This is a genomic window from Halanaerobium saccharolyticum (genome assembly GCF_003259895.1).
Taxonomy (GTDB): Bacteria; Bacillota; Halanaerobiia; order Halanaerobiales; family Halanaerobiaceae; genus Halanaerobium; species Halanaerobium saccharolyticum_A.
In genome coordinates this window covers 57,672-104,737 of sequence record NZ_QLME01000010.1, presented here as the reverse complement: position 1 = coordinate 104,737, position 47,066 = coordinate 57,672, and the positions used below count along the sequence as shown (strand labels likewise).

General features: G+C 35.4%; 41 protein-coding genes, 1 pseudogene and 1 other annotated feature (1 of these 43 only partly in view). Of the genes and pseudogenes, 39 read left to right on the top strand and 3 right to left on the bottom strand.

Features of this window, described 5'->3' with window-relative positions:
* Positions 1-299: 299 nt before the first annotated feature.
* From C7958_RS08385 to C7958_RS08220, 34 genes and pseudogenes are all read left to right on the top strand, one after another.
* Complete coding sequence (locus C7958_RS08385) at positions 300-1,241, top strand: carbohydrate kinase family protein (RefSeq protein WP_111572228.1); 942 nt, start codon at positions 300-302, stop codon at positions 1,239-1,241.
* Positions 1,242-1,261: 20 nt separating this feature from the next.
* Positions 1,262-2,611, top strand: a complete 1,350-nt coding sequence (locus C7958_RS08380) for an HD domain-containing phosphohydrolase (protein ID WP_111572227.1) — start codon at positions 1,262-1,264, stop codon at positions 2,609-2,611.
* Between the two features lie 140 nt (positions 2,612-2,751).
* Positions 2,752-2,963: a binding site (T-box leader), on the top strand.
* A 125-nt stretch (positions 2,964-3,088) separates the two neighbouring features.
* Positions 3,089-4,300, top strand: a complete 1,212-nt coding sequence (locus tag C7958_RS08375) for an argininosuccinate synthase (RefSeq protein WP_111572226.1) — start codon at positions 3,089-3,091, stop codon at positions 4,298-4,300.
* 4 nt (positions 4,301-4,304) lie between these two features.
* Positions 4,305-5,714, top strand: a complete 1,410-nt coding sequence (argH, locus tag C7958_RS08370) for an argininosuccinate lyase (protein WP_111572225.1) — start codon at positions 4,305-4,307, stop codon at positions 5,712-5,714.
* Between the two features lie 117 nt (positions 5,715-5,831).
* Positions 5,832-7,061, top strand: coding sequence for a M48 family metallopeptidase (locus C7958_RS08365; protein ID WP_111572224.1), 1,230 nt, complete (start codon positions 5,832-5,834; stop codon positions 7,059-7,061).
* 35 nt (positions 7,062-7,096) lie between these two features.
* Positions 7,097-7,642 carry an ECF transporter S component gene (locus C7958_RS08360; RefSeq protein WP_166668498.1) on the top strand — a complete coding sequence of 182 codons (546 nt, stop codon included), beginning with the start codon at positions 7,097-7,099 and terminating at the stop codon, positions 7,640-7,642.
* Between the two features lie 97 nt (positions 7,643-7,739).
* Positions 7,740-8,582: a PfkB family carbohydrate kinase gene (locus C7958_RS08355; RefSeq protein WP_111572222.1), complete on the top strand. Its 843-nt coding sequence runs from the start codon at positions 7,740-7,742 to the stop codon at positions 8,580-8,582.
* Between the two features lie 33 nt (positions 8,583-8,615).
* On the top strand, positions 8,616-9,671 hold the full coding sequence (locus C7958_RS08350) for an HD-GYP domain-containing protein (RefSeq protein ID WP_111572221.1): 1,056 nt from the start codon (positions 8,616-8,618) through the stop codon (positions 9,669-9,671).
* 238 nt (positions 9,672-9,909) lie between these two features.
* Entirely contained in the window at positions 9,910-12,105 is a 2,196-nt protein-coding gene (locus tag C7958_RS08345) for a cell division FtsA domain-containing protein (protein WP_111572220.1), read from the top strand.
* 140 nt (positions 12,106-12,245) lie between these two features.
* A complete protein-coding gene (locus C7958_RS08340; protein ID WP_111572219.1) occupies positions 12,246-13,223 on the top strand; it encodes a type I phosphomannose isomerase catalytic subunit in 978 nt (325 codons plus the stop codon).
* Between the two features lie 36 nt (positions 13,224-13,259).
* Complete coding sequence (locus C7958_RS08335) at positions 13,260-13,898, top strand: hypothetical protein (protein ID WP_111572218.1); 639 nt, start codon at positions 13,260-13,262, stop codon at positions 13,896-13,898.
* 34 nt (positions 13,899-13,932) lie between these two features.
* Positions 13,933-14,709 (top strand): IclR family transcriptional regulator, encoded by a 777-nt coding sequence (locus C7958_RS08330; RefSeq protein ID WP_111572217.1) that lies wholly within the window; start codon positions 13,933-13,935, stop codon positions 14,707-14,709.
* Positions 14,710-14,792: 83 nt separating this feature from the next.
* Positions 14,793-15,839: an acyl-CoA dehydratase activase-related protein gene (locus C7958_RS08325; RefSeq protein WP_111572216.1), complete on the top strand. Its 1,047-nt coding sequence runs from the start codon at positions 14,793-14,795 to the stop codon at positions 15,837-15,839.
* A 1-nt stretch (position 15,840) separates the two neighbouring features.
* The gene (locus C7958_RS08320) at positions 15,841-16,923 is read left to right on the top strand and encodes an acyl-CoA dehydratase activase-related protein (protein WP_111572215.1); all 1,083 of its coding nucleotides are present in this window, start codon (positions 15,841-15,843) and stop codon (positions 16,921-16,923) included.
* Positions 16,924-17,889, top strand: a pseudogene (locus tag C7958_RS08315) (acyl-CoA dehydratase activase); the annotation flags it as partial. It lies immediately after the preceding gene.
* Positions 17,890-18,203: 314 nt separating this feature from the next.
* Positions 18,204-19,598 carry a class II fumarate hydratase gene (fumC, locus tag C7958_RS08310; protein ID WP_111572213.1) on the top strand — a complete coding sequence of 465 codons (1,395 nt, stop codon included), beginning with the start codon at positions 18,204-18,206 and terminating at the stop codon, positions 19,596-19,598.
* A 436-nt stretch (positions 19,599-20,034) separates the two neighbouring features.
* Positions 20,035-21,324: an HD-GYP domain-containing protein gene (locus C7958_RS08305; protein WP_111572212.1), complete on the top strand. Its 1,290-nt coding sequence runs from the start codon at positions 20,035-20,037 to the stop codon at positions 21,322-21,324.
* 34 nt (positions 21,325-21,358) lie between these two features.
* Complete coding sequence (locus tag C7958_RS08300) at positions 21,359-21,973, top strand: hypothetical protein (RefSeq protein ID WP_111572211.1); 615 nt, start codon at positions 21,359-21,361, stop codon at positions 21,971-21,973.
* A gap of 213 nt (positions 21,974-22,186) precedes the next feature.
* Entirely contained in the window at positions 22,187-23,359 is a 1,173-nt protein-coding gene (locus C7958_RS08295) for an FprA family A-type flavoprotein (protein ID WP_111572210.1), read from the top strand.
* A 248-nt stretch (positions 23,360-23,607) separates the two neighbouring features.
* Complete coding sequence (locus C7958_RS08290; protein WP_111572209.1) at positions 23,608-24,747, top strand: aminotransferase class V-fold PLP-dependent enzyme; 1,140 nt, start codon at positions 23,608-23,610, stop codon at positions 24,745-24,747.
* A 63-nt stretch (positions 24,748-24,810) separates the two neighbouring features.
* A complete protein-coding gene (locus C7958_RS08285; protein ID WP_347877287.1) occupies positions 24,811-25,290 on the top strand; it encodes a C-GCAxxG-C-C family protein in 480 nt (159 codons plus the stop codon).
* 76 nt (positions 25,291-25,366) lie between these two features.
* Positions 25,367-25,960: a sulfurtransferase-like selenium metabolism protein YedF gene (gene yedF / locus C7958_RS08280; protein WP_111572207.1), complete on the top strand. Its 594-nt coding sequence runs from the start codon at positions 25,367-25,369 to the stop codon at positions 25,958-25,960.
* Between the two features lie 95 nt (positions 25,961-26,055).
* Entirely contained in the window at positions 26,056-27,096 is a 1,041-nt protein-coding gene (gene selD / locus C7958_RS08275) for a selenide, water dikinase SelD (protein ID WP_111572206.1), read from the top strand.
* Positions 27,087-27,368, top strand: a complete 282-nt coding sequence (locus tag C7958_RS08270) for a DUF3343 domain-containing protein (protein WP_111572205.1) — start codon at positions 27,087-27,089, stop codon at positions 27,366-27,368. The genes selD and C7958_RS08270 overlap by 10 nt, the downstream gene beginning before the upstream one ends.
* Positions 27,369-27,495: 127 nt before the next feature.
* Positions 27,496-28,944, top strand: coding sequence for an NAD(P)/FAD-dependent oxidoreductase (locus tag C7958_RS08265; protein WP_111572204.1), 1,449 nt, complete (start codon positions 27,496-27,498; stop codon positions 28,942-28,944).
* Between the two features lie 94 nt (positions 28,945-29,038).
* On the top strand, positions 29,039-29,611 hold the full coding sequence (locus tag C7958_RS08260) for a TetR/AcrR family transcriptional regulator (RefSeq protein ID WP_111572203.1): 573 nt from the start codon (positions 29,039-29,041) through the stop codon (positions 29,609-29,611).
* A 26-nt stretch (positions 29,612-29,637) separates the two neighbouring features.
* On the top strand, positions 29,638-30,111 hold the full coding sequence (locus C7958_RS08255) for a permease (protein WP_111572202.1): 474 nt from the start codon (positions 29,638-29,640) through the stop codon (positions 30,109-30,111).
* Positions 30,108-30,686, top strand: a complete 579-nt coding sequence (locus C7958_RS08250) for a permease (RefSeq protein ID WP_243834306.1) — start codon at positions 30,108-30,110, stop codon at positions 30,684-30,686. The genes C7958_RS08255 and C7958_RS08250 overlap by 4 nt, the downstream gene beginning before the upstream one ends.
* A gap of 171 nt (positions 30,687-30,857) precedes the next feature.
* A complete protein-coding gene (locus tag C7958_RS08245; protein WP_111572201.1) occupies positions 30,858-31,175 on the top strand; it encodes a cupin domain-containing protein in 318 nt (105 codons plus the stop codon).
* Positions 31,176-31,291: 116 nt separating this feature from the next.
* Positions 31,292-32,365, top strand: a complete 1,074-nt coding sequence (locus C7958_RS08240) for a TolC family protein (RefSeq protein ID WP_111572200.1) — start codon at positions 31,292-31,294, stop codon at positions 32,363-32,365.
* A complete protein-coding gene (locus C7958_RS08235) occupies positions 32,352-33,749 on the top strand; it encodes a TolC family protein (RefSeq protein WP_111572199.1) in 1,398 nt (465 codons plus the stop codon). Before C7958_RS08240 ends, C7958_RS08235 begins: the two co-directional genes overlap by 14 nt.
* Entirely contained in the window at positions 33,742-35,028 is a 1,287-nt protein-coding gene (locus C7958_RS08230; RefSeq protein ID WP_111572198.1) for an efflux RND transporter periplasmic adaptor subunit, read from the top strand. Before C7958_RS08235 ends, C7958_RS08230 begins: the two co-directional genes overlap by 8 nt.
* Before the next feature lie 2 nt (positions 35,029-35,030).
* On the top strand, positions 35,031-38,138 hold the full coding sequence (locus C7958_RS08225) for an efflux RND transporter permease subunit (protein WP_111572197.1): 3,108 nt from the start codon (positions 35,031-35,033) through the stop codon (positions 38,136-38,138).
* Positions 38,139-38,233: 95 nt separating this feature from the next.
* Positions 38,234-39,079 (top strand): hypothetical protein, encoded by an 846-nt coding sequence (locus tag C7958_RS08220; RefSeq protein ID WP_111572196.1) that lies wholly within the window; start codon positions 38,234-38,236, stop codon positions 39,077-39,079.
* A 188-nt stretch (positions 39,080-39,267) separates the two neighbouring features.
* Here C7958_RS08220 and C7958_RS08215 read toward each other — a convergent pair whose 3' ends face one another.
* The 3 genes from C7958_RS08215 to C7958_RS08205 all read right to left on the bottom strand — a co-directional run bounded on the left by C7958_RS08215 (position 39,268) and on the right by C7958_RS08205 (position 41,663).
* A complete protein-coding gene (locus tag C7958_RS08215; protein ID WP_111572195.1) occupies positions 39,268-40,083 on the bottom strand; it encodes an aldo/keto reductase in 816 nt (271 codons plus the stop codon).
* 61 nt (positions 40,084-40,144) lie between these two features.
* Entirely contained in the window at positions 40,145-40,426 is a 282-nt protein-coding gene (locus C7958_RS08210; protein ID WP_111572194.1) for a hypothetical protein, read from the bottom strand.
* A gap of 37 nt (positions 40,427-40,463) precedes the next feature.
* The gene (locus tag C7958_RS08205) at positions 40,464-41,663 is read right to left on the bottom strand and encodes a tetratricopeptide repeat protein (RefSeq protein WP_111572193.1); all 1,200 of its coding nucleotides are present in this window, start codon (positions 41,661-41,663) and stop codon (positions 40,464-40,466) included.
* Between the two features lie 262 nt (positions 41,664-41,925).
* Here C7958_RS08205 and argC point away from each other — a divergent pair, with 262 nt between their 5' ends.
* The 5 genes from argC to C7958_RS08180 form a co-directional block, all read left to right on the top strand.
* Positions 41,926-43,020: an N-acetyl-gamma-glutamyl-phosphate reductase gene (gene argC, locus C7958_RS08200; RefSeq protein ID WP_111572192.1), complete on the top strand. Its 1,095-nt coding sequence runs from the start codon at positions 41,926-41,928 to the stop codon at positions 43,018-43,020.
* 30 nt (positions 43,021-43,050) lie between these two features.
* Positions 43,051-43,920, top strand: coding sequence for an acetylglutamate kinase (gene argB / locus C7958_RS08195; protein ID WP_111572191.1), 870 nt, complete (start codon positions 43,051-43,053; stop codon positions 43,918-43,920).
* 116 nt (positions 43,921-44,036) lie between these two features.
* On the top strand, positions 44,037-45,233 hold the full coding sequence (locus C7958_RS08190; protein WP_111572190.1) for an aspartate aminotransferase family protein: 1,197 nt from the start codon (positions 44,037-44,039) through the stop codon (positions 45,231-45,233).
* A 57-nt stretch (positions 45,234-45,290) separates the two neighbouring features.
* Positions 45,291-46,223: an AEC family transporter gene (locus tag C7958_RS08185; protein ID WP_111572189.1), complete on the top strand. Its 933-nt coding sequence runs from the start codon at positions 45,291-45,293 to the stop codon at positions 46,221-46,223.
* A gap of 174 nt (positions 46,224-46,397) precedes the next feature.
* Positions 46,398-47,066 carry the 5' end (the start) of an SEC-C metal-binding domain-containing protein gene (locus C7958_RS08180; protein ID WP_111572188.1) on the top strand. 1,233 nt of this gene lie beyond the right edge of the window, so the window shows 669 of its 1,902 coding nt (coding positions 1-669); it begins with the start codon at positions 46,398-46,400; its stop codon lies beyond the right edge, outside the window.

The following is a 47,066-nucleotide window of genomic DNA, read 5'->3' as shown; positions in this document are numbered from 1 at the left end:
CACTCTTGTCGAATATTATTAATAGGGCTTCACCTTCTTTCGAGTTTTTTGGGTGCTACTATTAAATTCGACAAGATTGGGGTGAAGCCCTTTTTATATCATTAAATTCTTTGTTATATCAAGGCTTATTTTTATGAAATTCGCTTAATTAATAATTATCTTCTCAGGGGTCAAATCAACAAGAAATTTTACTTTCGGCTAAAAATAACTGGTCTAAAATTTATCCTAAAAAATGTTGATTTGGCTCTATTTATGTTATAATAAAATAAATATTCATTAATTTACGAGGAGGACTGTCAATGCAGGGAGTAATAACTTTAGGGGAAGCTTTAATTGATTTTACCCCATTAGATGATCAGAATATGGACTTTCGCAAAAACCCGGGTGGAGCACCAGCCAATGTGGCTGTGGCTTTGAGCAGACTGGGAGTAGATGCAAGTTTTATTGGTAAGGTGGGAGATGATGTTTTAGGTAATTTTTTGGCAACGAAATTAGAGTCGGAAAATGTTAATATTGATAATTTAATTTTAACTAATGAGGCCAAAACTGCAATTACTTTTGTTACTTTAGATGAAGATGGGGACCGCAGTTTTGATTTTTATATAGATCCCAGTGCTGATAGATTTTTTAGGGCAGATGAGATTGACGCAGAACTCTTTGAGAAAAATAAAATTTATCATTTTGGCTCAATTTCTTTAATTGATGAACCGGCAAGATCTGCAACAAAACGAGGGATAGAGCTGGCACGTCAGAATGAAATGCTGATCTCATATGATCCTAATTTAAGGGAAATGCTCTGGGATTCTCTGGCTGAAGCAAAAGAAATGATCTTATCTGTAATTGATGAAGTTGATATCGTTAAAGTTTCAGAAGAAGAACTTGAATTTTTAACTGGAGAAGCAGATATCAAAAAGGGAGCGGAAATTTTAAAGTCAGAGTATAAAATACCAGTTTTATTTATTACCTGTGGTAGTAAAGGCTCCTACTATTATTTGAATGATTTAGGTTTTGTAGAGGCCTTTAAGGTAGATGCAGTTGATACGACTGGTGCCGGTGATGCTTTTATGTCAGCAGTATTATATAATTTTAATCAAACAGATTTAACTCTGGCAGAGGTAGATAATAAATTTTTAGAAAAGACACTTAAATTTGCAAATTATTCGGGTTCCCTGGCAGCTTCGGCCAGTGGTGCAATGGCTGCACTGCCAACTCTGTCAGAAGTGCAGGAAATGGAATTATAAATACAGGATGGTGGTAAATTGTGCCGGGCTTAGATCAATATTTAAAGGGCAGCGTTTCCACTCTGGAGGCAGAAATTTATACTAAGGCTTCTATGATTGCAATGTCTCATTCCGTTGAGAAAGTGGTTAAAGAGTATAATTTATACGCAGATATCTATGTTTTATTTCAGGATTACAAATTCTTTTTATTTGAAAGAGAACGTTATTTAGAGCTGGATAAGATCTGCCGGCAGATTTTTATCTTTGCCGAAAATATTCCTGCAGCTGCAGGGAGAGATTTTGAAAATACTACTTTTGTTGAACTTAAAGAGGATTCACCTCTAGTTGACGAATGGTCGCTGACAGTGATTCATCCTGATTATTCTGCAGTTCTGGCAACCAGAGAAAATAAGAACCTGCAGAAAATAAAAAAAGAAGATTACCGAATTTTTAAAGGTTTTTTAAGTCTGGAAAGTGAAGTCGCCAAAAAGTCGGCAGTTTATTATCATAATTTATTAGAGAACAGGGGTATTTCTTATCTAGATCAGGACTGGAAACCGGAGGAATTAAATAACAAAAAGCCTGAACTGCAGAAATTAATCTCGTTATTTATCAATGACTCGCTTTTTGAACTGGAAGACAAACTGCGCAGTCTGGAAGAAAAAGAAATGCGTTTAGATGCTATGGCGGCAGATAATAAAGAGTTGAGTCGAGAAATAATGCAGAAGCTCTGCGAAGCAGCTGAATTTAGGGATGAGGACAGTCTATTTCACATCTTGCGGATCGGTTTTACTTCAGCTTTAATATGCAGAGAGTTAGGAGCAGATAAAAGTAGTATTGAAAATTTATTTTTTGCTTCTCTGCTGCATGATCTGGGCAAAATCGGGATTCCAGATTCAATACTGCAGAAGCCTGGAAAACTGACTGCTGAGGAATATGAAGTAATGCAGAATCATCCTGAGATCGGAGCCAAAATTTTAGCCGGATCTCATTCTGAAATCTTAAATATGGCTTACAATATAGCCTACTCTCATCATGAAAAATGGGATGGCAGCGGTTATCCACAGGGGCTTGAAGCTGAGGAGATTCCGATTGAAGCCAGAATCGTGGCGCTGGCCGATGTATTTGATGCACTTTCCTCAAAAAGAGTATATAAAGATGCTTTTCCCCGTGAAAAATGTGTGGAGATAGTCAGCAGTGAGCGCAACCAGCATTTTCAGTCAAAAATAATTGATATTTTACTGGAACATTTAGATGAGATTTATGAATTTAGAAGGGATTTAGAAGAATTTTCTCAGGCTAAAACAACTCGAGAAATTTCTGATTATTTTTTCTCAGTTGATTTCAGTATTTTTGAGTTTTTAAAGATGAGAGAAATGATTAGTAGTTAAATTATTTTCAAGTTTCTGTTATGTTAAAAAAATCACTATAACCAGGTACAAAATGGCCGTTTTGTACCTGGTACAAAAAATATATTAGAATTTCTTGCAATAATTAAATAAATGCTATATAATACAAAAAAATAAACAAAAGTAAACCTGTGAACAGAAGAGTAAGAATTTAAGTGGATTTAGCGAGTCGGGGTTGGTGAGAGCCTGACCAAAACTTAATTCTGAAGCGCATCTGTGAGGTTTTTTTCTGAACTTAAGTAGGAAAAAACGTAGAACTGCGTTAAATTGGCTGAAAGTGGATAAATTATTTTATCAAGCAGAGTGGTACCACGGATCTTAACCTGTCTCTATTATATGGAGGCGGGTTTTTGTAGTTTTTTAGCAGTATTTTGCTAAGAATATATTTAAGAAAAATTGTTAGTGCTGATTTGATGAGGATTGAAAAGAGAGCAGAAAATCTAAGGAGGAATTTTTAAAATGGCAGAAAAAGAAATTAAGAAAATTTTGTTGGCGTATTCGGGTGGACTTGATACCTCAGTCGCGATTAAGTGGCTTCAGGATAAATATGATGCGGAAATCATTACATATACCGCTCACTTAGGACAGCCTCAGGACTGGGATGCAGTGGAAGAAAAAGCGATGGCAACTGGGGCTGCTAAAGCCTATATCGATGATATCAGAGAAGAATTTATTACTGATTATGTATATCCTGCTTTAAAAGTTAATGCAATGTACCAGGAAAAGTATCCTCTGGCAACAGCGCTGGCCCGGCCTTTAATTGCAAAAAGAATGGTTGAGGTGGCAAAAAAAGAGGGGGTAGATGCTTTAGCTCACGGCTGTACTGGCAAGGGTAATGACCAGGTGCGGTTTGAAGTTTCTTTTAAAGCACTGGCTCCGGAAATGGAAATTATTGCTCCTTTAAGAGACTGGGAATTTGTTTCCAGAGATGCAGAAATAGAATATGCAGAAGCAAACGGAATTCCGGTTAAGGCAACCAAGGACAGTCCTTACAGTATTGATCAGAACCTGTGGGGAATTAGTATCGAATGTGGTGTTTTAGAAGATCCCTGGAATGAGCCGCCTGCAGATGCTTACCAGTGGACTAAAGATGTCGATCAGACTCCGGATCAGGCTAAATATATTACAATTGATTTTGAAAAGGGTGTACCAGTAGCTCTGGATGGCGAAAAAATGGAGCCAATTAAGCTGGTTGAAAAATTAAATGAGCTGGGCTCTGAGTATGGAGTCGGCAGAATTGATATGGTAGAAGATAGACTGGTTGGAATTAAATCGAGGGAGATTTATGAAGCACCAGCCGGTGAAATTTTAATTACCGCCCATAAAGCTCTAGAAGATTTAACTCTGGATCGTGATACCAAAAACTACAAAGCTGAAATGGCAGCTAAATACGCTGAGTTAACCTATAATGGTCTCTGGTTTTCTCCTTTAAGAGATGCTCTGGATGCCTTTGTTGACAAATCACAGCAGACTGTAACCGGTTCAGTCAAAGTGAAATTATATAAGGCTAAATGTACTCTTGCCGGCAGAAAATCTGAGTATTCTCTGTATGAACACGGCCTGGCAACCTATGATGAAAGTGATAATTTTGATCATAAGTCAGCTCCAGGGTTTATTAATCTCTGGGCTCTACCGCTCCAGGTAGCAAATCAGAAAAAGAGAGAAGAGTAAATAGATGACAAAAAGCAAATTATGGGGAGGAAGATTTGAGGCCGGAACTTCTGAGCTGATGGACCAGTTTAATGCTTCTCTTCCCTTTGATATTAATTTAATGGAATATGATATAGAAGGCAGTCTGGCCCATGTTAAGATGCTGGGCAGACAGAAGATATTAACTGAAGCTGAGGTACAAAAAATTACCGAAGGTTTAAAAGCTGTTAAAAAAGATCTGCAGGCAGAATTAGAAGCAGGAGATTTTGATTTTAATGAGGCTGAGGATATTCACAGTCTGGTGGAATCCCGCTTAACTGCTGAAATAGGTGAGCTGGGAGGTAAACTGCATACAGGCCGCAGCCGTAATGATCAGGTTGCTGTTGATCTGCGCTTATATCTTAGAGATCAGACTGAGCAGATCAGAGAAATGATTCTTAAATTTATGCAGGTTCTGCTGAAACTGGCAGAAGAACATACAGAAACTGTAATGCCTGGATATACTCATCTGCAGCGGGCACAGGCTTTAACCTTTGGGCATCATCTGCTGGCTTATTACTTTAAGTTAAAGCGCGATTATGAGCGTTTTGGAGATGCCTTAAAACGGATTAATGTTTCTCCTCTGGGTTCTGGTGCCCTGGCCGGCAGTTCTTTTAATTTAGATCGTGATTTTATAGCTCAGGAACTTGGTTTTGAGCGAGCCTGCGAAAATTCGATGGATGGAGTCAGTGATCGAGATTTTGTTTTAGAATTCCTGGCGGTTGCTTCTAATTTGATGCTGCATTTAAGCCGCTTAAGTGAAGAAGTGATTTTGTGGAATTCTAAAGAATTTTCATTTATCGAACTGGCCGATCAGTACACAACAGGCAGTTCAATTATGCCGCAGAAGAAAAATCCTGATCTGGCTGAACTGGTGCGGGGTAAAACCGGTAGAGTAATCGGCAGTTTAAATCAGCTGATGCTGACTATTAAAGGACTGCCTCTGGCTTATAATAAAGATCTACAGGAGGATAAAGAAGGTCTTTTTGACAGTGTCAATACAGTTAAAGTTATTCTGGAATTATATCCTGAGATGCTGAAAACCATGACCGTCCAAAAAGAGGCTATGCAAAAAGCTGCTGCCACAGGATTTTTAAACGCAACTGAACTGGCAGATTTTCTGGCAGATAAGGGTATTCCTTTCCGTCAGGCCCATCAGATTGTGGGAGAAGCAGTCTTATTTGCTTCTAAAAAGGAAAAAGAGCTTGACCAGCTGCAGCAAAAAGAATGGGAAAAAATTCTCGGACAATATCTAAAAGTTGACGCTGAAGAATTAAAAGAAAAACTTTCTGTCAAAGCCGCAGTTAACTCTCATGCAACTAAAGGTGGACCCGCATTTGAGGAAAGCAGCAGAGTTATTAAAAAAGAAAAAGAGTTTTTAACTCAAAAAGAATAAGTTATTATTAACCCCTGATTTAGTTCTGGAAATAATTCTAAATTAGGGGTTTTATTTTTGCAAAAAAAGTAATACAATAATTATATAACTAAGCTGCTTAAGATTGGAGGTTTTAAAATGAAGAGAATTAATTTATCATCAAATAAATTTTTGATAGTAGTTTTGACAGTCTTTTTAGTCACTACAGCTGCTTTTACAGCTTCAGCTTTTTCTGAATATGAGGAAGATGTTGCTGCAAGATTATATGATAATTTAGAGCAAGAATACAGGATTACAGAATTTAAAGCCGGCAGTCTGGAATTCGAAACTTTAGAGAGACTGGAAGCAAATATAGTTAAGGGTGATTTTAAAGATGAAGAATTTAAGCTGCATCATATCCATGATCAGTTAATTAATGCTTATTACATCGGTGATGGGAATATTATGCTTTTTGAAGGTCTGCTGCAGAAATTAAATACAGAGGACCAGCTGGCAGGACTAGTTGCCCATGAGATGGGCCATGCTGTAGAAGAACATTTAACTGAAGACCTGGAAAGAAATATGGGGCTTTCAATTTTAAATCTGTTATTTAATCATTTTACAGACAATCAATATCAAACAATGACAAATGTGGCTCAGAATTTAATCGCCAATGGTTATTCCAGAGAACAGGAACAGGAATCTGATATTTATGCAGTTGATTTAATGATGCGCAGCGGTTATGACCCTCAGGGGTTGATAGAGCTGATGAAAATCTTTAAAGAAAACAGCAATAATTTTAAGCTTTTAGAATTTACCCAGACTCACCCTATACCGGAGAGCAGAATTGAATATTTAGAGGATTATATTGCTCAGAAAAGGTCAAACTCAGGCTCTGGAGAGAGTAATAGCGGTTCAGAAAAGCAGGATCAAAGCCAGAAGCAGTCTGTAAGGGTTAACAGGCAGAAATTTGAGAATGAGCTGATTGCGTTTTCCTATCCGGAAGGCTGGGAATTTAGTCAGGCAAGAGCTTTAAAAGAAGAAATCAAATTTAGATATCAACTTGAGGCGGAAGAAGTTAATGGCGAAATATTTATGCAGGATTTAAGCGGCAAAACTTTTATGGAAACCAGCAGAAAACAGTTTAATTATGCTGCAATTACAGCTGAAGAAAATGGATTTGAAGTTAGAAAAAGAAATTTAAGCAGTGATCAACTTGATATTTATCAACTGCAGCTGCAGCGGGAAGACGAGTTAAGCCTGGAGTACTTTATTAATCAAAAAAATGAACAGCAGCTGCTAAAATTAAGTTTTGAGATTGACGGCAGCAGTAAGATTAAGCAGCGAAAATTAATTGAACAGTTAGTTAACAGTCTCAAGTTTAAATAATAAAAAATACAAAAAAATAATATGGAGTGAGTATTTTGAAAAACCAAACAAGGAAATTAGTCTGGGCAAGTTTTTTACTGATTTTAGGAATTATTTTACCAAGATTGGTTAATCTGACAGGCAGTATGACGCTGGGGAATTTAATTTCTCCAATGCATATTCCGGTATTTTTGACGGGGTTGATTTTGGGACCTTTTTATGGAACTCTTGTCGGTTTTATCACACCTTTATTTAGCACCTTACTTTTTGCGATGCCGCCAATGATGCCCCCGATTGCAGTTTTGATGGCTTTTGAACTGGCAGCATTTGGCTTGATTTCAGGTTATTTATATTCTAATAAATTTAAAAATATATATTTAAGTTTAATTGCAGCAATGATTCTGGGGCGGATAGTTTATGGACTGGTCTTAATTGCAGTCGGACCACTTTTTAATTTTAACCCACCCTTTATTCCTTTTATGCAGGGAGCGTTTTTGACCGGAATTCCTGGAATGGTAATTCAGCTGGTTATTATTCCACCAATAGTCGAAAAAATTAAACCGATTAAAGAATTTACAGAGTTTAATAGAAAAGTAAAATAGCTTCTATTATTAGTCTGCAAAAATTAATATAATCTTAGATAAAAGTTGTTTACCCTAAACTCAAATAAAGTTGATAGTTATTGGAGGAGGAAAATTTATGGAATATGATATATTTTCTGTAGGAGATAATATAGCTGATTATTATCCTGAGGACAAAAAAGTGTATGCCGGTGGGGGCGCCTATAATACAGCTGTGATAGCAAAAAGGCTGGGAGCTAAGGCTGCTTATTATGGGGTTTTTGGCACCGATGAAAATGCCAAATTTTTATATAATACTTTAAAGAAAGAAAAGGTTGCCTATCCGGTAAATGATATTCGCAAAGGACGGAATGCTGTTTCTATTATTAAAAGAAAAGCTTCAGAATCTCAGGTAGAGGCAGTTGATAAAGGCGTTTATAAAAACTTATCAATCAATAAAAATGTACTGGAGATAATTAAAAATTCAAAAATAGTGCACAGTAATATTTATGCTTACTTTGAAGATTATCTGCCAAAACTTCATTATAAAACCAGACTTTCTTTCGATTTTTCTTATCTCAGAAATAAAAGTTATATTGAGGATATTATTCCTAAAGTGGATATTGCCTTTTTCTCTGAAAGTAAAAAAGAAGAAAATCCAGAAAAGTTTTTAGAATGGATTTCAAAAAGAGGTGTTGAAGCTGCTGTTTTAAGTCTGGGAGCAGAGGGAGTTTTAATGAAAATTGGAGATCAATTAATTAAAGGGAAAGCTCTACCGGTAGAGGCTGTCGATACTTTAGGTGCCGGAGATGCCCTGATAGCGGGATTTTTAACTTATTTAACTAAGGAAGAAAAAAATTATCAAAAAGCTCTGGCAGAAGGGTTGAAAACTGCGGCTAAATACTGTAAAGTAAGGGGTGCACTGGGAGTCTCTGAGCCCAGAGAAGAGGAAGTAAAAATTTATAATAATATACACGGGTAAAATTTAGCTATTTATTGGGGGAAGGATTATACTATGCGTTTAGTCTTAACAGAGAATTTAAAAGAGGATATGGAACTGGCTAAGCCAATTTATGAAAAAGGGAATGTCCTTTTAAATAAAGGTGTCAAAAACTTATATAAATATAAAAAGAAACTGCTGGAACTGGGAATTAAACATCTTTATATTGAAGATAAGTACTCATATAATATTGAAATTAACGAAGCAATTAAAGACAGCACCAGGCGTAATGGAAAAAAAATTGTGACCAATACCTTTGACAGAATTAAGAATGGATTCCTGGATTTGAATACGCAGGATTTAAAAGGTATTGTTGAAGACATCACAGATGAACTGGTTTTAAACGAGGATGTATTATTAAATCTCGTCAGTTTAAAGAGTACCAGTGATTATACTTATGAGCATTCAGTAAATGTGAGTGTGGTTTGTATTGCTCTTGGTAAAATGCTGGGCTACAGCAAAAATGAACTTTTTAAACTGGGAATGGGTGGAATGCTGCATGATATAGGAAAAACATTAATTCCCGAGGAGATTTTAAATAAACCCGGCAGTCTGACCGATTATGAATATCAGCTAATGAAAAACCATCCGGAACTGGGTTTTAATTATCTGCAGCAGATTGAATCGATCAGTCCTCTCTCTCGAATTGTGGTTTATTCTCACCATGAGCGGGTGGATGGATCAGGTTATCCCCGGGGTTTAAAAGAAAATGGAATCCACGAATTTGCCAGAGTAGCTGCAATTGCAGATGTTTTTGATGCTCTGACCAGTGATCGTGTTTATCGAGACAGATGGCCCACCTATAAGGCTGCAGAATATATTATGAATCATACTGAAGAACTGTTTGATTATCAGCTGGTTAAAAAGTTTTTACCCCAGGTATCATTTTATCCCAATGGATCCGAAGTTATTTTAAGCAGCGGTCATCGAGCTGTGGTCAAAGATCAAAATGTGGGTTTTCCTACCCGGCCTGTGCTTAGATTAATCGAAGATGACGAAGGTAATGAGCTGGATAAGGAATTGGACCTTTTAAAACATATGAATATTGTAATTACTAAGGTTATTGTTTAAATTATAGCAGGAGTAAATTTTAATATAATTTAAGGCTGGAGCCTCTGTTTTTTAAAACTATCTTTCTAAGTGAATTAGGAAGGTAGTTTTCTTGATTTGATAAGCCTTACAACTTTTTTCTTTGATTTTTTAAAGGGATATCAGTCTGAATATAGAATATAATTAGCAGGTAGGAAGATTAAATTTAAGAGATTTTTTAAATATTTTTCTAATAAATGTTTATAGGAGGAATACTATTATGACCGAGGAGATAACCTTTGCTCTGGATATTGGCACCAGGACAATTGTTGGCATTTTAATCAAGGAAAAAGAGGGTGGATATCAAATTATTCATTCAGCTGTGCGGGAACATCAGACCAGAGCAATGCTTGATGGTCAGATACATAATGTAGCTCGAGTCGCAGAAGCTGTTGCAGAAGTAAAAAGAGAGCTGGAAGAAAAATCTGGCTTAACTCTAAAAAATGTTGCAATTGCTGCTGCTGGTAGAGCCTTAAAAACAGTAACTCAGCGTCATAACATTGAGCTGGAAAGAAGCAGATATGTTGAAGAAGATGATTTAAAAACACTGGAATTAAAAACTATTCAAAAGGCTCAGGGACAGCTTAATAATAAGCAGCAGGGAAATTCAGCTGATTTCAAGGGGCTTGAGTTAAAGAAAAAGCCGAAAAATACTGTGGATTATCATTTTGTAGGTTATACAGTTCGTAAATATAAGCTGGATGGAATGGAGCTTGGTCATCTTTTAGGTCAGCGCGGAAAAAACATGGAAGTTGAACTGGTGGCTACTTTCTTACCAAGAATTGTAATTGATTCTCTGCTCTCGGTGATTAATAGAGTGGGGCTGGAGGTAGAACATTTAACTTTAGAGCCAATTGCTGCCTCCCATGTGGTTATTCCCGAAGCTATGAGCAACTTTAATCTGGCTTTAGTTGATATTGGGGCCGGTACCTCTGATATTGCAATCACTAAAAGTGGATCAATTTCCGGTTATGCAATGGTGCCAATCGCCGGAGATGAAATAACCGAAATTATCTCCGAAAAGTTTTTAATAGATTATAATAATGCCGAGCGGGTAAAGTGCAGCCTTTCTGAAAATAATGTACTTGAGGTCAAAACAATTTTAGGAGAAAGTATTGAAATCAATAAAGATGAGGTGCTGGCTGCAATTGAAGATCAGCTTGAACTCTTAAGCAGTTCTATTGCAGAAAGTATTTTAGAGATCAATTCTAATCCACCCCAGGCAGTTATTTTTATTGGAGGCGGAAGTTTAACTCCCGGTCTTAAAAAGAAATTTTCAGAAAAAATTGATATAATTGAAAGCAGAATTGGGATCCGTAAACGAGAAGATTTAGAAAATATTGAAGGTGAGGTTGAGGGAATTAATACGACTCAGACTCTAACTCCGCTGGGAATTGCAGTTACAACCAGAGAAACCCAGAGTAAAGCAGTTTTTATTGAAGTTGGAGTAAATGGAGATCGGATAAATTTACTGACCCTCTCTCAGCCGACAGCTGCTGATGCCCTGCTGGCTGCAGATATAGAGATGGAGCAGCTGACTCCCCGCCCAGGAATGGGGATTACCGCTACAGTCAATGGAGAACTCAAAACCGTCAAAGGTGAGATGGGCAGTTCTGCTAAAATTTTACTCAATCAGGAAGAAGCAAAACTTAAGGAAAAAGTTAATAATGGTGACAATATCACTTTTAAACCGGGCAGACCGGGGCGGAATGCAGAGGCCGAGATTAAAGATATTATTCCAGAAGAGGATCTCTCTGCTTATCAGATATATTTAAATGGCAGCGAAAATAGAGTTGGAACCAGGGTTTTTCAGAACGGGAAACTGGTAAATCTTGAAGCAGATTTAGTTGATGGGGCTGAGATTAAGTATACTGTACCCAGAACGATTCGGGATGCGATGGCTCAAATTATGGAAGTTCCGGCAGAGCGCTTTAAAAATGAAAGTATCAAATATACTTTTAATGGCAGGGAAGAAGAAACTGTCTGCTCCAATTATTTAATTACAGCTGCAGCTGACCGGCAGAAAGTTGATCTAGATCAGCCCCTGGAAGATGGGCTGGAACTGCAGATTGAAGAAAAACAGGAAAACAATTTAACAATTAGAGATTTACTCCAGAAAAAGGGAAATCAGGAGATTGACTTTTATTTTAACGGCAGTGAATTAACTGTCCCTGACCAAATCTGGGAGGTAGAGGTTAACGGAGAGCAGGAAGAACTGGACTATACAATTGAAGCTGGAGATCAGATCCAGGCTTTTTCGAGGACTTTAACTGTATCAGGTGTCTTTGACTATATTAATTATGGAATTTCCGATAACATGCAGCAGAAGATGCAGCTGATCTTAAATGGAGAGCCTGTTAATCTCTCTGCAAAGATTAATAAAGGTGATAAATTAAAAGTGAGGTTAAATGCTTAATTGGCTTTAAATTAGGCTGAACAAAAAGAAGTTATAAAGTCTTAAATTAAATGCTTAAATTGCAATAATAAATTGAACTAATTTAAGCAAATTTTAATAATTAAATGCTAAAATTTAGCTAAATATATAGGAGGAATAAGATGTTTTATCCACTAAAATTTGATCATAAATATGTAGAAAAAATTTGGGGAGGGCGCAAATTCGAAAAATTTCGCGATGATCTGCCTGAGGGCCCGATTGGAGAAAGCTGGGATGTTTCAGCCCAGGAGTCCGGAATGAGTATTGCCCAAAACGGAAAACTGGCTGGTAAAAGTCTGAAAGAATTGACAGAGATGTATCCCCAGCAGATTCTGGGTAAAGATATTGAAGCAGATCAATTTCCACTGCTTTTAAAAATAATTGATGCTCAGTCTCAGTTATCGATTCAGGTTCATCCAGATGATCAATATGCAGCAAAATATCCCGGTGAGGCCGGTAAAACAGAAGCCTGGTATGTGATTGACGCAGATGAAGATGCATATTTAATTATTGGAACTGAGGACTGTACAGAAAGCGAATTTAAAAAAGCAGTTAAAAATGATGAAATTAATCAGTTTGTTAAAAAGGTCAGGGTGGAAAAAGGAGATGTCTTTTTTATCAAAGCCGGGCTGCTCCATGCTATTGGACCTGGAATTATGCTTGCAGAAATACAGCAGAGCAGTGATACAACCTACAGAGTTTATGATTACGGCCGTGGTAGAGAACTTCATTTATCAAAAGCCCTGGATGTTATTGATTTTAAACTGGACTCAGAAAAGAGAAAAGGACTTAGAGTTTGTCAGGAGGATTATAATTACAGCTATTACTGTTTGAATGATAAATTTGCACTTGATATTATTAAGATAAAGGAAAGTTATCAGGCTAAGGGAGATCAGGAGAGATTTTATATTTTAACAGTTGTCGAAGGCTCAGGAAAAATAAGCTGGGATGATCAGGAAATTGAATTAAATGAAACTGAAAGTGTCTTAATTCCTGCTTATTCGGAAGAGTTTAAAATTAAAGGGGATTTAAAATTAATGAAAAGCTATGTTCCCGATTTAGAAGAAAATAGGGAGCAAATCTTATCTGTAATTGAATAAACAAAATAAGGAAGTATTATTTGGAAAGGATTTATTATGGACCAGGAAAAATTACAGCTTTATATTACGCGATTTTTTCTAATTCTGCTGCTGGCAGCTGTTGTCGGTAACTTTTTGGCAGAAAACTGGCTTAACCTTTTTACTTCAGTGCTGGCTATTATATTAATCTATTTACCTGCCTATTTGACCGATAAAAATTATCTGCACATTCCAAATGGACTGCAGTTTATAATAATTGTTTTCATTTTTGCTTCCATGTATCTTGGTGAACAGCAGGAGTTCTACTATCGTTTTTGGTGGTGGGACAGTATGCTGCATCTAATTTATGGAATGGGTATGGGTTTTATTGGATTTATAATGGTTTATGTTTTAAATAAAAATGAGAATATTGATGTAGTTTTAAGTCCAATTTTTGTAGCAGTATTTGCATTTTCATTTGCGGTAACTATTGGAGTTTTCTGGGAAATTTTTGAGTTCTGGATGGATACAATTTTTGGACTGAATATGCAGAAATCAGGGCTGGTAGATACAATGTTTGACCTGATGGAAGACTGTATTGGCGCTTTTATTACCTCAACTATCGGTTATTTTTATATTAAAAACAAAAGGCCTTCGCGTTTTCAGAGATATTTAAGTGAAGTTTTAGAGAAAAACAGAAAATTTTTCAAAAAATAAAATTAATTATTTTAAGAAAAGAAAGGACTGAATAATGGCTTCTAAAAAACCAAATCAGTTAATAAAATCTTTAGATAGAGCTCTTGATATTTTAGAATTAATAGTAGATAGAGAAAATGGGATGGGGGTTACCGAGATAAGCAGAGAACTTGAGATTCATAAAAGCACTGTTTATCGGCTGCTTGATACCCTGAAGTTCCGAGGCTTTTTAGAAAAAAATGAGGACAATCATAAATATATTGCCGGAATTAAGCTCTTTGAATTAAGTTCAAAGGTCTTAAATGATATTGACAGCAGAGTTAGGGTCCGTCCTTATTTAGAAGAATTAATGCAGAAAACTGAAGAGACTATTCACCTTGGTATTCTGGATTCAGGCGAGGTTATTTATTTAGATAAAGTAGAAAGTAATGCCACTATTCGCATGTACTCTCAGGTTGGAAAAAGAGTTCCCGCCCATTCAACCAGTCTGGGTAAGGCAATTATGGCCCATCTGCCTGAAGAGCGGGTCAAAGAAATTCTTGCAGAAAAGGGGATGGAAAAAAATACTGAAAATACGATAACTGAAATCGATAAACTTTTAGATCACCTGGAAAAAGTAAGAAAACAGGGTTATGCAGTGGATGATGAGGAACAGGAAGAAGATATTCGCTGTATTGCCGGACCAATTTTTAATCATCAGGGTAAGGTAGTAGCTGCTTTCAGTATTTCTGCTCCGATGACCAGAATGACTGAGGCCAGAATGAATGAGCTGGCAGAGCTGGTAGTAGAATATTCTCAAAAAATGTCCAGATCTCTGGGACACAGCAGCTAAAATTTTTGCATTTTTTATAAATTTACTATAAAATATTTATAAACTGAAAATAATTTTCTGATAAGTTTTGGAGGCATTGAGATATGAAAAAAACAAAGATTGGGATCCCCAGAGCTCTGCTCTATTATTACTATTTTCCTTTCTGGCTCAAGCTTTTTGATGAACTGAGTCTAGAGCCTGTTATTTCTGATAATACATCCCGAAAATTGCTGGATAAAGGAGTAAAAAAGTCTTTATCAGAAATTTGTGTCCCCATTAAAGTTATAATTGGCCATGTTTTAAATCTGGATCAAAAAGATGTTGATTATATTTTTCTGCCGCGATTTCACTCAATCCGGAAAGGTGTAGTTTTCTGTCCTAAAATTATTGGCCTACCGGATATGATCAAACACTCTTTACCAGGACTGGAAGCGGAAATAATTGCTGATCAGATTGATTCAAAGAGTGATGATATAGCACAAATTTCCAATCATCAGCAGCTGGCAGAAATTTTTTCTATTCCGAAAAAAGAAATGAAAAAAGCTTTAACAAAGGCTTCTAATTTCTGGCAGCGGTATAGAAATTTGCTTTATCAGGGGTATTTAATCAATGATTTTTCCAGGCTTGAAGATCTAGAAGGGCTGGAAAAATTAATTTCTAAATTTGAAAATGAGAAAAAAATACCTCAAAGCCAGAGAAAAGAGATAGTAACACCTGGAAATGAAGAAGTTGTTGACATTGCTGTTATTGGTTATGGATATAATGTTTCTGATCAGTATCTAAATATGGATATTCTTAATAAGCTAAAGGAAATGGGGGTTAGAATCCACACATTTTCGATGGTAGCAGCAGAAATTATAGAAAAAGAGTTATCTAAGCTGCGTAAGCCTATGTTCTGGGAGTTTACAAATAAACTTTATGGGGCAGCAGAACATTATTTAAAAAATGATCAGATAGATGGAGTGATTCATTTAACTGCTTTTGGCTGTGGTCCTGATTCAATGCTGGGTCAGATTTTAGAAATTGATGCCAAAGAATATGATAAGGCCTTTATGACCTTAAGAATTGATGAACAAACAGGAGAAAGCCATATTATAACCAGAATTGAAGCCTTTATCGATCTGCTGCGGTTAAAAAAGGAGAATAACTAAGATGAGACTATCTTTTCCTTATATGGGACCAACAATTGTATATGCCAAATTATTTGAACTGCTGGGACATGATGTAGTAATGCCACCTAAACCTAATAAAGAAATCATTGATCTGGGGGTAAAATACAGCCCCGAATTTGCCTGTTTTCCTTTTAAAGTGATTACCGGTATCTACTTAAAATTGATGGATAAGAATTTAGATGCTTTAGTTACAAGTGGTGGTCATGGACCCTGCCGGGCAGGGTATTACGGTGAGGTTCATAAAAAGATTCTTCAGGATTTAGGCTATGATGTAGAGATTATTGTTATTGATTCTCCTCGCGATGATTATAAATATTTTTATGAGATAGTAAAAAGATTAAAAGGAGACAGCTCCTGGTTAAAAGTAGCTAAAGTAATCAAGACTGTTTATGAACTTACAAGAGCAATGGATCAGATTGAGAAAAAGATAGAAATCTTAAGAGCTTATAATGATCAGGGAACAATCAATAGAATCTGGATTAAGGCTCAAGAAGAATTTCATCAAATTCAAACCACTGCAGAGGTTAAGGAAATCAAAAATAAATATTTAAATAAACTGTCAGAATTTGAAGGTTCCATTCCAGCTGAAAATGAGCGCCTTAAAATAGGGATCATTGGCGAGATATATGTTGTGCTGGAGAAGTCTATCAATAATCAGGTTGAAGAAAAGGTAAATCAATTTGGTTTTGAAGTTGAACGCTCTCAGTATCTGGCTGATTGGATTAGAGAAAATGCCTTTCCTTTTATCGGAAAAGATCTGGAAGAGATTGAGAAAAAGGGAGAGGAATTTATTGAAATTGAAATTGGCGGCCATGCTCAGGGAAATATTGGACATGCTATTGATTTTAAGCAAAAAGGTTTTGATGGGATAATTCATCTTAAACCATTTGGCTGTTTACCAGAACTTGTTTCGCAGAGTGTAATGGATGATTTATCTGAAAAATATGAGATACCTGTTTTAAGTATTACTATAGATGAGCAGACTGCTGATGCAAATGTACTGACCAGAGTGGAAGCATTTTTGGATATGATCAGAGAAAAAAAATACAGGGAGGTCATGTAGATGAATAATCTTTATCTGGGTGTAGATATAGGATCAGTTAGTATAAATATTGTTGCTATTGATGAAGAAAACGAACTTATTTTTAAACTTTATACACGCAACTCAGGTAATCCCATAGAGCTGGTTAAAGAAGGTTTAACTAAATTTAAAGAAGAAATTGAGCTTGATGATTATAAGATTAGTGGAGTTGGTGTTACCGGAAGCGGCCGCCAGTTAATTGCCTATGTGCTGGGGGCGGATACAGTTAAAAATGAGATTACCGCTCATGCCCGGGCCTCAACCTACTATCATCCTGAAGCTGGTACGATTTTTGAAATCGGGGGTCAGGACTCTAAACTGATTATCGTCGAGGATGGAATTGCTGTTGACTTTGCGATGAACACTGTCTGTGCAGCAGGTACAGGTTCTTTTCTGGATCACCAGGCAGAAAGACTGGGAGTACCAATTGAAGAATTTGGAGAACTGGCCTTAGAAGCTGATCGGGATGTCAGAATAGCAGGCCGCTGTACGGTTTTTGCGGAATCTGATATGATTTCTAAACAGCAGTATGGATTTACTAAACCTGAAATCATCAATGGTCTCTCAGAAGCACTGGTCAGAAATTACATGAATAACCTGGTTCGGAATCGGGTCTTAAAAGGAGAATATATTTTCCAGGGTGGGGTGGCAGCTAATATCGGGATTAAAGCTGCCTTTGAAGAAGAAATTGGAGCGGAAGTAATCGTACCTGAACATCATGGTGTGATGGGAGCAATTGGAATTGCCATGCTGGCCAAAAGAGATGTTAAAAGAAGCGGTCAGGAAAGCAGTTTTAGAGGTTTTGATCTAACAAAACAGGAGTTTGAAACAACAAGTTTTGAGTGTGAGGACTGTGCCAACAACTGTGAGGTAATTAAAGTTATAGCTGATGGTAAAATAATAGCTATTACCGGTGACAGATGCGGCAAGTGGACGGCTTCTCTAATTGGAGATAGTGCTGTTCCTGCTGAAAGCAGCTCAGAAAAGGAAGAAAATATGGCTGCCAAAACTTCAGCAGCACCAAATGAAGATTTTAATAAAAAAGCCGAAGAGTTGGAAGTTGATCTCTACAAAATAGATCCAGAAAAAGAACAACAGGTAATGAGGGAACTGGAAGAGCTGGAAGAAAAGGAAGAAGAGCTGGAAGATTCCGATTCCGACGAAAAAGAAGATAGTGTTTATGTATAACTTTTAAATTTATATTTTATTGAGAGTAATTTGAATTTATAGTCTTAAAACATTTTATTTATTGGAGGTGTCAGATGGATTATCGTTTAGAAGAAGACAGCCTTGGGGAAGTGAAGGTGCCTGCTGACAAACTTTATGGTGCGCAGACTGCAAGGGCTGTGGAAAATTTTTCGATCGGAGAAGAGAAAATGCCGGTTGCAATAATTAGAGCTTATGGAATTGTCAAAAAAGCGGCTGTGCTGGCAAATCATGAACAGGGATTAATTAGCAGGGCTAGAAGAGATTATATATTAAGAGCAGCTGAAGAATTAATTGCAGGAGAGCTTGATCAGCATTTTCCTATTTCTCTCTGGCAGACTGGTTCTGGAACTCAGACAAATATGAATGTAAATGAAGTGCTGGCAAATAGAATTTCGCAGCTGGCAGGAGAAGAATTAGGAAGCAAAAAACCAGTCCATCCCAACGATGATGTTAATATGTCTCAATCCTCAAATGATACATTTCCAACTGCAATGGCACTGGCAGCTGTGACTAAGGTGGAAGATTTTCTGCTGCCGATTTTTGCTGATTTAAAGAGTGAATTAGCTGAGAAAGCAGAAGCACATAAAGAGCTTGTCAAGGTTGGAAGAACTCATTTGATGGATGCCACTCCAATTACTCTGGGACAGGAATTTGCAGCTTTTGCAGCTCAGCTGGAGGATATAATTGGGATGCTTAAAGACAGTCTCAAATACTTAAAAAAGCTGCCTCTGGGTGGAACTGCTGTAGGAACCGGTTTAAATACCAAAGCTGGATTTGATAAGCTGGCAGTTAAATACATAAATTTAGAAACAGATAAAGATTTTAGAGCTGCAGCTAATAAATCTGCAGGGATTGCAGCTCATGATAGTTTTGTTAATTTAAGTGGAGTATTGAAAACAGCAGCCTCGTTTTTAATGAAACTGGCCAATGATACCCGCTGGCTGGCTTCCGGTCCTCGCTGTGGAATTGGAGAACTCAAAGTTCCTAAAAATGAACCGGGAAGTTCGATTATGCCGGGCAAGGTTAATCCAACCCAGGCTGAAGCCCTATTTCAGGCTGCAGCCCAGGTGATGGCCAATGATACAGCTGTCAATATTGGTGGAGGCAGTGGTAATTTTCAGCTTAATGTAAGCAAACCGCTGATTATCTATAATATACTGCAGTCAATTAGACTGCTGGGAGATGCAGTTAGTTCTTATAATCAGCGCTGTTTGAGCGGGATTGAGCCAGACAGAGAACAGATAGAAAACTACCTGGAACAGTGTTTAATGCTGGTTACTGCCCTCAATCCTGTAATTGGATATGATAAAGCTGCAGAAATCGCTCAAAAAGCATTTAAAGAAGATCTCAGTCTCAAAAAAGCTGCAGTTAATCTTGGCTATTTAAGTGCCGAAGAATTTGAAAAACATGTAAATCCTAAAAAAATGACTCAGCCAAATATAGAGTAACTTTTAGCATAAATCGACAGAAGCGGTCAAAAAATTACAAGTACCGTGTACCTGTCGATTTTTGTTATTTTTTCTGGTAATTGTTAGATTATACTAAAAATCACCGTCAAAACTAATGAATTAAGGTTTTATAGTACTTTTTTTCTCAAAAAAAGAGGACTTTTGTCAAAAACATTGAATTATATTAAATAGTAATCTGACAGCAGAAAGAGACTAGCTTAAAAAAATGAGCCTAGCTTACCTTCGTAAATGAGCTTAGAAATACCAAAAACGAAGGGAGCTGAATCTTAATGAAAAAGCTTTATATTGCTATTACAACTGCTTTAATTACATTTGGAACAGCTATTTCTGTATTAGCTGAATCCAGTAGATGGTAAAGATTTAAACTTATTATTTTTGCTGTCAGATTATTTTTTGTATTTAGGAGGTGTAAACTATGAACAAAAAGTTAAAGTTATATTTAATTTTTATACATATAAGTTTTATAATACTATTTTTAATATTATTTAATAATTCTGCTTTTGATATAAATTTATTGAATTTATCTTTTTTATTAATTACGCTAGTGTTTATTAGTAATTTTAGCATGTTTTTTAATTCTATGACTGAGATTACTACTTCAATGAATTTGCCGGTTCTTGCAACTGCCTTTTTTACTTTAAACCCATTCTGGGTTGGTGTAATAGCTGCAATTGGTACTATTGAATTAAAAAGTCAAAAATTGGGTTTTGTTTGGTATAAATTTTTATTTAATCGTGCTGTATTTTTTATTTCAGCTTCAGTAGCGTCTATAGCTTTTAATATTAGTTATCCGTATATTGAAACGAATTCCTTTCCTTTTTTATCTATTCTTTTTGCTAGTTTAGTATATTTTATTTTAAATAATTTGTTTGTTTTTATAGTGATCAATTTAGCTAATAATGATGTAAATAAGATGTCACTGATAAGTTATTTTAGAGAGCTTTCGAAAAATCTAATTACTTCCTATTTTTTAGGATTGATTTTGCTGGCTTCTTATATTTATTTTAGTAAAGTGCTTTTTGTTCTTATTATTATACTATTATTTATTATTAAAGATTTCTTTTATTCGCGCTTACAGCAGATGAATTCCTATACTCAAATAATCGAAAGTTTTCTGAAGGTAATTGATTCTAAAGATCATTATACTGAAGGCCACTGTGAACGGGTAGCAAAATATACCTATCATCTCTGTAATGAAATGAACTTATCGCGAGCAAAATCGGAAAAAGTTATCAGTATTGCCAAGATTCATGATATTGGGAAAATCTATGTTGATGATCATATTTTGAGTACTTCTGATAATTTAAGTGATGAGGAATACGAGGAGATTAAAAGACACACTAAATATGGTTATCAGCTTTTAAAAGATATAGACTTAATTAATGATGAATTAGATATTATTCTCTACCATCATGAGCGCTGGGATGGTAAAGGCTATCCGGAAGGTTTAGAAGGCGAAGCAATACCGGTAGGAGCCAGAATTTTAACTGCCTGTGATTCTCTGGATGTAATGATCACCGGCAGAAGCTATAAGCCGCCAATGACTAAAGAAGAAATAATAGAAGAATTTAAGAAATGTGCTGGAGGGCAGTTTGATCCCGAAATTGCTCAGAAAATAATTGAATTAATTAAAGATGGTTATTTTGATGATAAATTTAAAAGTGAAGAGAAGATAAAGGAATTAGAATTAGCGTTTGATTACTAGTTTGTATTTTGATTTAAAAAGGGGAGAGTTAAGGATGAATACAGAGATTAAAAAATTAATTCAAGAACTTGACGGTGTAGTTTCCTGTAGCTTAACTGGTGCAGATGAAATAGATGAAATACATATTATCGCAGATAAGAAGAGAGATCCCAAGCGAATTGTGAGAGATGTAGAAACAGTCTGCATGGTTCATAATGATTTTAAAATCGACCATAAAAAAATAAGCATTGCCAGAATTGACAGCAATTTCAAAAAAGCTGTTAATGATTTTTCCAGTAATCGAATAGAATTAGTTTCCATTTATACCGAAAATAATAGCTGCCGCTGTAATGTTAAGATGCTGATCAATGAGCAGGAGATTTTTGAATCATTTGAAGCTCAGATGGGAGAAAATCTGGAAAAACTTATTGCCCGATCAGTAGTTGAAGTTATAAATAGATATTTAGATTTTAATGGTCATCTAGTTGTAGAAGATGTATTTACAATCAAGGGTAAGGAAGAACTTGTAATTGCTCAGGTATATAATTTCGACAGTCAGAGTAATCGACTAAAAGAGAAATTGGTTGGTGCAGTTTATTTAGATAACAATATAGCTCTGGCAATTGCTAAAGCCTGTTTAAAAGCGGTTAACAGACAATTATCTTCTTAGACTTAAATTTTGGAATTAGAAAGTGTGTCCGGTTAATTTGGGGCACACTTTTTTCTGTGATATAGCTCACGGAAGTATAAAAAATATAGTTATACAATAAACTTGACAAAACAGCTAAGGATTAATATAATAATGTACAGATAGGAATTTTATCTGTACATAAGCAAATTATAATAACTTTTAGAAGTATAAGAATATAAGGAGGAGTTTTATATGTTTAGAAAGCTTAAAGATGATATTTATAGTGTAGGGATTATTGACTGGCACCGCAAATTATTTGATGAGTTGATTCCCCTGCCTGACGGAACAAGTTACAATTCATATTTCATTAAAGGTGAAGAAAAAAACGCAATAATTGATACAGTAGAGCCTGATTTTGTGGAAGATTTTATGGATAATCTGGATGATCTGGGTGTGGAAAAAATTGATTACATTATTTCCAACCACGCGGAACAGGATCATTCTGGTTCAATTCCACATCTGTTAAAGAAGTTTCCTGAAGCAGAGGTTTTAAGTTCCCAGAAGGCAAAACCAATGCTTTTAGATTTACTTGAGCTTGAGTCAGATCAAATTAGAGCTGTTGAAGATGGTGAAACTATTGATCTTGGTGGTAGAACCTTAGAGTTTATTGATACTCCCTGGGTCCACTGGCCAGAAACCATGTCAACTTATCTGCAGGAAGAAAACATTTTATTCCCCTGTGACTTCTTTGGTTCTCATTTAGCTACAAGTGATTTATTTGTAGAAGACGAAGCAGAAGTATATAAGGCGGCCAAAAGATATTATGCAGAAATTATGATGCCCTTTAGAATGATTATCAAAAAGAATCTGGCTAAATTAGAAGATTACGAGATTGATATGATTGCTCCGAGTCATGGTCCAATTTATGATAATCCTGATATGATCTTAGATGCCTACCAGGGTTGGGTAAGTGATGAAGTGAAACCTGAGGTTGTAGTTCCTTATGTTTCAATGCATGGTAGTACTAAAGATCTCATTAATTACTTTATCAGCTCTTTAATTGACGAAGGAATTAAGGTTAAACCATTTGATTTAACTGATGTTGATCTTGGTGATTTAGCAATTTCTTTAGTTGATGCCTCAACCGTAATCTTTGGTTCACCCACTGTTTTAACAGGTCCTCATCCATCTGCGGTATATGCAGCTTACCTGGCAAATGTCTTAAAGCCAAAGACTCGTTATGCTTCAATTATTGGTTCTTACGGCTGGGCAGGTAGAATGACAGATAAACTGCTTGATTTAATGCCAAATCTAAAAGTTGATCTTTATGATCCAGTAGTTGCTAAGGGTCATGGAGCTGATGAAGATTATCAGGAAATTGATAGACTGGTAGCAGAAATCAAAGCAGATTTAGAAAATCTATAGGGATACAGATTTAGTAAAACTTTAAAATCTATAAATTTATCCTAAATTACCTCCAACTTGAACTCCTGTGTAAAAGCAGGAGTTTTTTGTTTATCTGTGCTCGTTTATGTTCACGTACCAGGTACGTGAACATAAATGAGTATTTTATATAATTAAATCTTAGATTTTCAATTTTAAATAAAGGTTTTTCACCTAAGAAAAAGAATTAATTATATAAGAACAGATTTTAAAAAACGGAGGTTAATTTTATGATATATTTTAATAATGCTGCTACCAGCTGGCCTAAGCCTGAGTCTGTCTATCAGGAAGTAGATCAATTTTTTCGTAATTCTGGTATGAATCCCGGTCGTTCTGGTTCTGCAGAGATTTTAGATTCAGCCCGAATGATTTTTAGTACCAGGGAAAATATAGCTGAGTTCTTTTCAATTAAGAATTCTGCCAATTTAGTTTTTAATTCTGGGGCTACCGAATCTTTAAACACTGTTCTCAAGGGAGTTTTAAAAAGAGGAGATCATGTAATTAGTTCTAAGATGGAACATAATTCTATACTTAGACCATTAGAGCGTTTAAAAACAGAAAAAGAAATAGAGGTAGACTATATAAATCTGGATTTAGAAAGTGCAGAAGTTGATTATCAGTCCTTAAAAAATGCTGTTAGAGATAATACCAGACTGATTGTAATCTCTCATGCTTCTAATGTACTGGGGACGGTCAATGATCTGCAGAAGATCGGAGAATTTGCTGCTGCAGAAGGCATCCTGTTTTTAGTTGATGCAGCTCAAACTGCAGGAGTGATTCCCATAGATGTAGATAAAATGAGAATTGATTTTATGGCGGTTCCTGGACATAAATCGCTTTTTGGACCTCCCGGTGTTGGTGCTCTATATGTTAGAAATCCAGAGACACTGCTGCCGCTAAAAGAAGGTGGGACCGGAGCAAATTCTTTGAGCATTAAACAGCCGGAAATCATGCCTGATTATCTGGAAGCAGGGACTCTAAATACACCTGCAATTGTTGGCCTGGGGGCAGGAATTAAATTTATTCAAAATGAGGGTTTAGAAAATATTCATCAGCAGGAAATGAATTTATTAAAAAAATTAATTGAGGGCTTAACTTCTCTGCCTCAGGTTAAGGTTTTTGGTAAAAAAGATATAAATAATAGAACAGCTGTTACCGCCTTCAATTTAGAGGGCTGCAGTTCCAATCAGCTGGCCTTTAAACTGCAGCAAGATTATGATATTCAGCTGCGGGGTGGGCTGCATTGTGCTCCTTTATTACATAAATTTTTAGGCACAGATGAGCTGGGGCTGCTGCGAATCAGCCCAGGTTATTTTAATACTGAAGCTGAAGTAAATAGATTATTAAATATATTAGAGAAGATTAAGTGATTCAGGGAGGAATAAATGTTTAAAAAAATTAAAGCAATGGTTTTTGGTCCTGATTATAGTCAGATGCAGAAAAATTTTGAAGAAGCTGATCCAATTAATCTTAATCAGATTAAGAAAAAGGCAGAAAACTATTATCGTAACGGAGATTTTTACTGTTCAGAATCAATAGTTAAAACTTTTATTGAGGAATTTTCTTTAGATCTTAGTAATGATGCAGTGGCCATGGCATCTGCTTTTCCGGTTGGAATGGGTAATTCCGGCTGCAGTTGTGGTGCAGTTATTGGGGCTCAGATGATGCTCGGCTATTTCTTTGGCCGTCGACAGCCAGGTGACAAAAAGGTTGATAAGACAATGGAGCTTGCGGCAGAACTTCATGACTACTTTAGAGATGTTCACGGATCACTCTGCTGCAGAGTTTTAACTAAAGACCATAAACTAGGTTCTAAAGATCATATCAAGCAGTGTGTTTCATTTACAGGTGAGATGGCCTATGTAACAGCTAAAAAAATATGTGAGGAATTAGATTTAAAATACATAGATTAGAAAAATAGTTTTTTATAATAAACTTTAAATAAGTTAACTTTAAATTATTAAATTTATTTTAACTGGAGGAATAAAAATGAAGGAGATTGATGCTAGAGGTTTGGACTGCCCCAAACCGGTTGTACTGACCAAAAAAGCGATGGCAGATAATGAGGAAGTTTTGGTGATTGTTGACAATAAAATAGCTTCTGAAAATGTAGCTAAATTAGCCCAGAAAATGAAAGCAGAAGTCAGTATTGTAGAGGAGTCAGCTGACTATTTTAAGATTATAATAAAAAACACTGGAGAAAAAGTAAAAAGTGAAAATAATAAAGCAGCTGTTTCTCATCCGTCTGAGGCGGGAAAAGTTTATTTAATTGCTTCTGATAAATTAGGGGAGGGCGAAGAAGATTTAGGGAAAATTTTAATTAAAGGTTTTCTTTCGACTCTGCTGGATATTAAGCCGCTGCCTGAGAAAGTGATTTTTCTAAATTCAGGTGTTAAAATGGCTGTTCTGGAAAAGGATGTAACAGCAACTTTAGAAAAATTAGAATCTGCTGGAGTAGAAGTTTTAATCTGTGGTACCTGTCTTGACTATTATGATTTAAGCGATCAATTAGAGGTGGGAGAAGTTAGCAACATGTATGAAATCGTAAACAGCATCAACAGCAGTGATTATGTAAGAGTTTAATTTGCTGTTTGAATTCAATTATTATATTATTAGTTAAAGATCCAAATATTATCGATAAAGATATAAAGTAATAAAATTAGGAAGTTGGTGATTTTATGTCTCAGATTAAATTAACTGATTACAGCAAAAGTTCTGGTTGAGCATCTAAGATGGGCCCCCGGGCTCTGGCGCAGGTTCTGCGTCGCGTTAATTTTCCTGCTGATCCAGAAAAGTTATTGATCGGCCTGGACAAGGCTGATGATGCTGCTGTGTATAGTTTATCTGAAGAATTAGCTTTAATTCAGACTCTGGATTTCTTTACTCCAATAGTCGATGATCCCTATTTATTTGGTCAGATTGCCGCTGCTAATGCCCTGAGTGATGTTTATGCAATGGGCGGTCAGCCGATTCTGGCAATGAATATTGTAGGTTTTCCTTCCTGTCTGGAAGAGGAAATTTTGTCTCAAATTCTTCAGGGAGGTGCTGATAAAGTAAAAGAAGCCGGTGCCAGTTTATGTGGTGGGCATACGGTGGTAGATGAAGAACCTAAATACGGGCTTTCGGTGACGGGAACTGTTCATCCCGATAATTTACTCAGTAATTCCGGGATCAAGGAGGGGGATCTAATTCTATTAACTAAACCCCTGGGAACAGGTGTCATGGTTGCCGCAATTAAAGGTGGATTTACCAGTGGTGATCAGAGCAATCCGGCAGTAAAGTCAATGTTAACTCTAAATAATACTGCCTTAAAGTTTTTTGAGCAGTATCAGATTAATGCCTGTACAGATGTAACAGGATTTGGTTTAATCGGTCATCTACTGGAAATGTCGGAAAACAGCAGTCTTCAGATCGAAATTGATGCTCCTGAGATTCCGATTTTTGAGGGAGTAAGAGAATTTGCAGAATCAGGTCTTTTACCAGCTGGTGCCTATAAAAATAGAGATAATTATCAGAAATTTGTCAGTGAAAGTGGTCAGAGAGATCAGACACTTTATGATTTAATGTATGATCCTCAGACTTCCGGAGGTCTTTTAATTTCTGTGGCCGAAGCAGATGCAGCTGAGTTATTAATTGATCTCTATGCTGAGGGACTGGATGTAGCTGTAATTGCAAAAGCTTATCAAGGAGAAAAAGGAGTTAAAATTAAATGGGAGTAAATAATGAACAAAGAGATAAATTGATTTTATTTGAGTCAACTCATCATTCAATTAAAGCCGAAAGAGTTCTTTTTGATAATGATTTAGACTACAGAATGGCAGCTGTACCGCCCGAGATTTCTTCAGATTGCGGTTCGGCAATAACTGTGCCGGCTGAACTGGAAATGCTAAAAAAATTATTTGAAGAAAATAATATTCTGGTTAAAGCAATTTATAATTTTAAAAAAGGAAATAGGAAGAAAGAATATAAAAAGATATACAGCAGAGATTAATTTTTAGGGCCTTTCTCATTTCTTTTGAGGAGGCCTTATTTATAAACTGAGGCTAAGCTAACTGCAAGAAACATTTTTCAAAATATTTAGTATAATTAAATCAATTAGCTTTAAGGAGGCTGAATAAATGTATGATGTCAGTATTATAGGAGCGGGAGTTGTTGGTTCAGCGATTGCCAGAGAACTTTCTAAATATAATCTTTCAGTGTCTCTAATTGAAAAAGAGTCAGATGTTTCCACTGGTGCCTCAAAAGCCAATACAGGAATTGTCCACGGTGGTTATGTGGCAAAAGCAGGAACTTTAAAGGGAGAACTCTGTATTCAGGGAAATACAATGTATAAAAAATTGAACGAAGAGCTTAATTTTGGTTACCAGAACACCGGGGGTCTTGTGCTTGCCTTTGATGCTGAGGACCAAAAAACACTGAAAAAAATACATCAAAATGCTTTAGCAGTTGGCCAATCTGAAGACGAGATAGAAATTATTTATGGTGATCAGATTAAAGAAATTGAGCCCCACGTCAGTGATCAGGTAGAGGCGGCTTTTTACTGTAAAACTATAGGAGTTACCTCTCCCTATGAATTTACCATTGCTCTGGCAGAAAATGCTGTTGATAATGGTGTTGACTTAAAATTAGAATCAGAAGTAATTAATATTGAGAAAAATAATGATTATTTTGAAATAGAAACGGTAAAGGAAAAAGTTGAAAGCCGTTATCTTGTCAATGCAGCTGGAATTTATGCAGATAAAATAGCAAATATGCTGGATGCTGCAGATTTTGAAATCTATCCAATGCGGGGAGAATATGTAGTTTTCAGTAAAAGTCAGAGCCATCTGGTTAATTCAGTAATTTTTCAGGCTCCAAATCCAAAGACTAAGGGAGTAGTAGCGACTACAACTACCCATGGGAACTTTATGATTGGACCTAATGCTGAAGAAATAGACAAAAAAAATGATGTAAGTACAAATTTTAAGGATATTAAATATGTAATTGATCAGGCGCGCAGATCAATACCCGATTTTGATACAAATAGAATGCTGAGAACCTTTGCTGGCTTAAGACCCAAAAGCACCAGAGAAGATTTTATAATTGAAGAGACAGAGGTTAAGGGTTTTGTTCAGGCAGCTGGAATTGACTCACCAGGCCTTACATCTGCTCCAGCGATAGCCAAAAAAGTGATAAATATTTTAAATAGAACTGGACTTGAACTGAATAAAAAAGAAGATTTTAATCCTAACAGACCGGCAATTGTGGTGGAAAAAGATGAAGATTTTAATGGTGAAATAGACCATCAGGATCCCCAAAAAAATATTATCTGCCGCTGTGAAGATGTTACGGAAGCAGAAATTTTAGATGCTTTAAGCCGCTCAATCCCAATTAAAACTACTGATGCAGTTAAACGAAGAACCTGGGCGAAAACTGGAGAATGCCAGGCTAACTTTTGTGAGAGTAGAATCAAAAAGATTTTGAGCAGAGAATTAAATATTCCAGTAGAAGAGGTAGAAAACAGGGATGAAGATTATGTACCTGAGCGGCTGGATGTTTATAAACTAAAAAAGAGGTTAAATGAGTAGTAAATGTTCTACATAAAAACGGTATTTTAAATTTGACAGATAATTATTATACTGTTATAATATGAATGAATATTCATTCAAGGAGATGGTTTAAGTGGCACAGGAAACTAGAAATGAAATTAGAAAAGCTGCAGTAGCAGTAATTTCGCGAGAAGGATTTTTTAATACAAGGATGCAGGATATAGCAGACCAGGCGGGACTGGCAGTCGGCACAATATATAATTATTTTTCCAGCAAAGATGAGGTTCTGGCCTATATCTTTAAATATGAAATGGACAGAAGAAGAGAAATAATGTCTGAGTTAAAAAAGAGAGATCTGTCCCTGAAGGAGTTATTAATCCATTTTTTAAATCGACATTTTTCAGTTTTAAGAGAAAATCCGGAACTGGGTAGAGTTCTGGTTAGGGAAAAAGATTTTTCTAGGGCTAAAAAAGATGGTGAAATCAATGAACACAGAAACTTCTTGATCAAAATGCTGGAGGATCTTTTTGAGAGAGGAGTCAAAGAAGGTGAAATTAAGGAAGTAGATACCCATTTACTGGCCGTATACTTTTTTGGCTCTATCCAGGGAATTATTGAACATGCTCTAACTCAGCCAGAAATGAATCTTTTAGAAAAGGCACCTGATTTTATCTGGCAAAGAATTGAACATATTTTTAATGAATAAAAGCAACAAAAAAGGAGGAGACACCAGTGGCAGTATTTATTAATTTAACCGCTTTAGCTGCTCTACTGATTTCTATTTTTTTCAGTCAAACTAAAACAAAACAGGGAATCAAAAAAGCTCTAATCAAAGCGTTAGGACTGGCTCCCCAGATGCTGATTATAATTACTGCCATCGGTCTGGTATTTGCTTTTCTGCCTCCAGAGCTAATCAGATCTTATCTTGGGGGAGAGCTTGATTTATTTCAGCTGCTTTTTTCTGCATTTTTTGGAGCCCTAATGATGATTCCCAGCTTAATTGCTCTGCCGCTGGCTGGATCACTGATCGAAGCAGGTGCTTCCTATACTCCGGTGGCTGCCTTCATTACAACTTTAACTATGGTTGGCTTTGTGACTTTACCTGTAGAAATTAAAGAATTGGGTAAAAAGATAACCTTCTATAGGAACTGTCTGGCCTTTGTTTTTGCAGTAATAATTTCATTATTGATTGGAGTGATAATGTGAAGCAGAATAATAAAACTGATTCCAGGACCGATACTGCTGAGGGGGAACTGAGAGAGCAAAAGTTGAAAATCAAAAACAAATTATTTAATTTATTTAAAGCAATTATTTTTATAGCAATCCTATTTATTATTTTCAAAATATATTTATCAGAGTATTTTACCCCGGCAGTCATCATGTCCGGCAGCTATGCGAAAGAGATGATTATGATCTTTCCAGCTGTGCTGCTGCTTATGGGGCTGGCTGATGTCTGGATTCCTTCTTCTATGATAAAAAAATATCTGGGTCAGAAGTCAGGAATCAGTGGTAAATTACTGGCCATATTTCTGGGCTCTCTACCCGCTGGTCCGATGTATGTCGCTTTTCCACTGGCCTCGGAATTGCTGAAAAAAAAGCCCAGTTTGAGTAATATAATTATTTTTCTTGGCATCTGGGCCTCGCTAAAGATTCCGCAGATAGGGGTAGAAATTCAATTTTTAGGGCTTAAATTTGCTTTTCTGCGTTTTATTTTTACTTTAATTTCGGTGATTTTAATGGGACTGATAATAGAGAAACTTGTAGATAGGGAAACTCTTTAAACTTTTTAAATTTAACTCCGGTTAGCTGGCCGGGGAGTAATTTATTGTGAGCTGTATCACAGAACTAAATAGATTAAGGTATTATACTTATATTAATGAATGAGCGCTCATTCATATTCCAGTTTTTAAATATAGACAATAAATATTAATCAATTGAAAGGGATGATTTAGATGGAAATTATTAAATTAAGTGAATTAGAAGCAAAGAAGAATAAGAGAGGAGTTATTGCTAAAGCAGTTTTGAAACATGATAATGCTCAGGTGATGAACCTTGTTTTAAATCCTGGGGATAGGGTCCCCGGTCATCAGGTACCGGTTGATGTTTTCTTTTATGTTATTGAGGGAAAGGGTAGTTTAAGAATTGGTGATCAGGCAAATGTTGTAGAAGCAGGAACTGTAATTACCTGTCCCCCCAATACTGAAATGGAACTGAAAGCAGATCAGGGAACTAAATTTGAGGTTTTAAATGTGAAAACACCATCTCTTTAAAAAATAAAGAGAAAATATAATGCCGGCTGTGAGAGCAGCTGGTTTCTTATCCAAATATACGAATGAATATTCATTCATATATTTGATAGGATAACACACTAGGAGGTTTAATTTAAATGACTAAAAATTTTTTATTTATATTTTTGACTGTAACTCTTCTGATTGTATTTACAGTGCCTGCAGCAGCTGAATACAGCTTTAATCTTCAGCAGTATTTGGAAAAATCATTATCTGAGAACAGAGAAGTTAAAAAAGCAAAGATTAATTTGAAGGCAAAAAAAATTGCCCTGGATAAAGAAAAAGCAGAGCAGGAGTTAAGACCTTCACCACTGTTTTTAAAAAAAGCTGAAACTGAGATGGATATTGCAGAGAGAAATCTAGAAATTACAAGAGATCAGGTGACAGAAGAGCTAATCAGTGATTTTTTCAGTTATTACAAGGCAGAGAATTCTATTGCTATTCATAAAAAATATAGAAAAATTCTAAAAAAAGAATTAGCAAATATTAAAGAAAAGTATAAGCAGGGGAGTATAATAAAAAGTGATGTGATGCAGGCAGAGGTAGAACTAAAAAGTACAGAAAGTAATTTAAAAACAGCGACTAATACTAAAAAAAGAGCAGTTTTTAAATTAAAACAGAATTTAAATCTGAACTTTAATGAGCAGTTGAAAATTAATTTTAATGTAAAAGAACTGAAAGATTGGAAACTTAATAAAAGTTTGAATGAGCTTTTTAATATAGCTTTAAATAAAAGAATTGAAATCAAAGAAGCAGAGACCAATAAAGAACTTCAAAAAATTAACTATCAGATTGCTTCAGCAGATTATAGTTCAAAATTAGAAGCAGAGCAGGCAAAAAATGGATTAAAAAATGCAAAAAATCAGCTGGAACTAATTAAAGACAGGATTAAGCTTGATGTTAATAGTAAATATCTTGATCATCAGAATAGCATAGCAGAAATTGAGCGCTATAAAAAAGTTATTGAAAGTTTAAAGGAAGCACTCAGGGTAAAAAAATTATATTTTGAAGAGGATTATATTACTGGGACTGAGCTTTTGGAGACTCAAGTCGAACTCTATCAGAGTGAAATAAATTATTCTCATGCTAAAATTGATTATTATTTGAGTCTGGCCGAACTGTATCTGAGCACTGGAGATTTTGAGGAGATGGTAGATTATGAGACTAAATAAAATAATTTTATATACTATTATATTGATAGTTATCAGCAGCTTTATACCGGTCTCTATGGTGGCAGCTGAGATAAATTTAGATGCAGTTCTAAAGTCAGCTTTAGGAAATAATAATACACTAAAATCTGCCAGAGAAAGATTGAAAGCAGCTGAAATGCAGAAGAAAGCAGCTGACAGTATAATGAATTCAAAATTAAATGGTGAACTTTCCTGGCAGGATGAAGAATTGACTGAGGATGGGAGTATTTTCAGTACAATCAATTACAGCAAGTTCCTGGCTGAATCTTTGGGTACAGAAGCTCAACTTGATAAAGCAGATCTTAAATATTATATAGCTGAATTAGAATATAAAAAAACTAGAGAAGAAGTTTTAGCAGCTGTAATTAAACAGTACTATAATCTTATAAAAATAGATAATTTAATTAAGAGTCAGAAATCAGCAGTTGCTGAAGCGGAAGCATTATATCAAAATGCTAAAAAAAGACATGCAGATAATTTGATTACTGATGCTGATTTATTGAGAACAAAAATAAACTTAGAAAAAGTCAGAGAGAAACTAAAAAGTCTTAAAAGTGATAGAATTAAGGCTAAAGAAGAGCTGATTTTATTAACGGGTATTAATGCATCAGAAGTGAAATTGGTGGATAGAAAAGTCACCAGTTTAAAAAGGAATTTTGAATTTAAAAAAGAATCACTTTTAAAAAAAGCAAATAAAAATAGAAGTGATTATCAGATAAAAAAGTTAAATGCAGATCTTATTCGGGCAGACATTAGATACCTTAATTCGAAAGATAACCCAGTATTTTCTCTTGGCGGAGAATATCTTTTTGAAGATGGAAAAGTTAAAAGTTCTTTAAATAGTAAGTATCAGTTTAATTTAAGCGCCAGCGCTGATACTCGGGAGCAGAATGAAAAATATATTTCCGTTAAAAACTTGGAGTTATTACAGGAAAGCGAATGGAAAGTAACAGCTGCTTTAAGTTACCAATTTTCTGATGGTGGTAAAAATAATGCAGAAATTAAAGCAGCAGAAGCCAGACTAAAAGAAAGTGAATTCGGCTTAAAAAATCTAGAAGCACAAATAAAAATTGAAGTGTCAAGCCTCTTAAGACAACTAGACTTAGCAAAAAACAGAGTGGATACTGCTGCTCAAAATTTAAAAAGAGCTAAACTAGAATATCAGAGCACAAAAAGTAGATATCAAAAAGGTGCAGTTATTGAAAGTGAATTAATTTCTGCTCAAAAGCTGGTGGCTGAGGCTGAATCTAATCTGGCGGCAGCAGAATATTCAGTTCAGTTAAAAAAGACCGAGATTTTAGCTGCAGTGGAGAACATCCATAAAAGCTTTACTACAGGAAAACTGGGAGGAGATAGCAGTGAATAAAAAAGCAAAAATGGGTTTAACAATTTTACTAATCATTATAATTGGTGCTGCTGCTTTAATTTTTATCAGACAGCTCAAGAATAGAAAGCTGCAAATGGGTGAAGAACAAAATTTGGGAGTTCCTGTGGAGACAACTGAAGTAAAAAAAGATGATTTTCAAATTATATATAATTACAGCGGTACTGTAGAATATGCAGGAAAAAGGAAAATATCTGCCCAAATTGGCGGAGAGATAACAGATATTTATGTTGAAGAAGGAGAAACACTTAAAAAAGGTGATCTTTTAGCCAAAATAGAAGATCAGAAACTTAAGAACAATTTAAATTCTGCTCAGGCCGCTGTTAAGGAAGCAGAAAATGTTTTAAAAAAAGCCAAATTATCAAAAGAAATTTCAGAAAATAATTTAATTGAAAGCAGGGCAGCTTTAAATGAAGCTCAGAGTAATTACTCACAGTGGAAAAGTGATTATAACCGTGATAAAAAACTTTATCACAAAAATGCTATAGCAGAAGCTAAATTTGAACAGACTAAAACCCAATTCAAAAAGGCAGCCGCTCAGATAGAAAAAATGAAGGCAGCAGTTGCCAGTGCTGAAAAGTCAGTAGAAATTGCAGAATTAAATATTAAAAACAGCAGAGAAAAGCTTAAAAAAGCAGAGAATGAATTTGAAAATGCCAGACTTGAATTAAAGGATACTGAGATCAAATCGCCAATTACAGCTAAAGTTGTTAGAGAATTTGCAGAAGAAGGTGAATTAATCGGGGTGGGGCAGCCTCTTTTTGAGATAGCTCGGCCTGAACGTCTTGAAGTTAAGGTCCAGGTGGGAATGAAAGACCTCAACAAATTAAAAGTAGGTACTAAAGTCTTAATTTCTTTCCCTGCTTTGAAGAATAGAAATCTGGAAGCAGAAATTTCAGAGATTGATTCTACAGCAGATCTGAGAAGCAGAACAACAGAAGTGACAATTATTTTTAAAGAAAATAATTTAACTTTAAAAGATGGAAGCTTTGTTGCGGCTGCCTTAGTTGCGGAAAGTTATAAAGATGTAATAATTATACCTGAAAGAGCAATTTTTAATTATCAAAATAAATCTCATGTATATTTAATTGAAGAAGGTAAAGCTGTTCGCAAAAAGATTAAAAAAGGTGCCAGCAACGGTTATTTTACTATTGTAAGATCTTCTCTAGCACCAGGAGATAAAATAGCAGTAAGCAATCTCAATGATCTACAGGATAAGCAAAAGGTTTATTTATCCGAGCAGGAAAATGGAGATGATTAATTATGAGTTTAGTAGATTTTGCAGTTAAGAAAAAATATACAACAATTGCAGCAGTTCTGGCAGTTATTCTTTTAGGTGCTGCAGCTCTATTAACTTTAAACATCCAGCTTAATCCGGATACTGAGCCTGTAGTAGTAAGTATTCAAACTCAATATAAAGGTGTTAGTGCCTCAGATATTGCTGAAATGATAAATGAGCCTTTAGAAGAAGAGCTGGGAAGCATTGAAGGAGTAGAAAGTATTAGCTCTGATGCCATGGAGGGTGTGTCCTTAGTTAGTGTTGAATTTGGTTATGATAAAAATATAAATACGGCAGCTGTTGATGTTCAGAATGTAGTTAGTAGAATAAGAAATGAACTGCCAGCTGATATAGAAGAGCCTAAAGTTCAGAAATTCTCTAAATCTGATCGTCCTATTTTAACTCTTGCAGTCAATGGTCCACGCAGTGATACAGAGCTTAGAACCCTTGCAGATAACCAGTTAAAAAACAGACTGCAGTTAGTTAATGGAGTTGCAAATGTGGATGTTTATGGTGGTAAGAAAAGAGAAATACAGATCAATGTTGACCGCGAGGCGATGGCGGCTTATGATATTTCTATTTCTCAGATCACCAGAAGACTGGATCAGGAAAATATCAACTTTCCAGGGGGGCGATTGACAACAAAAGATCAGGAATATCTGCTGCGTATTGTTGGGGAATATGAAAATTTAGAAGAAATTAGAAATTTAATAATAACTTCTACTCCTGACGGCAAAATATATTTAAAAGATTTGGCAGAAGTTAATGATAGCTTTGCAGAAGTCAGAAGTAAATTCAGGGTTGAAGGTGAAGAAACTGTAGCTTTAAATATTTTAAAACAACAGGATGCAAATACTGTTCAAGTAGTTGATAATGTCAAAAAAGCTGTAAATGAAATGAAAGCAGAATACTCGAAACTTAATTTTCAGATTACAGAAGATCAGTCAGAATTTGTTAAGCTGGCAATTTACAACATGGCAAACACCCTAGTTATAGGAATTATTTTGACAATTATAGTAATCTTTTTGTTTCTGGAAAACTGGCGGAGTACTCTGGCTGTTTCAATTTCTATACCGGTGACCTTTGTTTTAACTCTGGCACTGTTAAAGGCATTTAATTTGAGTTTAAATACAGTAACCATGACCGGTCTTATTCTTTCAATTGGAATGTTGGTTGATAATTCGATAGTTGTGATTGAAAATGTAACCCGTCATTTTGAAGACTTAGATAAATCTGCATTTAAAGCAGCAGTAGAAGGAACAAATGAAATGATTTTAGCTGTTATAGCAGGAACTACTACTTCAATGATAGTGTTAGTTCCAGTTATGTTTATTGGTGGTTTTGTGCAGCAGATGTTTAGACCACTTTCAATGACACTTTTATTTGCCTGGACGGGTTCGGTTATTAGTTCTTTTACAATTGTACCGCTTGTTTTATCAATGGTGTTAAAGGCAGAAGAAAAAAAGAAATCTTTTAAGATATTAGCCTTTTTTAAAAATATAGTAGCTTTATTTACTAAACTTCTGGAAAGCTCCAGGAAATATTATTTAAACTTGTTGGAGAAATCTTTAAACAATAGGGCAATTGTCATTACAACAGCAGTAGTATTATTAATAGTAACTTTAAGTTTAATTCCTTTAATTGGTGCAGAGATGACACCGGTAATGGACAGCGGTCAGAGTTATATTTCTATAGAAACAGAGGCTGGCTCCTCACTTGCTAAAACTGAAGAGGTGGCTAAAAAAGTTGAAAAAATAGTAGAATCTGTTCCCGAGTTATTGATTTATTCAACTCAGCTTGGTTTTGAACCGGGAGCAAGTACTCAAGCAACAACAGGAGCCAATGGGGTACAGCAGGCGTTTATGTCTCTGACTTATAAAAATAGAAATAATAGAGAAAGATCAATCTGGGAAATACAGGAGGAATTGAGAAATAAAATAGCTAAAGTCCCGGGTATTAGAGCCTATGTAGTTGAAGAAGCAGGGGCAACCTCTGTTTCCACAACCCAGGCACCTTTAATAATTAGATTAAGCGGAGAGGAGCCAGAGATTTTATATGATTTTGCTCAGGGACTGGCAGAAAAAATCAAGAAAGTTCCAGGAGCAGTCAACATCAATTTGAGATGGGCTCTCAATAGTCCTGAGTATCACATTAATATAAATGAAAAAAGAGCGGCTGAACTAAATTTAAGTACCAGAGAAATTTCTCAGCAAATTTCAGCTGCAGTTAGTGGCATTGATGCTTTACAAAATTTTTCTCTTCCTGAGCAGGATGATCTAAATATTTTAGTTAAATATAAAGATAAGCAGATGGTTTATAAAAATGATTTAGAAAACTTGATGATTGTCAGTCCTGATGCAGAAAGTATTCCCTTAAGAGAAATTGCGGATATTAGAGTGACTAAAGGACCAAACTTGATCAGCAGAGAAGATATGCAGTATACCCTGGATATTTTAGGATTCAGTAAGGATAGAGCTTTAAGTAAGATTAATCAGGATATTAAAGCAGTTATTGCAGATTATCAGCTGCCGACTGACTATAATGCTGCGGTTACCGGCCAGCAGGATGATATGAATGAAGCTCTTAGCAGATTAGGAGTTGCCCTTGTTTTTGCAGTGGCCTTTATTTATCTGCTTTTAGTATCGCAGTTTAAATCACTGCTGCATCCGATTACGATTATGATCTCTCTTCCCTTAGAATTAGTAGGTGTAGTGGCAGCTCTCTTGCTTACCAATACCTATCTTTCGATGCCTGCTATGATGGGACTGATATTACTTTCCGGTATTGCTGTTAATGATGCTATTCATCTAATTGATTTTGTTATTGAAGCAGAAAAAGAAGGAAAAAGTACTAAAGAGGCAATTTTAGAAGGAGCACGTTTAAGGTTCAGACCAATTTTAATGACTACCTTTTCTACACTTGCCGGCATGACACCCCTGGCTTTAGAGTTAGCTGTGGGGACAGAACAGTATTCGCCGCTGGCTAAGGTAGTTATGGGAGGCTTATTTTCTTCCACCATGTTGCTGCTAATATTTGTTCCTGTAGTTTATAGTTTGTTGGAAGATTTAAAAGAAATAATTCATAATAATTGAATTATATTTACTGCGGAAAAGTTCAGTTTTTTATGATTTTTCCGCAGTGAAAACTTTAATTTAAAAATATTGGGTTTTGCTTTGAGGTGAAAAAAATGAATAATATTTATGTGCCAATAATTATATTTCTTGATACAGATAATAAAATAAACTATGAAAGAATTTCTGAAATGATATCTAAATATAAAAACAAGGGTATTAAAAATTTTTTTATTGAAAGTGATAATTATAATACATCTAATCTTAACTGTTTAAATTATTATAATAAAATATTTAAAATTTTACCTGAAAATTCAAATGTAATTATTGACTTGGTGTTAAATCAATATTTTGGTTTAGATGAAATTATTAAAAAAATAGAAAAACATAATAATTTAGCTTTTTCTTTAAATATATCAGCTAAATTTGTTGAAGATTATAAAAAAAATAAGAATTATATTTCCAAGTACTTAAATAAAAATATAACTTTATATTTAGAAATGGCACCTCAAGCTCTTAAACATATAGAAGTGAATAATTTAGTTAAAAAAAACAATATTAACGGAATTATTTTACTAACTGATTATGACCCTGATTTAGATATAAACAAAATAGAGATTTATAAAAAAAACAATAGAAATCTTGAAATAATTTATAAATCAGATGATTTATTCTTAACAGCATTAAGAAACAATAATTCTATAATTAGTACTTATTCATTTATTCTAATGGAAGAATTTAATAAAATATGGAATAGCTATAAAAATGGAAATAATATAAAAGCAGTTATTTTTCAGGAAAAATTAAACAAAAAATTAAGAGTACTAAAAAAATTCAATTATTATGATGTTTTAAAATTTTATTATGAGGAAAGTGAAAAATGCTTTTTAAAAGAAGGGGATTGTAGTAGCATAGAATTGAATAAGGAAGAAAAAAATAAATTAATAGAGATATTTAATTAGTTGTTGGTATATATTACTTAATCTATTATCAGTTAACAATTAAGCAAATTTCATAAAACAAGTATTAATATAACAAAGAAATTAACGCTGACAGTAGAAGGTTCTCTTACAGGTAATAAGCATAAAATATCCCCACTTTTTGTCAGAAATGATTTCTGATTTTAGAGTGGGGATTTAAACTTTTTATTTTAGTCAAAATCAGGATAACCGGGGTCAATCAGGCGGTTATTTTGATCTAAAAGTTCCATTTCTCTGGCTGCATCAACCGGGAAATTCCAGTCAAAAACATCTAAATTGTTTTTGAGGTGGGCCTTAGAACTTGCTTTTGGAATAGCAACAATATCTTTTTCAATTAACCACCTTAAAGCAAGTTGAGCCGGTGTTTTATCATATTTTTCTCCCAGGTCTTTTAAGACACTATTATTGAAAACTTCTCCCTGAGCCAGAGGACTATAAGCAGTTAAAATGACATCATTTTTAAAAGCAAAATCCAGAAGATTTTTTTGATAAAGTGTTGGATGAAACTCTACCTGATTAACAGTCACCAGATCAGGATGATGCTCAAGTGCCTCTTTTAAAAGTGGAATTGTAAAATTGCTGACTCCAATATTTATGGCTCTGCCGTCTTCTTTTAATTCCTGCATTGCTTTAAGCGATTCTTCAACCGGGATATCAGGATTAGGCCAGTGAATTAAGAGCAGATCAAAATATTTAATATCCAGTTCAGTTAAAAGTCTGGCAGCTGATTTTAACAGCTGCTTATATTCTAAATCTTGACTCTGGATTTTAGAGGTAATGAAAAGTTCATTTCTTTCCACATCAGATTCATTTAACGCTTCAGCAATTGCTCGATGATTCCCATACATATCAGCTGTATCAATATGTCGGTAACCAAGCTCAAGCGCCTGTTTAACAACTGTAGTACATTCTTCTCCTCTTAGACCAGAAGTTCCCAGTCCTAAAGCTGGTATTTTATTTCCGTTTTTAAGTTCAAACTGCTTCATAAAAATCCTCCTTTTTAATTATTTAAAAATAAATAGTTCTGGATTCTAACAATTTGAATAACTAATTTAGATTAAAGAAGGTATTAAATACTCCTAGATATCTATATTCTGCTTCATTTTCCTGGATAGTGAAAACTGTAAAGAAAACATAATCACTCATTTCTGTATCTACTTCATCAACTGGTTCTGAAACTGTACCGCCCAGTATCCTTTCTATATCACTATCAGACTGGCCTCTAATTTCTGCAATTCCCCAGTTGATGAATTCTTCACTAGTAGGATTGGTAATTGTTGCAGTTACCAAGATTGCAAGAACCGCAATGACTGTAATTAAAATTCTCATTTTATAACACCATCCTTTCTAGTTATCCTTTCTTGTTTTAATTCTTATTAAGTTCTCCCTCAATTTCTTCTAAAAGGTTTCTCGCTTCCGGGAATCTATCATTGATATGCAGTGTTTCTCGAAATTCAGCTGCAGCCTCTTCTAGCATTCCAGCCTGATGATAAGCTTGACCCAGATAATAATGACTTTTAGCATAATCTGGATTCTTTTCTACCGCTGTTGTGAAACTTGAAATAGCATTCTGATATTCTTCTCTTGCTAAATGTACCTGACCTTTGCCCAGATAGGCTTCTACATAATCAGGATTGTTTTTTAGAGCCTGATCGAAATAATTGAAAGCCTGACTCTGATTTCCTTTTTGATTTTCAATATCTCCCAGCAGGTAGTAACCATAATATGAATTTTCATTGATTTCTACTGCCTTTTTGAGTGCTTTTTCGGCTTCTGTATAATTTTCCAGATTAAGATAACTTTCGCCTAATCCTATATATAAAGGGGCAAAATTATCGTTGTTTTCAATTCCTTCATTAAAAATAGTAACAGCAGAATCATAATTTTCTAATTTTTGATATAAATTACCAAGATTTAAATACAATGAGCTTCGATTTTCATTCATATCTCTTGCATTTTCGTAATACTCTACAGCTTCGGGAAATTGTTCCTGTTTTTCTTTAATTCTGGCTAAATTGAAATAGTCAGCAGCTGTTGCCTCTTCATTAATTATTTCTTGATATATTTTTTCTGCTGTTTCAGGTTTCTGATTTTCAAGATATGCATAAGCAAGATCTCTTTTAAATGGTAGTTTATCAAGTCCCATCTTTTCTGCTTTTTTGAGATATTCCAGTGCTTTTTCAAAATTAGCACTATCAAATTGACCAGCTTTGTTTAAAAACAGTTCTCCAATTTTCCAGTTTAAATTAGAATCCTGAAATCCAGCCTGATTAAAGCTCTCCAGATAGTCAATCGCCTGAGCAGTCTGATATCTTTTTATTGCAGTCATAGTCGAGTAATACAAAACACTAAATCTGAGGTCCTCACTTAAATTATTTCTTTCCAGTAAAGATTGGAATTTTTCAGCTGCTGAACTATAATTTTCCTGATTATAATCTTCTAAAGCTAAAGTAAAAACATCTTGCGCTGGATCCTGATTATTGCCAGTATTCTGAGCTAAAATTAACGATGAGCTTGAAAGAATTAGTAATACAACTAAACTAAAATACATAAACTTTTTAAACATTATTTTTTCCTCCCTTATTAATATAAGTTAATTTATCCGTCATATGTAAATTTATCATACACTGTTCCAAATATTCTATAAATAATCTTAAACCATTCAACAGGCAATTTATATTAACCGTTTAACACTTTTTGGGTTTTATCTATGTAAATTAGTCAAATAGCTTGATTCGAATACTTTAATGCGATAAAATAAGCCAAAGATATAATTTAAAAGTTTAATTATTTTTGATAGTCAGTTGAGTCTTAAAGGAGTTGAGCAGATGAGAAAAGTTTCGATAGTTGGAGCTACCGGCTATGTGGGAATTGAGCTAATGCGGCTTTTACATGAGCATCCAGAAGTTGAAATTAAAGATTTAGTTTCCAAAAGCAGTGCCGGCCAGAGACTGGTTGATCTTTATCCACAGTTTAGAGCTTCGAGTTTAAATGATTATCAGCTAATTGCAATGGAAGATTTTGAACCGGAAGCAAGTGACCTGATATTTACAGCTCTACCTCACGGAGTTTCGCAAAATATTGTGGGAGAACTTTACGGTAAAGGTACAAAAATTATAGACTTAAGTGGTGATTTTCGCTACCATAATGTAGAAGTTTATCAGGAATGGTATGGTGTGGAGCATCAGCACCCTGAGCTGGCAAAAAAAGCCGTCTACGGACTGGTAGAATTAAATCGAGAAAAGATTGAAAAGGCTGATTTAGTGGCAAATCCTGGCTGTTATGTTACAGCATCACTGCTTGGAATTTTACCACTGCTGCAGTTTTCGAAGGCTGATCTCAGTTCGATTATTATTGATGCTAAATCCGGGGTCAGTGGAGCCGGGCGCAGTTTAAAACAAAATTTACTTTTTACGGAGACTCATAACACAATCAAGGCTTACAGTCCGGGGGTCCACAGACATAGTTCGGAAATTGAATATATATCAAATCAGTTTCTGGCAGGAGAATATGAGCTGGAGCCGGGGAAAGTAGATTCTGATAAATCGGCAGCTAAAAAAAGAGCCAGCGTGTTATTTACTCCGCATCTGGTTCCAATTAAAAGAGGAATTTTAGCAACAATTTATCTTAATTTGAAGGAGAAAAGTTCTGAGGCAGAAATTCTGGAACTATATCAGCAGGCCTATAATCAGGAAGGTTTTGTAGAGGTGCTGGTAGATCAGCTGCCGGAAATTAAAAATGTAGCTGGTTCAAATTTTGCCCAGATTGGTTTTAAATATGATCAGCGCACAGATAGAATTATTATTGTTTCTGCCATTGATAATATGCTCAAGGGAGCAGCCGGACAGGCAGTCCAGAATATGAATCTTATTTTTGGGTTTCCGGAAAATACCGGTCTTAAAGCAACAGCATTATTTCCTTAAATATTATTTAGCAGCAAGGAGGAGAGTACAATAGAAGAACTAATAGAAAAGGCAAATGTTTTAATTGAAGCTTTACCATATTTTAAGGACTTTTTTGGCAAGACTTTTGTGATTAAATATGGCGGCAGTATTATGGCAGATGATGAGTTAAAGGAAAAATTGATTGAGGATATTACTCTGCTTAAATATGTAGGAATTAACCCCGTTATTGTTCACGGTGGGGGCCCGGCGATTAATAAAACTCTGGACCGCTTAAATATTAAGGCAAATTTTATCGATGGTCTGCGGGTAACTGACAAAGAAACAATGGAAATTGTCGAGATGGTGCTTTCAGCTCAGATTAATAAGGAAATAGTGGCCCTGATTAATAAGATGCAGGCTAAGGCAGTTGGAGTTTCCGGTAAGGATGGCAATTTAATTCGAGCAAAGAAGAAGGAATATAGTGATCCAGAAAAAGATTTAGGATTTGTAGGTGAAGTTGAGCAGATCAATCCGGAGCTAATAGAAAAGCTAATTGAAGACGGCTATATCCCAGTAATTGCACCAGTTGGAGTCAATGATCAGGGTGAAGGTTTAAATATCAATGCCGATAGTGTGGCTGGAGAACTGGCAGCTTCCTTAAAAGCAGAAAAATTAATCTATCTGACTGATGTTAATGGAATTCGCTATGATGCAGATGATGCGGACAGCAGAGTTTCACAGCTGACATTTAACGAAATAAAAAAATGGATTGCAGAAGGCAAGATTCAGGGTGGAATGCTGCCCAAAGTTGAAGGCTGTATGCAGGCTGTAGAGAGTGGAGTAATTAGAACCCACATTCTGAATGGTCTGGTAGCTCATCCACTGCTTTTAGAAATCTTTACTGACCAGGGAGTAGGAACAATGATTGTTCAGGATTAGAGGTCTGAAATTGAAGTAGAAAAGCAGATTTGATCTTTTGTCAGTAAAAATCAATTTTAAAGATTATTGTATTTCAGGATAAATTATTTCTATTATTAGAAGGGAGAATTGATAAGATGGAAATAGAAGAGATTGTTGAGATGGATCAAAATCATTTTATGAATGTTTACAGCGGCAGATATCCACTTTATGTTGAAAGAGCTGAGGGGATAAAAATCTTCAGCAAAGATGGAAAGGTATATCGTGATTTTCTGGCTGGAATCGGAGTTAATGCCTTAGGTTACAGCAACCAGCGTTTTAAGGAGGCCTTAAAAGATCAGATAGATAAAATTATTCACTGTTCTAACCTCTATTACATAGAGCCTCAGGCGGAGCTGGAAAAAAAGTTATGTCAGAACTCATGTTATGACCGGGTATTTTTTGCCAACAGTGGTTCGGAAGCAAATGAAGGAGCCTTAAAGCTGGCCCGCAAGTATTTTAAGAAAAAGGGGACTAATAAGTTTGAGACTATTACAGCTGATAAATCATTTCACGGTCGGACAATGTCAACTGTAACTGCAACCGGTCAGGATAAATACAAAAAACCATTTACTCCTCTGCCAGAAGGATTTTACACAGTGCCTTTTAATGATCTGGAAGCTCTAAAAGAGGCGGTAACTGACAAAACTGCAGCAATTATGCTGGAGCCAATCCAGGGAGAAGGTGGAATTTATCCGGCAGAAAAAGAATATCTAGAGGGTGTGCGCAAACTCTGTGATCAAGAGGATATTCTCCTGATTTTTGATGAGGTTCAGTGTGGAATGGGCAGAACCGGTGAACTTTTTGCCTATCAGAATTACGGTGTGGAAGCCGATATAATAACCCTCGCCAAGGCTTTAGGTGGTGGAGTTCCTATTGGAGCTTTTATGGCCAGTGAGGAGGTTGCTTCAGCTTTTGAACCTGGTGATCACGGAACAACCTTTGGTGGTAATCCGCTGGCAACCAGAGCGGCTTCGGAGGTAGTTGATATTATGTTGGAAGCTGGATTTCTGGAAGCTGTTAAAGAAAAAGGGATTTATTTAAGAGCTGAATTGGATCAACTGGTGGCTGAAAATGAGAGTTTAATTGAAACCCGGGGTCTCGGGCTAATGCTGGCCTTAGAGTTTGACGAAAGTCTGTCAGCTAAAAAGATGACCAATCAACTTTTTGAGCGCGGTTTTCTGGTTAATGGAGTTAAAGAACATACTCTGCGTCTGCTGCCGCCATTGGTTGTAGAAAAAGAAGATATTGATTTATTAATAGAAAATATTAAAGAGATAATTGCAGAAAAATAACAGAGTAAGCTGTCTTGTTTAAATTTGCAGGCTGAAAATATAAGGAGTAGTTTTTTAATGAATGTTTTTTTCTTCATTTTAATTAATAATATAGCACCAATCTTTTTTATAATTGGCCTTGGTTATGTGCTGGAAAAAACTTTTGAACTTGATATTTATTCATTTTCAAAAGTGAATTTTTATGTTTTTGTGCCGGCCCTGGTCCTGGTCAAAGTTTATCAGACTGAAATTCAATTTGAATTAATGCGGGCAATAGTCTATGCTTTTACTTTTTTAGCAGCGATGACTCTGCTGGCTGTTTTGATGGCAAAATTTAGAGATTATAAAATGGCAAGAGCAAGTGCTTTTAAAAATTCGGTTATGTTTTATAATTCAGGAAATTTTGGGATACCTCTGATTACTCTTGTCTTTGCCGGAACTGAATATGCAGCCTATGCAGTCTCAATTCAAATTATGGTTTTAATGGTTCAAAATTTAACTACAAATTCTATCGGCTTTTATAATGCAGGTAGAGGACAGATGGATGTTAAAAACACACTGATTGCTACAGCTAAAATGCCCAGCTTATATGCGGTAATCATTGCTTTATCATTAAAACTTATTCCTTTTAATATGGCTGAATTTTTTATCTGGCCTGCTTTTGAATATATGCATGATGGACTGATTTCAGTAGCTCTGTTGACTTTAGGGATTCAGCTTTCGCTGGCCAAACTGGAACTAAAGGATCTGGATGTTTATCTTGCCAGTTTCAGCCGCTTAATTGGGGGGGCGCTGATTGCATTTGTTTTGATTTACTTACTGGGAATTGAGGGAGTTATGGCCCGGGTGTTATTTATTTCTTCGGCTGTACCCTCTGCAGTTAATACTGCCTTAATCGCGGTCGAATTTAATAATGAGCCAGATTTTGCCTCCCAGGTTGTGTTAACAACAACCTTATTGAGTACGGTTACTTTAACAGCTGTTATTTATCTTTCTGGAATCTTGTTTTAAAAAATATAAGCTCAATTATGTTAATAATAACTTTAAATAAGGCTGCTGTTCTGCTATAATTAAAAGAGATGAAAATTTAAATAAAAATCGATTGAGCTCCAGAAGCTTTTTAGCTTGATGGAGCTCTATTAATGTAAAAAATATTAGATTGGCTGAAGAAAGGTTGGGAAAAAAATGGATAAAAGATTAAAAGGTCTAAAAGAAAGTATAGCTAAAAGACGAGAAAAAGATACGGTTCGCTCTTACAGCATTGGCCGCAATGAGCCCTGTCCCTGCGGCAGCGGCAAAAAGTTTAAAAAATGCTGTGCCCGCAGCAATCCAGATCAAAGTGTGGAGGAATATTTTGAGGCAGTGAAAGAGGCAGAAAACGAGGAAGAGGTACTAAACTTACTTAAAGAAGCTGTAAAAGGCTATCCTCTGGAACATAGATTTCTGCTGCCCTTAATTGTTTATACCTTACAGAGCAATAATTATCAGCAGGCCGGAAAATATTTAAGACATGCCTGGCAGCTGATGGGTACTGATCTGGATGAAGCATTTATCTCACCACTGGTAAATATTATGCTTGACCAGGAAGAAATTGATGAGGCAGAGTCAGTGGTGCGTCAGGCTTTAGAGGAAAAGGGAGAAAGCATTCCTCTTTTAATTGCTTTAGCTGAGGTTTATAAAAAAGGACAGAACTTTCAGCGAGTTAATGATATCATTGACCGGGCAATGCAGATTGATCCCGAAAATTTACAGCTGATTGTTTTCCGCCTGGAGACTTTAATGGATTTAGATGATGTAGTCAGTGCTCTCAGTCTCTTTGAGAAATATTATGAGCAGCTAAAAGAGTATAAGCAG

What these genes read in the sequence shown, in the direction of transcription:
- C7958_RS08385 (WP_111572228.1), top strand. Translation starts at nt 300, where the DNA reads ATGCAGGGAGTAATAACTTTAGGGGAAGCTTTAATTGATTTTACCCCA.
- C7958_RS08375 (WP_111572226.1), top strand. Translation starts at nt 3,089, where the DNA reads ATGGCAGAAAAAGAAATTAAGAAAATTTTGTTGGCGTATTCGGGTGGA.
- argH (WP_111572225.1), top strand. Translation starts at nt 4,305, where the DNA reads ATGACAAAAAGCAAATTATGGGGAGGAAGATTTGAGGCCGGAACTTCT.
- C7958_RS08365 (WP_111572224.1), top strand. Translation starts at nt 5,832, where the DNA reads ATGAAGAGAATTAATTTATCATCAAATAAATTTTTGATAGTAGTTTTG.
- C7958_RS08355 (WP_111572222.1), top strand. Translation starts at nt 7,740, where the DNA reads ATGGAATATGATATATTTTCTGTAGGAGATAATATAGCTGATTATTAT.
- C7958_RS08350 (WP_111572221.1), top strand. Translation starts at nt 8,616, where the DNA reads ATGCGTTTAGTCTTAACAGAGAATTTAAAAGAGGATATGGAACTGGCT.
- C7958_RS08345 (WP_111572220.1), top strand. Translation starts at nt 9,910, where the DNA reads ATGACCGAGGAGATAACCTTTGCTCTGGATATTGGCACCAGGACAATT.
- C7958_RS08340 (WP_111572219.1), top strand. Translation starts at nt 12,246, where the DNA reads ATGTTTTATCCACTAAAATTTGATCATAAATATGTAGAAAAAATTTGG.
- C7958_RS08335 (WP_111572218.1), top strand. Translation starts at nt 13,260, where the DNA reads ATGGACCAGGAAAAATTACAGCTTTATATTACGCGATTTTTTCTAATT.
- C7958_RS08330 (WP_111572217.1), top strand. Translation starts at nt 13,933, where the DNA reads ATGGCTTCTAAAAAACCAAATCAGTTAATAAAATCTTTAGATAGAGCT.
- C7958_RS08325 (WP_111572216.1), top strand. Translation starts at nt 14,793, where the DNA reads ATGAAAAAAACAAAGATTGGGATCCCCAGAGCTCTGCTCTATTATTAC.
- C7958_RS08320 (WP_111572215.1), top strand. Translation starts at nt 15,841, where the DNA reads ATGAGACTATCTTTTCCTTATATGGGACCAACAATTGTATATGCCAAA.
- fumC (WP_111572213.1), top strand. Translation starts at nt 18,204, where the DNA reads ATGGATTATCGTTTAGAAGAAGACAGCCTTGGGGAAGTGAAGGTGCCT.
- C7958_RS08305 (WP_111572212.1), top strand. Translation starts at nt 20,035, where the DNA reads ATGAACAAAAAGTTAAAGTTATATTTAATTTTTATACATATAAGTTTT.
- C7958_RS08300 (WP_111572211.1), top strand. Translation starts at nt 21,359, where the DNA reads ATGAATACAGAGATTAAAAAATTAATTCAAGAACTTGACGGTGTAGTT.
- C7958_RS08295 (WP_111572210.1), top strand. Translation starts at nt 22,187, where the DNA reads ATGTTTAGAAAGCTTAAAGATGATATTTATAGTGTAGGGATTATTGAC.
- C7958_RS08290 (WP_111572209.1), top strand. Translation starts at nt 23,608, where the DNA reads ATGATATATTTTAATAATGCTGCTACCAGCTGGCCTAAGCCTGAGTCT.
- C7958_RS08285 (WP_347877287.1), top strand. Translation starts at nt 24,811, where the DNA reads ATGCAGAAAAATTTTGAAGAAGCTGATCCAATTAATCTTAATCAGATT.
- yedF (WP_111572207.1), top strand. Translation starts at nt 25,367, where the DNA reads ATGAAGGAGATTGATGCTAGAGGTTTGGACTGCCCCAAACCGGTTGTA.
- C7958_RS08270 (WP_111572205.1), top strand. Translation starts at nt 27,087, where the DNA reads ATGGGAGTAAATAATGAACAAAGAGATAAATTGATTTTATTTGAGTCA.
- C7958_RS08265 (WP_111572204.1), top strand. Translation starts at nt 27,496, where the DNA reads ATGTATGATGTCAGTATTATAGGAGCGGGAGTTGTTGGTTCAGCGATT.
- C7958_RS08245 (WP_111572201.1), top strand. Translation starts at nt 30,858, where the DNA reads ATGGAAATTATTAAATTAAGTGAATTAGAAGCAAAGAAGAATAAGAGA.
- C7958_RS08240 (WP_111572200.1), top strand. Translation starts at nt 31,292, where the DNA reads ATGACTAAAAATTTTTTATTTATATTTTTGACTGTAACTCTTCTGATT.
- C7958_RS08235 (WP_111572199.1), top strand. Translation starts at nt 32,352, where the DNA reads ATGAGACTAAATAAAATAATTTTATATACTATTATATTGATAGTTATC.
- C7958_RS08225 (WP_111572197.1), top strand. Translation starts at nt 35,031, where the DNA reads ATGAGTTTAGTAGATTTTGCAGTTAAGAAAAAATATACAACAATTGCA.
- C7958_RS08220 (WP_111572196.1), top strand. Translation starts at nt 38,234, where the DNA reads ATGAATAATATTTATGTGCCAATAATTATATTTCTTGATACAGATAAT.
- C7958_RS08215 (WP_111572195.1), bottom strand. Translation starts at nt 40,083, where the DNA reads ATGAAGCAGTTTGAACTTAAAAACGGAAATAAAATACCAGCTTTAGGA.
- C7958_RS08210 (WP_111572194.1), bottom strand. Translation starts at nt 40,426, where the DNA reads ATGAGAATTTTAATTACAGTCATTGCGGTTCTTGCAATCTTGGTAACT.
- C7958_RS08205 (WP_111572193.1), bottom strand. Translation starts at nt 41,663, where the DNA reads ATGTTTAAAAAGTTTATGTATTTTAGTTTAGTTGTATTACTAATTCTT.
- argC (WP_111572192.1), top strand. Translation starts at nt 41,926, where the DNA reads ATGAGAAAAGTTTCGATAGTTGGAGCTACCGGCTATGTGGGAATTGAG.
- C7958_RS08190 (WP_111572190.1), top strand. Translation starts at nt 44,037, where the DNA reads ATGGAAATAGAAGAGATTGTTGAGATGGATCAAAATCATTTTATGAAT.
- C7958_RS08185 (WP_111572189.1), top strand. Translation starts at nt 45,291, where the DNA reads ATGAATGTTTTTTTCTTCATTTTAATTAATAATATAGCACCAATCTTT.